This is a genomic window from Acholeplasma equifetale ATCC 29724, from assembly GCF_000687735.1.
In the GTDB taxonomy this organism is placed as follows: Bacteria; Bacillota_I; Bacilli_A; order Acholeplasmatales; family Acholeplasmataceae; genus Acholeplasma; species Acholeplasma equifetale.
The window spans coordinates 57,672-115,342 of record NZ_JHXL01000002.1 but is presented as its reverse complement, the minus strand read 5'-3'; the positions used below and the strand labels follow the sequence as shown (position 1 = coordinate 115,342).

The 57,671-nt window shown below is 29.6% G+C and carries 42 protein-coding genes (2 of these 42 cut by a window edge); 4 read left to right on the top strand and 38 right to left on the bottom strand.

Annotation, left to right across the window (positions count from 1 at the left end):
- From T434_RS0102125 to trhO, 4 genes are all read right to left on the bottom strand, one after another.
- Positions 1–3,803, bottom strand: partial view of an InlB B-repeat-containing protein gene (locus tag T434_RS0102125; protein WP_162150626.1) — the 5' end (the start) only. The gene continues 16,504 nt to the left of window position 1, outside the view; only the first 3,803 of its 20,307 coding nucleotides appear in the window; it begins with the start codon at positions 3,801–3,803; its stop codon lies beyond the left edge, outside the window.
- A gap of 259 nt (positions 3,804–4,062) precedes the next feature.
- On the bottom strand, positions 4,063–5,079 hold the full coding sequence (locus T434_RS07405; protein WP_026399693.1) for a transposase: 1,017 nt from the start codon (positions 5,077–5,079) through the stop codon (positions 4,063–4,065).
- Between the two features lie 139 nt (positions 5,080–5,218).
- Positions 5,219–5,671, bottom strand: coding sequence for a low molecular weight protein-tyrosine-phosphatase (locus T434_RS0102115; RefSeq protein WP_026399692.1), 453 nt, complete (start codon positions 5,669–5,671; stop codon positions 5,219–5,221).
- 30 nt (positions 5,672–5,701) lie between these two features.
- On the bottom strand, positions 5,702–6,658 hold the full coding sequence (gene trhO / locus T434_RS0102110) for an oxygen-dependent tRNA uridine(34) hydroxylase TrhO (RefSeq protein WP_026399691.1): 957 nt from the start codon (positions 6,656–6,658) through the stop codon (positions 5,702–5,704).
- A 162-nt stretch (positions 6,659–6,820) separates the two neighbouring features.
- On the opposite strand from trhO, the gene T434_RS06600 reads away from it, so the two are divergent.
- Positions 6,821–8,944, top strand: coding sequence for an ATP-dependent Clp protease ATP-binding subunit (locus T434_RS06600; protein WP_051614326.1), 2,124 nt, complete (start codon positions 6,821–6,823; stop codon positions 8,942–8,944).
- A 17-nt stretch (positions 8,945–8,961) separates the two neighbouring features.
- On the opposite strand, the gene T434_RS0102100 is transcribed toward T434_RS06600, so the two are convergent.
- Complete coding sequence (locus tag T434_RS0102100; RefSeq protein ID WP_162150625.1) at positions 8,962–9,843, bottom strand: Ppx/GppA phosphatase family protein; 882 nt, start codon at positions 9,841–9,843, stop codon at positions 8,962–8,964.
- A gap of 114 nt (positions 9,844–9,957) precedes the next feature.
- Between T434_RS0102100 and T434_RS0102095 the strand changes: the two genes are divergently transcribed.
- Positions 9,958–10,644 carry an SHOCT domain-containing protein gene (locus T434_RS0102095; RefSeq protein WP_026399689.1) on the top strand — a complete coding sequence of 229 codons (687 nt, stop codon included), beginning with the start codon at positions 9,958–9,960 and terminating at the stop codon, positions 10,642–10,644.
- A gap of 22 nt (positions 10,645–10,666) precedes the next feature.
- Here the strand turns inward: T434_RS0102095 and nth are convergent, their stop codons facing one another.
- From nth to T434_RS0101980, 23 genes are all read right to left on the bottom strand, one after another.
- Positions 10,667–11,314, bottom strand: coding sequence for an endonuclease III (gene nth, locus T434_RS0102090; protein ID WP_026399688.1), 648 nt, complete (start codon positions 11,312–11,314; stop codon positions 10,667–10,669).
- Positions 11,311–11,925, bottom strand: a complete 615-nt coding sequence (locus T434_RS06595) for a DnaD domain protein (RefSeq protein WP_035358114.1) — start codon at positions 11,923–11,925, stop codon at positions 11,311–11,313. Before T434_RS06595 ends, nth begins: the two co-directional genes overlap by 4 nt.
- Entirely contained in the window at positions 11,918–12,586 is a 669-nt protein-coding gene (rnc, locus tag T434_RS0102080; protein ID WP_026399687.1) for a ribonuclease III, read from the bottom strand. The genes T434_RS06595 and rnc overlap by 8 nt, the downstream gene beginning before the upstream one ends.
- Entirely contained in the window at positions 12,573–13,577 is a 1,005-nt protein-coding gene (gene plsX, locus T434_RS0102075) for a phosphate acyltransferase PlsX (protein WP_162150624.1), read from the bottom strand. The genes rnc and plsX overlap by 14 nt, the downstream gene beginning before the upstream one ends.
- Before the next feature lie 27 nt (positions 13,578–13,604).
- Positions 13,605–15,545: an ATP-dependent DNA helicase RecG gene (locus tag T434_RS06590; RefSeq protein WP_051614324.1), complete on the bottom strand. Its 1,941-nt coding sequence runs from the start codon at positions 15,543–15,545 to the stop codon at positions 13,605–13,607.
- A 69-nt stretch (positions 15,546–15,614) separates the two neighbouring features.
- A complete protein-coding gene (locus tag T434_RS06585) occupies positions 15,615–16,835 on the bottom strand; it encodes a trans-2-enoyl-CoA reductase family protein (protein WP_051614323.1) in 1,221 nt (406 codons plus the stop codon).
- Positions 16,836–16,976: 141 nt separating this feature from the next.
- Positions 16,977–20,156 carry a DUF4886 domain-containing protein gene (locus T434_RS07400; protein WP_051614322.1) on the bottom strand — a complete coding sequence of 1,060 codons (3,180 nt, stop codon included), beginning with the start codon at positions 20,154–20,156 and terminating at the stop codon, positions 16,977–16,979.
- A gap of 76 nt (positions 20,157–20,232) precedes the next feature.
- Positions 20,233–21,858: an immunoglobulin-like domain-containing protein gene (locus T434_RS07395; protein WP_051614321.1), complete on the bottom strand. Its 1,626-nt coding sequence runs from the start codon at positions 21,856–21,858 to the stop codon at positions 20,233–20,235.
- A gap of 142 nt (positions 21,859–22,000) precedes the next feature.
- Positions 22,001–23,365, bottom strand: coding sequence for a glucoamylase family protein (locus T434_RS06570; RefSeq protein WP_051614320.1), 1,365 nt, complete (start codon positions 23,363–23,365; stop codon positions 22,001–22,003).
- Position 23,366: 1 nt separating this feature from the next.
- A complete protein-coding gene (locus tag T434_RS0102045) occupies positions 23,367–24,299 on the bottom strand; it encodes a carbohydrate ABC transporter permease (protein WP_026399685.1) in 933 nt (310 codons plus the stop codon).
- Complete coding sequence (locus T434_RS06565) at positions 24,296–25,273, bottom strand: carbohydrate ABC transporter permease (RefSeq protein WP_162150623.1); 978 nt, start codon at positions 25,271–25,273, stop codon at positions 24,296–24,298. Before T434_RS06565 ends, T434_RS0102045 begins: the two co-directional genes overlap by 4 nt.
- Positions 25,270–27,513, bottom strand: coding sequence for a DUF5696 domain-containing protein (locus tag T434_RS0102035; protein ID WP_162150622.1), 2,244 nt, complete (start codon positions 27,511–27,513; stop codon positions 25,270–25,272). The genes T434_RS06565 and T434_RS0102035 overlap by 4 nt, the downstream gene beginning before the upstream one ends.
- Positions 27,500–29,506 carry a YIP1 family protein gene (locus tag T434_RS0102030; RefSeq protein WP_026399683.1) on the bottom strand — a complete coding sequence of 669 codons (2,007 nt, stop codon included), beginning with the start codon at positions 29,504–29,506 and terminating at the stop codon, positions 27,500–27,502. Before T434_RS0102030 ends, T434_RS0102035 begins: the two co-directional genes overlap by 14 nt.
- Positions 29,507–29,515: 9 nt before the next feature.
- A complete protein-coding gene (locus T434_RS0102025) occupies positions 29,516–30,388 on the bottom strand; it encodes a carbohydrate ABC transporter permease (RefSeq protein ID WP_026399682.1) in 873 nt (290 codons plus the stop codon).
- Between the two features lie 2 nt (positions 30,389–30,390).
- On the bottom strand, positions 30,391–31,308 hold the full coding sequence (locus T434_RS06560) for a carbohydrate ABC transporter permease (RefSeq protein WP_162150621.1): 918 nt from the start codon (positions 31,306–31,308) through the stop codon (positions 30,391–30,393).
- Complete coding sequence (locus tag T434_RS07640; RefSeq protein ID WP_162150620.1) at positions 31,305–34,283, bottom strand: extracellular solute-binding protein; 2,979 nt, start codon at positions 34,281–34,283, stop codon at positions 31,305–31,307. The genes T434_RS06560 and T434_RS07640 overlap by 4 nt, the downstream gene beginning before the upstream one ends.
- Positions 34,284–34,299: 16 nt before the next feature.
- Entirely contained in the window at positions 34,300–35,745 is a 1,446-nt protein-coding gene (locus tag T434_RS0102010; RefSeq protein WP_026399681.1) for a hypothetical protein, read from the bottom strand.
- A 177-nt stretch (positions 35,746–35,922) separates the two neighbouring features.
- Positions 35,923–39,204, bottom strand: coding sequence for a GH36-type glycosyl hydrolase domain-containing protein (locus T434_RS06550; protein WP_051614318.1), 3,282 nt, complete (start codon positions 39,202–39,204; stop codon positions 35,923–35,925).
- 13 nt (positions 39,205–39,217) lie between these two features.
- Positions 39,218–41,326, bottom strand: coding sequence for a glycoside hydrolase family 3 N-terminal domain-containing protein (locus T434_RS0102000; RefSeq protein ID WP_035358069.1), 2,109 nt, complete (start codon positions 41,324–41,326; stop codon positions 39,218–39,220).
- A 2-nt stretch (positions 41,327–41,328) separates the two neighbouring features.
- A complete protein-coding gene (locus T434_RS06545; RefSeq protein WP_051614317.1) occupies positions 41,329–42,285 on the bottom strand; it encodes a LacI family DNA-binding transcriptional regulator in 957 nt (318 codons plus the stop codon).
- Positions 42,275–43,900 (bottom strand): alpha-glucosidase, encoded by a 1,626-nt coding sequence (locus T434_RS0101990; protein WP_026399679.1) that lies wholly within the window; start codon positions 43,898–43,900, stop codon positions 42,275–42,277. The genes T434_RS06545 and T434_RS0101990 overlap by 11 nt, the downstream gene beginning before the upstream one ends.
- Entirely contained in the window at positions 43,885–45,123 is a 1,239-nt protein-coding gene (locus tag T434_RS06540; RefSeq protein ID WP_035358067.1) for a glucoamylase family protein, read from the bottom strand. The genes T434_RS0101990 and T434_RS06540 overlap by 16 nt, the downstream gene beginning before the upstream one ends.
- Positions 45,124–45,228: 105 nt before the next feature.
- On the bottom strand, positions 45,229–46,374 hold the full coding sequence (locus T434_RS0101980) for a hydroxymethylglutaryl-CoA synthase (RefSeq protein ID WP_026399678.1): 1,146 nt from the start codon (positions 46,372–46,374) through the stop codon (positions 45,229–45,231).
- A gap of 95 nt (positions 46,375–46,469) precedes the next feature.
- Here T434_RS0101980 and T434_RS0101975 point away from each other — a divergent pair, with 95 nt between their 5' ends.
- On the top strand, positions 46,470–47,696 hold the full coding sequence (locus T434_RS0101975) for a hydroxymethylglutaryl-CoA reductase, degradative (RefSeq protein WP_026399677.1): 1,227 nt from the start codon (positions 46,470–46,472) through the stop codon (positions 47,694–47,696).
- Here T434_RS0101975 and T434_RS0101970 read toward each other — a convergent pair whose 3' ends face one another.
- Both T434_RS0101970 and T434_RS0101965 read right to left on the bottom strand, forming a co-directional pair.
- Positions 47,697–49,445 carry an ABC transporter permease gene (locus tag T434_RS0101970; protein ID WP_026399676.1) on the bottom strand — a complete coding sequence of 583 codons (1,749 nt, stop codon included), beginning with the start codon at positions 49,443–49,445 and terminating at the stop codon, positions 47,697–47,699. It abuts the gene before it with no gap.
- Between the two features lie 2 nt (positions 49,446–49,447).
- Entirely contained in the window at positions 49,448–50,152 is a 705-nt protein-coding gene (locus T434_RS0101965; RefSeq protein ID WP_026399675.1) for an ABC transporter ATP-binding protein, read from the bottom strand.
- A 129-nt stretch (positions 50,153–50,281) separates the two neighbouring features.
- Between T434_RS0101965 and T434_RS07875 the strand changes: the two genes are divergently transcribed.
- Complete coding sequence (locus tag T434_RS07875) at positions 50,282–50,836, top strand: TetR/AcrR family transcriptional regulator (RefSeq protein WP_162150619.1); 555 nt, start codon at positions 50,282–50,284, stop codon at positions 50,834–50,836.
- Positions 50,837–50,852: 16 nt separating this feature from the next.
- Here T434_RS07875 and T434_RS0101960 read toward each other — a convergent pair whose 3' ends face one another.
- The 8 genes in view from T434_RS0101960 to aroF are tightly spaced (each overlapping or abutting the next) and all read right to left on the bottom strand, a layout consistent with a single transcriptional unit that may run on beyond the window.
- The gene (locus T434_RS0101960; protein ID WP_026399674.1) at positions 50,853–51,845 is read right to left on the bottom strand and encodes an aromatic acid exporter family protein; all 993 of its coding nucleotides are present in this window, start codon (positions 51,843–51,845) and stop codon (positions 50,853–50,855) included.
- Positions 51,824–52,810, bottom strand: coding sequence for a chorismate synthase (locus tag T434_RS0101955; protein WP_026399673.1), 987 nt, complete (start codon positions 52,808–52,810; stop codon positions 51,824–51,826). The genes T434_RS0101960 and T434_RS0101955 overlap by 22 nt, the downstream gene beginning before the upstream one ends.
- Positions 52,803–53,582 carry a shikimate dehydrogenase gene (gene aroE, locus T434_RS0101950; RefSeq protein ID WP_026399672.1) on the bottom strand — a complete coding sequence of 260 codons (780 nt, stop codon included), beginning with the start codon at positions 53,580–53,582 and terminating at the stop codon, positions 52,803–52,805. Before aroE ends, T434_RS0101955 begins: the two co-directional genes overlap by 8 nt.
- Complete coding sequence (locus T434_RS06535; protein WP_162150618.1) at positions 53,579–53,836, bottom strand: chorismate mutase; 258 nt, start codon at positions 53,834–53,836, stop codon at positions 53,579–53,581. Before T434_RS06535 ends, aroE begins: the two co-directional genes overlap by 4 nt.
- Complete coding sequence (aroA, locus tag T434_RS0101940) at positions 53,824–55,074, bottom strand: 3-phosphoshikimate 1-carboxyvinyltransferase (RefSeq protein ID WP_035358064.1); 1,251 nt, start codon at positions 55,072–55,074, stop codon at positions 53,824–53,826. The genes T434_RS06535 and aroA overlap by 13 nt, the downstream gene beginning before the upstream one ends.
- On the bottom strand, positions 55,067–56,074 hold the full coding sequence (aroB, locus tag T434_RS0101935) for a 3-dehydroquinate synthase (protein ID WP_026399670.1): 1,008 nt from the start codon (positions 56,072–56,074) through the stop codon (positions 55,067–55,069). Before aroB ends, aroA begins: the two co-directional genes overlap by 8 nt.
- Positions 56,049–56,888 (bottom strand): prephenate dehydrogenase, encoded by an 840-nt coding sequence (locus tag T434_RS0101930; RefSeq protein ID WP_026399669.1) that lies wholly within the window; start codon positions 56,886–56,888, stop codon positions 56,049–56,051. The genes aroB and T434_RS0101930 overlap by 26 nt, the downstream gene beginning before the upstream one ends.
- A protein-coding gene (aroF, locus tag T434_RS0101925) for a 3-deoxy-7-phosphoheptulonate synthase (RefSeq protein WP_162150617.1) crosses the window boundary here: on the bottom strand, positions 56,885–57,671 show its 3' portion. The gene runs 236 nt beyond the window's last position; only the last 787 of its 1,023 coding nucleotides appear in the window; its start codon lies beyond the right edge, outside the window — the gene reads right to left on this strand; the stop codon is at positions 56,885–56,887. Before aroF ends, T434_RS0101930 begins: the two co-directional genes overlap by 4 nt.

The following is a 57,671-nucleotide window of genomic DNA, read 5'->3' as shown; positions in this document are numbered from 1 at the left end:
ATAACTGCTGATTCATGATTTCTAAAGATAGATAATTGTGGATAGAATCCATACGTATCATCTTTTTCATCAAAATGCCAAATTTCTTCTGATAATTTTAATCCCGATGTACCACCATATAATAATTGATTTGAAGTTCGTCCATTTGAATTACCAGTGACTTGTGGTTTTAAATTTTTAGGTTGTGGATAATTTACCAAAATAGATGTGTCATAGTAAATATAACTACGTGTTATTCCATAAGTACTAAGGTTATTTACAACACCATCAACATAAGAATTTGAACTTACTAAACCCGCACTATAACTATAAGTTACACTTGTACTTGAGTTTGCTCCACCAACTAAACCTGCGGCATATGAATTTGATAATATTTCACCACGATTATATGTATTTCTAACAACACTATTACTTCCTAAATAACCAACTATACCTCCAGCATAATTTGTTGATGCAGTAATGTTTCCTTGATTATATGCTACCTCTACTGTTGCAGCACCAACTTGACCAACTATACCACCTACTTGGTTTACACCTTCGATATCAGCTAAATTATAAACATTCATAACCTTACCAGATATTTGATAACCTACAACAGAACCTACGTTATTTTTACCTTTAACAGATCCTGATACGTAAAGGTTTTTAATTGTACCAACACCAAAATAACCAAATAAACCTTGGTTATCTAAATCAGGATGATCAATTTCTAATTCAAACTCAACAAAGTTACCATCAAATGATCCATAGAATGGATAAGTTTGTGAACCGATTGGTTCAAAATTACCTAACTCTAGTTTTTCAATACCATCTGCCATCTTAAAGTAAAATCCTTGGAAATTGTTTCCTTTTTTAATCATATCTTTAAGATTTTCAATATCTTCAATCGATTCTAAAATGAATGGGAAAAGTTCTGTACCCAAACCTAAAGAAACATTGACTTGAACAGATGTTTTTGAACGATTCTTTATTGTCTCGTTTTTATGTTCTGAAAATGCTTTTAATTGTGGATAATATGCAAAACCATCTTCTGTTTCAACAAATTCAAAACTATTTCCGAGTCTTGAACTCATATTTGAGAAAAATTCTCCACTATTTAAACCTTGTGTACTTGCAAGTGCTGAAGGTTTATTTTTATTTGGGTTAACGTAATTTGCAATCACTGTAATATCATAGAAAATTGCAGTACGTGAAATACCATATGTACTTAAATTATTTACAATTCCATCAACTCCAGCATTTGATGATACTTCACCGCTTGAATATGAGTATGAAATTGTATTGCTTGAAGCAGCACCACCGACTAATCCGGCTGCATAAGCATTTGCTAGTACTTCCCCTCTAAAGTATGAAAGTGTAAGCGTTGAACTTGAATTCATGTAACCAACGATACCACCACCATAGGTGCCACTTGCAACAACATAAGCAGTTGAATACACATTTTTAATGGTTCCAGAATATTGTTGACCAACAATTGATCCTACTTGGTTACGACCAATAATTGAACCTGATACAGATAGGTTTTCAATTGTTCCTGTTCTTGATGCTCCAAATAATCCTATATTGTCTAATGATTCTTTGTTTATGCTTAATTTGAAATTAACACCATTACCATTAAAATTACCATCAAATGGATATGTTGGATTTCCTATAGGTTGGAAATCACCTAAATTAAGTTCAGTAATACCATCCTTAACTTTGAAGTAATAACTTGCATAACTATTTCCACGTGAAACCATATATGAAAGATTATTCATTTCTTCAACTGTTTCAATTAAGAATGGTTGAGCTAATGTACCAAAACCTTTGCTTATATTTCGTGTAATTGAGTTTTTGGAATCAACACTAAAATCACTATTTTTATTATCTTTAAAGACTATGAGTTCAGGATAATATCCTATATTTCCTGCACTTTCATTAACATACCATATAGTATTTGAGTAACCTAGATTACTTAATACAGCATCAATAAGAAAATTACTAGTTCTTCCTTCACTTGAAGATGCTACTGAAGGTTTTAATGCTCTTTTTTGATCATACATTGCAAGAACAGAAATATCGTAATAATTATATGAACGTGTTGTACTATATCCATTTAAGTTATTTGATATTCCCGCAGCAGATACATTTGAAGATACTAAACCGCGACTATAAGTATTTGTAATTGATGTATAGCTATTCGCACCACCAACAATACCAGCAGCATATCTATTGGCTAATATTTCACTTGCATTATAAACATTTCGAACTGTTCCTGTTTCTTGATATCCAACAATACCACCTGCATAATCACCGGCTGCTGTAATTGGACCATTATTGTATGAAACTTCAGCAGTACCCGCTTTCATATAACCGACAATACCACCAATGTTATTATTACCATCAATTGAGGCTTCATTATATACATTTTGTACTGTACCAGATAATAAGTATCCTATGACACCACCGATGTTATTTCTACCAACAATATATCCTTTAACGCTTAAATTTTTTATAACACCTTTACCGTAATAGCCAAATAACCCTACATTGTCTAGGGTTTCATTTTCAATATTTAATACAAATTCAACATTATTTCCATCAAATGATCCATAGAATGGTCGACTTGATGTACCGATTGGTACGAAATTACCTAAGTTAAATTGAGTTCTTCCATCAGCAACTTTGAAGTAAAATCCTTCAAATGTTTCACCTTTAAGAATAACAGTTTTTAAATTTTCTAAATCTTGCACGGTACGTATTAAGAATGGTTTATCTGATGTACCTATACCGTTACTTACATCAATAGTTACTGATTCTAAAGATCTAGAACGAACAGATGAATTGTTACTTTCTTTAAAATATTTTAATTCTGGGTAATATCCATAGTTTGTACCAATGTCACGATATGTAAAGGCACTATTTAATCTACTTGACATATCCGTTAACATTTTACCTGCATCTAATGCTTGAGCGTTTGTTAGCGTTGATGGTTTATATGTGCGTGTTGGTATGTTTTTAGCAATAACTGACACATCATAATATAAATTAGTACGTGTTGTACTGTAAGTTGAGTAGTTATTAACAACACCATTAACAACGTTCACATCAGCTGATACTAATCCCGCATTGTATGAGTTTGTAATTGAAGTGTAACTATCAGCTCGACCAACGATACCAGCAACATATTGATATCCTTCAACATTTCCTATGAAATATGAGTTTGTTACTGTACCGCCTGTCATGTATCCCGTGATACCACCAACATTCGTTGATCCTGTCACCAAAGCTTTTGAATATACGTTTCGAACAGTACCTGAAACAACATGACCAACAATTGATCCAACTTGGTTACGACCAACAATTAACCCTGAAACAGATAAATTTTCAATAACTCCTGTACTGGTAACACCGAAAAGACCAACGTAATCTTGGTCTGGTTTATTGGTATTTAAAATGAAATTGACTCCATTCCCATCGAAAGTTCCTTCGAATGGTTGTGCTGACGTACCAATAGGTTGAAAGTCGCCTAAGTTGATTTCACTTAGGTTTGATGCCACAACAAAAACTTTACCTTTAAATCTTTGTCCAGAACTTACTAACTGAGAAAGCTGTACCATATCATCTTTTCCACCGATGACATATGGATTCTCTTCTGTCCCAGACTCAGAAAGGAAAACAGTAGCATATACATTTTCCCTACGTACGTATTCATTGTTATTGTTCTTAGCGGAGGAATCATCAAGCAAAAAGAAAACGCTAAGTCCGCTAATTAAGAGTAGCACAAAAACAATGAATACTTTATATGATCTAAGTATTCTCATTTTGTCCCCTTAAAAATACTTAACTAATGTACCTAATTCTATTATAGTACAAATAGAATTGAAAAAATCTTATTTTTTTATGAAAAAAGTTTTCGTGTAAAATCGAAAACCTTTAATTATTTTGGCTCTATAAAATAGATGGTGTAAAACCCAAATAGTGCTATCAAAAAGATGGTGTAAAAACAACCTATAAAATAGGTGGTGTACAACAAAATGACGCAGAAATTGCGTCTTTTCTTTTGTCATAAACACTTTTTATTTACTTATTGGTAATTGGAACATCCTTATTAATTGAATACAGTACTTTATTTCTAAACCTGTAAAAATATCTGATACCATTTGAGTTTTTAATGATTGTTTTGATCTTATTGTTGATAGATTCAATGGGGCCATTAGATATCCTACGGCCATCGATTCTTATAAATGAATTTTTGATACTATCTCTCCAAGTATTTAGTGTTTGACCAAATGTTCTATATATTTCAAACTCACTGTTTCTAAATTCAGTAATCAATTCATCAAGGCGCTCATCACAGTCATTGAAACTTGCTGTTAGATTAAATACACGATAGGCTTCCTTTAATCTGTAAGCCTTAGTTAGTGAATCATCAATTTTCAATAAATAACTTAATATTTCAGATTTATGCCAGTAACTCTTCATTTTAGATACCCGTATTTTGCCATCATAAATATTTTCATAGTCTTTTACGAAGAAGTAATGAAATTTTTTTAACATGTAATAATACATGTCATTATACTCAAGTCTCAAACTATCCTGATCATATTTTCTTTGAATTTTGATTCTAATTTGTTTGATAGCTTCGCCTAATTTTCTAGGGTGGGTATCGATGTGCTTATCAAATATATTAATCATACTTTGACTAGATACATTAAATAACTTTGCTGTATCAGCGAAGTTATGATGGATATCTTTTAAGTGATTTAAGATAGATAGTTTGGTGTTTAAACTCATGCGTTCATATGATTGGTTAAACGGATTTGATTCACTGATGACTTTACAACATAGCTTACATTTATAACGTCTTGATTGATATGCTATGAGTACTTTATGTTCAATTGAAACACTATGAATAATTTGTTTTAATCTATAGCCGTGAAAATACATTGGAGTTGTTTGACAAACGGGACACGTCATGATTGGCTTCTTTAATCTCAGATGTAAAGTTAGTTGATCATTTAACTTTACTGTTGTGATAGACTCTATTTTGTTCTTTATAGATTCTAAGTTATATATTTTTATGATATTATCATACATGTAGACCTCCTTGTAGTAGTTATGACTAACTTTTATTATAAGGTGGGTCTACTTTTATTTAAAGTGTTATAAATGCCTATAAAAAAGATGGTGTACTACCACCACCTAATTGATAGGCATATAGATTACACCATCTATTTTATACATCTATTATTTTTTTTAACCATCGATCAAACCAATATTCAACTTGATTTAAAATCATTTGATGTGTATCTTCAAACCGATTTGTATAGTAAGGATCTTCCACATCTTTTTTATGAAACTTATAAACCTTATGCTTAAATTCTCCATCGTTAAATCTTTTTAAAAAATTTATGTGTGTTTCATCCATACCAATAATGTAGTCAAACTTAATAAAGTCAATTTCATCAATCATTTTTGATTTTTTTTGATTCATGTCAACAGGATATCTTTTTAAAATATTCATTGTTCCCGGATGAGGTGGATTACCTTCTTCCCATCTTGAGATAGCACGAGATTCAAAAAGAAATTGATTGGCTACTCCTTTTTGCTCAGCATAAAATTTAAATATACCTTCTGCCATCGGTGATCGACAAATATTACCCAAACATACAAATAATACTTTTATCATTTCTTCTCCCCAATAATTTCTTTAGTATTATTATACTATGTTTAAAGATAATTCGGCATTACGTTTTAAAACATCATTTTTTGTTAACCCTTTATTTAATACCCAGCGATTCCTTGGATGAAGTCTACATTCATCACAACAAGACCCCATATATTTTTCTTCATTTTCTTCTGAAACAAGCATCTGACGATTGCATTCAGGATTACCACAATTAATATATCTTTCACATGGTTCACCTGTAAAATAATCTTTACCTACTACATTTTTATCGACTTTATTAATTTCAACAGCTATACGTTCATCAAATACATACATCTTACCATCCCAGAAACGTCCTTGTGTTTCAGGATCTCTACCATAAGTATGAATGCCACCTTCCAATTGGTTAACATCTTCATACCCTTCTTTTTTAAGCCATCCCGAAAACTTCTCGCATCGTACACCACCAGTACAGTAAGTTAAAATCTTTTTGCCTTCTAAAATTTCTTTATTTTCTTTAATCCATTTTGGTAACTCTCTAAAAGCTTTGATACTTGGTCTGATAGCACCTCTAAAATGACCTAAATCATATTCATAGTCATTTCTTGCATCTATTACAACCACTTCTGGATCGTTTAAATAGTTCATCCACTCTTTTGGTTTTAAGTAGTTTCCTGTAAGTTCAAGTGGATTTACATCATCTTCTAATGATAAATTCACTAATTCTTTTTTAACTTTTACATGTATTTTTTTAAATGCATGTCCTTCAACCATATCAATCTTATAAAAAATATCTTTAAAATATTTAGATTGATTCATATGATTCATGTATGCATCTGTTTGTTCAATAGTTCCTGATAAAGTTCCGTTAATACCTTCTTTTGAAATAATAATACGACCTAAAACACCCAGATTTTTACAAAAATCTAAGTGTTCTTTTGCTACTTCTTCAGGATTTTCAATTGGTACATATTTATAAAACAACAATACTCTATAATTTAAGTTCATATTTATCTTTCCTTCTACAAAAATCTCTGCACTTTATTATATAAAAAAACACAAATTTTTCAATTTTATTGCACTCAATAAAAAAAATTAGCACTCTTTAATTGACAGTGCCAATTTAACGTACTATAATATAAACGAACTTACAGAAAGGGGTGTTAATCTATGCAATTTAACATGATGGAAGACTATTCTAAAGATCCTAATTTACTTGATAAATTTGGACGAAACATAGTTAATGCAGTACGTGAGGGAAAAATTGATCCTGTTATAGGACGAGATGAAGAAATTCGTCGAATCATTAAGATTTTATCTCGAAAAACTAAAAATAACCCAGTTTTAATCGGTGAACCTGGTGTAGGTAAAACTGCAATTGTCGAAGGTTTAGCAAGAAGAATTGTTGAAAAGGACGTTCCTTTAACACTTCAGGATAAAGTCATTTATGAACTTGATTTAGCCCAACTTGTTGCAGGTGCTAAATTTAGAGGTGAATTTGAAGAGCGCTTAAAGGCTGTTCTAAATCGTGTAAAAGAATCAAATGGAAAGATTATTCTTTTCATCGATGAATTACATACTATTGTTGGTGCGGGTCGTGCAGAGGGTGCCATGGATGCATCAAACATGCTCAAACCAATGCTTGCACGTGGTGAATTACATTGTATAGGTGCAACAACATTAAATGAATATCGACAATACATTGAAAAAGATTCAGCTTTAGAAAGACGTTTCCAAAAAATATTAGTCACTGAACCTACAGTTGAAGATTCAATTTCTATTCTTCGTGGATTAAAAGACCGTTTTGAAGCACATCACGGTGTTAGAATTTCTGATAATGCGATTGTTGCAGCGGCAACTTTATCAAAACGATATATTACAGATCGTTTCTTACCAGATAAAGCGATTGACTTAATTGATGAAGCGTGTGCTTCTATCCGTATGGAAATTGACTCAATGCCTGTAGAACTTGATGATGCAATGCGTAAATTGATGCAACTTGAAATTGAACGTTCTGCTTTATCTAAAGAAACAGATCAATTATCCAAAGAACGTCTATTAAAAGTTGAACAAGAAATTAAGGATTTAAAGAAAATTGAATCCGATTTAAAGAGTCAATGGGAAAAAGAAAAACAACAAATCATTTCAATTAAAGAAAAGAAAGAACAACTTGAAAAATTAAAAAACCAACTTACAACAGCATATAACGATGGAAATTATCAACTAGCAGCTGAATTACAATATTCAAAAATTCCAACACTTGAAAAAGAAATTGCTACATTATCTGAAAAAGATCACGAAAGAAAACTTTTAACTGAAGTTGTAACCGATGAATCTATCGCTGAAATTGTTTCTAAATGGACACATATTCCAGTTACAAAACTTGTAAGTGGTGATATCGAAAAATTAAGACATTTAGAAGATAATCTTAAAAAACGTGTCATCGGTCAAGATCATGCACTTAAATTAATATCTGATGCAATCATTCGTCAACGTGCTGGGATTAAAGATCCAAACAGGCCAATTGGTTCATTCTTATTCCTAGGTCCTACTGGTGTAGGTAAAACTGAGGTTGCAAAAAGTCTAGCTGATCAATTGTTTGATGATGAAACTCATATGATTCGTATTGATATGAGTGAATATATGGAATCTCATAGTGTCGCTCGTTTAATCGGTTCTCCTCCTGGATATGTTGGATATGAAGAAGGCGGTCAATTAACCGAACGTATTCGTCGACAACCATACTCAATTGTTCTTTTTGATGAAATCGAAAAGGCTCATCCTGAAATATTTAATGTGCTTCTTCAAGTTCTTGATGAAGGACACTTAACAGATGGTCAAGGTCGAACCGTTGATTTCAAAAATACAGTCATAATTATGACATCAAATTTAGGTTCTGAGTTCTTACTTCAAGGATTAACCGATGCACATGAAAAAATTAATGACTTAGTTAGAAAAACATTTAAACCTGAATTCTTAAACCGTATTGATGAAGTCATTATCTTCAATTCTCTTGGCTTTAAAGTACAAGTTAAAATTGGTGAAAAAATGCTTAATGATTTAAAAGAAAAACTTTCTAAGCAAAATATCAACATTACATTTAATGAAGATATTTTAAAACATCTCATTAAAGAAGGATTTAACGAGGAATTTGGTGCTCGTCCTCTTAAACGATATATTCAACGTTACATTGAAACCTTTATTGCAAACGAAATGATTAACAATCATATCGATATAGGAACACCATATGAAATGTATTTAGAAGATAATCAATTCAAACTTAAAAAAGTCTAACAAAAAAGGTAAGTGCATCAACACTTACCTTTTTTTACTAATGTTCTCATAAATCCTTCTCTAAAACCTGTTCGACTTACATACAATCTTTTTGCATCAAAATAATTAAAAATCGCTTCAATAAGGTATATTGCTGGTAATAACATTTCGACACGATCTTGATGCTCTAAATATAATTTTTTTCTAAATTCCTGATTTTCTAATATTACTTGTTTTATTTTTTTTATGTCATTAATAATTAAATAGTCAACATTTTTTCTAATGTATTCTCTTGTTAGTTTTTTAATAATTTTTATTGTTCCCCCAACCCCATAAATATTATCTATCGGTTGTTTTTTTAATTGAATGAGTTGCTCATGAATCATTTGATTCATCTTGTCGATATCTTCCTTGTTAGGCATATGATTTTCATACATCAAACTTAAATTTAAAGCCCCATATGGCATCGATAATGTTTCAATAAAATCATGATTTTTTATATATGAAATTTCTGTTGATCCACCGCCTATGTCGATAACCAAGCCATTTCTTACTTTATATACTTCTTTAACACCTATATAACCTAAATATGCTTCTTCATAACTACTTAAAACTGTAATATAAAGACCTAACTTTTCAAAATATTGACAAATTTCATCCTGATTATTGGCATTTCTTATAACAGCTGTTGCAAGTATATAAAATGAATCAAGTGGATATTCTAATGCAACCCTTTGAAACTTAACTAATGTTTTCTCTAATAACTTTATACCCTCATCACTTAAATTTCCTAGACTATCTAAATACATCGATAATTTAAGTGTGTCATGAACAGTATGGATAGTTTTAAATTTATTAAGATACGTATCATAAATCACTAAACGTATCGTATTTGACCCTAAATCAATAACACCAATCATAATAAACACCTTCTACCTTATTGTATCAAATCTTTATACATAAAATTGAATTAATTATCAATTTTTGATATGATAATGTTAAGAAACATATTGTTTACAAAGAAGGGGAAGGTTATGAAAAAACAATATTCACTTAGTTTGTTAGTTATAGGTATAGGTTTGTTACTATTTCAAATTGTTTCATTCGTTATACAAAATACAACAACGGGTCTAATGATATCCATCGCATATCAATTTGATACAATATTTTTCTTCGTTGCTGCATTTTTATTAATTACACAGTTTAAAAGCTTTGAATCTATTGTCATGACATTATTATTAATCTATGGTGGCATAAACATCATATATTCTCTCAACATATCAAATTATTTATACAATATGGAATTTACACTTGAACAAGAAATATTCTTTACGATCGGTTTATTAATTGCACATATTGGATTAGTATTGGGTGTATTATTTACTTTATTACACTTTATTCAAAAACGCTTTGATCAAAAATTTACAACTGTTTTCGTAAGTATGTTATTATCTATTTCATTAATAATGTTCTTGATTGGTGGAATTATTGTTACAAATACATCATTACTTTCAATCATTAGACTGATAATTGGTGTCATTACACAGGCTATTCTTTACTTAGCTGTTATCTTCTTAGTTCTTAATCGAGACAAGATTGTAGAAGTTAAAGAAATCATTTATTCAAATTCTAAATTCATAGAACTAGAAAATCTATATAAAAAAGGATTAATCACTAAAGAAGAATTTGAAGAAAGAAAAGAAAAATTAGGATCTGAGTAAAATTAAAAGATGTTAGATTAAACTAACATCTTTTTTCATTTAACGCTTGAAAAAATGGACAAAAATCTTTCATTTTACATGTTTCACATTTAGGTTTTTTAGATGTGCAATGATAACGACCAAAAAATATAAGTTGATGGTGTAATTTTTTCCAAAGTTGTCTTGGGAAAAGTGCCATCAATTTTTCTTCAACAGTCAATACCGAGTCATTTTCTAATGCGATGCCTAAACGCTTGGATATTCGCTCAACATGGGTATCAACAGCAAATGCTGGTACATCAAATGCATTAGATAATACAACGTTGGTTGTTTTTCTTCCTACACCTGGTAATGATTCTAAAGCTTCTCTATGATTTGGTATTTCTCCATTATATTTTTCAACAAGTATTTTTGATAACTCAATAATATTTTTAGATTTATTTCGATATAAACCAATTGAATTAATAATCGTTTCAACTTCATTAACATCTGCTTTAGATAAATCAAATGGCGTTGGATATTTTTTAAATAACTTGGGGGTAACTTTATTAACAGAAACATCTGTTGTTTGAGCCGATAAAACAACTGCGATGAGTAACTCAAAATTATTTGAAAAATTTAATTCTGCTTTAGCATTTGGGAATAATTCATCAAGATAATTGATAAATAGTATCTTAACGTTTTCGTTCATTTAATCGCCTTAAATATTTCGTCTAATGCTTTTTGAGTTTTTTCATCACGATCACCTTGTTTAAGTTTTGATTGTGTAAGAATACGCTCTAAAAACTTTACACCAAATCGTCCTGATTCTCCGTGCTCATGAATTTTTGAAACAATAAGTTCATGCTCAAACTCTTTTTCATAGTACCAACTTTTAACTGTTTCTAATTCAAAAGGAGAAAGTGTTTTACCTTGTGCATGTTCAATCATTTCGATGACTGTTGCAATTTGAGAATCATATTTTTGCTGTTTTTCTTCTTTAATATCTTCTAAATAAAGTGCAGTTATCTTATCAAAAGTACCTGTTAAATCAAACACTTCAACCTGTTTATCATTTCTTGTTTCTAATGCTAATGTGACAAACCCTTTTGAAGTTAATTTATCTAACGCTTTAGATATTTCTTCAACAGTTAGTTCAATCTTTTTAGCAATTTGAGTCACTGAAAAAGTCTTCTTTTTATACATTTGAAATAATGTTTTTAAGACAACTAATTCATTTGGTGATAATTTTAGACGTTTTGATTCTTTGGTAAGTAGTGAATCAATTTCTAAAAAATGTTCTTCATATAACTTTTTAATCATTTTGATCGTCCTCAACCACTTTTGATAAAGCTTCTTTCGCTGCATTTTGTTCAGCTTCTTTTGTACTATGACCTGTTCCCGAACCAAGTTTAATTTCGCCTTCTAATAATACTTCAGATTTAAATATCGGACGATGAGATGGCCCACCAGTGCGATATGTTTTATAAACTAAACTTTTTCTTTCAACTTGAATTAATTCTTGAAGTTTTGTTTTATAATCTTTTAAATTTTCAACTAATGGTAAATACGGTAATGTGATACGTTCAAAAACTTCAAAACATTTTTCAATACCTAAATCTAAATAAATTGCAGCATAAAGTGCTTCATAAGCATCAGCAATCATACTTTGCTTAGCATCTTGTTCGCCATTGCCTAATAACATATAGGATGCTAAATCAATTTTATCTGCAAATAAAAATAAGGCTTCTTCACGAACTGCTTGAGCACGTTTTTTGGTGAGTGTACCTTGATCCCAATCATCATTTTTAAACATATATGTACTAATGATAATTTGGATCACTGCATCACCTAAAAACTCTAAACGTTCATAATCATTCGTCTTATTTTCATGCGCATAAGACGAATGTGTTAATGCTTGTAAGTATAGATCAACATTTTTAGGTTCAATACCTATTTTTTTAAATAATTCATTTATTTTCACTGCCTAACACTTCTTTCACTTGATTAATAACATCTTTTTCAACCATGGTTTTAGCTTGTCTAATTGCATGGTAAAAAGCATAAGCATTTGATGATCCGTGAGCTTTTATAACTGGTTTTTGAAGCCCAGCAATCATTGCTCCTCCAACTTCATCTGCAGATAATGATTTTTTAAAGTTTGTTAATGCTTTTCTTAAAAATAAACCTGCTGCAAGTTTAGAAAAGAAACCTTTCTTAATTTCACGTTTTAAAACATTTCCTAAAGCTTTAGCAGTACCTTCCATTGTCTTCATAACAATATTCGCAGTGAATCCATCCGAAAGTAATACATGACATTTAGAATCAAGTATTTCTTTTGGTTCAAGGTTTCCGTAAAAATTAATATTTGGGTGACTCTTTAACATTTCATATGCTTCAACATCTAACGGTCTACCTTTAGATTCTTCAGTTCCAATATTAATCAATCCCACCATTGGTTTTTGAACGCCATAAACTTCTTTTAAAACAACAGATGCAAATACAGCAAAATCAACTAAATGCTCAGATTTTGCTTCTACATTTCCACCTGCATCAAGTAAAATCGTTGGTTCACCATGAATCGCAGGAATAAAAGGAGCTATTGCAACCCTTCTCATTTCTTTCATTGGTTTAATTGTGAAGAATGATGAAAAAATTAAAGCTTGAGTTGGTCCAGCAGAAACAATTGCATCAGCATGTCCTTCTTTGACATAATCTAATGACATAATCATCGATGTATCTTTATCTTTCCTTAATGTATCTCGGCCAATATCATGAACACCCATGTCAAAATACTTATCTGTATGAACAACAGTAAGTCTTTCATGCTCAATTAAATATGGTGCCATTTTTTCTTTATCACCAAAAATTGTAATATGTACATTATCAAATTTTTTAATGGCTTCAATTGATCCTAAAACAATCTCTTTTGGAGCGTTATCGCCACCCATACCATCGACTGCAATTCTAATCATATAACCAACCTCGACTTTCATTATTTATTATACCATTTTATATGTAATTTCTTTTTTTAATCTTGGAAATTTTTCAATGTTTTGTGCATAATATAACACATCTTCATGCATTGACTTAAGTAAATTAAAATCATTTGTTAAATCTAAATATTTAAAGCCTTGAAAACCTGTTTGAATCATATTTGAAAATATCCCCGGTCCTCGTAACTTTAAATCGTACTCTGACAACTTAAATCCATCATAATTGTCCTTTAAATATTGTAATCTTTCTGAATCTTTATCACTTACTAAGTAACAAATTCCCGATTTACTACCTCTTCCAATACGACCTCTTAATTGATGAAGCGTTGATAATCCAAATTGGTGGGCATCCATAATAAATAAAAGTGTTGCATCTTTTAAATTCATACCAACTTCAATAATTGTTGTTGATATCAGTATACCTTTTTCATCTTTAATAAAATCATTAAATGTTCTTTGAATTTCATCATCATGAAGCTTTCCATGAACAACATATAAATGATCATTAAATTCATCTTTAAATTTTTCATAAAGTTCTAATACTGAATATAAATTTTCACTTTTTTCAATTTGAGGGGCAACAATTAACGTTTGATTTAAAAGTGCTTGATTTTCTTTAATTAAATTCATGATGAGGTCAAAATCATTTCGATGAATGATTTTTGTTAATACAGATTTTCTTTCACTTGGCTTTTCTTTAATACTACTGATATCTAATTCATTAAAAAATGTTAGGGCTAGACTTCTTGGAATTGGTGTTGCAGTTAAATAAATTGTATCTTTTGTTAAAGATTTTTTAATTAAATTTTCTCTTTGTTCAACCCCAAATTTATGTTGTTCATCTATAATAACTAATCCTAATTTTTTATATTCTACCACAGGATTTGAAAGAATATGTGTGCCGAAAATCATTTTAATAGAGCCGTTTTTAACATTTTCAATGATATCTTCTTTATTTTTTGAATTTGATGTTAAACAAGCTGTGTTGATATCATTAAATATTTCTTTAAAAGATTCATAATGTTGTTGTATAAGGATTTCAGTAGGTGCCATAAATGCTACTTGATATCCTGCGCTTAATGCACCTAATGCAGCAATAAATGACACCATTGTTTTACCACTACCAACATCCCCTTGAATTAATCGATACATTTGTTGGTTGAATTTAAAATCTTTAAATATATCATTCGTTGCATGTTTCTGATCATGTGTTAGTTCAAACGGTAATTTCTCTATATATGATTTAACTAAATTAATATCATATGGTATTGGATCTCTTTTATATCTTGGAATACGCTCGATATTATATTTAAGTAAATGAAAAAAAGCTTCTTCTTTTTTTAATGTTTCTCTTGCAAGAAAAATATCATGATTTGATTTTGGAAAATGCAGTAATTGATATACTTTACTTCTATCAAGCATATGATATTTATGAATTAATTCATCAGGCACTAAATTATATATATCAACTAATTTTTCTTTATAAATTTCTTCAATTATTGCATGTATTTTAGAATCAGGAATGCCAAGAATTCCATAAATCGGTTTAATTTCGGGTGTATCTATAATTGTCGTTATATTTGATGCAACAATTTCATTTTTAAATACATTATACTTCCCTTTAACTAATATTTCTTTTCCAATTGAAATTGATTTTTGAAGATATCTTCTATTAAACGTTATAACTGTAATCTCGTTTTTTTCAACGTTTAATTTAAATTTACTCATTAATACTTTCTTTTTAATATTTTCAATATTAGATGAAACTATACCCTTAATTGTAACGACTTTATCATGCTGTAAATCGTGAATTGATTGAACTGAAAAATTCTCATAATTTTTAGGTACATACAAAATAAGGTCATATGTTGAATATATGCCCTCTTGATTTAAAATAGATTTAATTTTAGGTCCTACACCTTTAACTAATTCTATACTTTTTATCATACATTCATTATATCAAAATTCACTTTAAATCATGTTATGATTTAGATTCCTATAAAAAATAACGCCTTCTTAAGGCGTTACTAAATCTATATATTTATCGGTTTGATATGTTTTAGCTAAAGCTTCAATATCGATGTCCTCATCTTCATTTATACCCTCAATCATAAATCCATTAATATTGAAGAATTCTTCTATAAACATCTTTGTTCCTGGTTTTTGTAAAAATGAATTATCAACTTTTTGTTGCATAAGTTGATGGACTTCATCTTGAATAACTGGATCCATTTCTTTATGATCTAGTCTAATTCTACCTAGTTCATCTGTAATACGTTGACTTCCATAAACCATATCTTTAAATAATCGATGTTTATGTTCTAAAGTTGTCTCATGGACTTGATGCTTCATCATAACATCAAATAAGTATGATACATACATTGGCATTTGTGGTATAAAGACACTTGCTTTCGATACAATGGCCTTACTAGAAGATATTAATGCTTCACCATCGTACTTTTCTTTTAACATTTGATTTAGTTTATAAGCAACATTTTCTAAATCTTCTTTAGCTTTCCCTAGTGTACCGTGTCTATAAATAGCATCCGTATTTTTACCACCAATATATGTGTATGAAATGGTTTTAAAGTGTTTTGATAATACTTTACCTTCATCTAAATATTTAACCCAATCATACCAATCACTACCACCCATAACGTATACTGTGTTTAATGTTTCCTCTTCATTTGCAGGTTCAACAACTAATGGTTCAACTGTCATTGACTTTATATCTATTGTCATACCTTCTGCAGCTTTTCCTAATGATTTAATATGTGAACGAACAACATCACCAGTTTCATAGTTTTTTCTAACACCTGATGCAAGTGAATAAACTAATAAATCAATTTGTCCAAATTCTTTTTTAATCGTATCAAGAATAGTTTTTTTTGTTTCAAAACTAAATGCATCCGCATTAAAATCGATATGCTTAGTTTTTAAATCTTTAGTAACTTCATGAAAAAATAAATTATTCCAATATCCTGCGGATCCAGTTTTATTTCCTTTTGGATATGACTCAAACGAAACATTAATTGTGTTAGCATTTCCTTTAAATGCTAAACTTATTCGACTAGCTAGACCATATCCTGAAGAACCTCCAATAATTAATACATTTTTAGGTCCATTATAACTTTCCATTTTATGAATTTCTTTAACATAGTTATTCATCATTTTTTGAACACCTAATGGATTGGTGTTTGTAAAAAAGTTACTTCGAATAGATGGTTTTATAATCATATATTTACCTCGACTTTTAAATTGTTTGAAATTCAAAGCTTTATAATAGTATACATGAATTTTTAAATAAGTCTAGTTAATTTGATTATCAAACTATATACAAAATAAAAGCCTAGTTTAAACTAGGCTTTCTTATGCCATTTAATTTATTATATTAAATGTTAATTTAGAACTTGTTTCTTCAATTAAACCTTCAATATTGGATGCTGGAGATTTTGATATATTAAATGCAATATATTGATAATTACCCCAAAATGCCTCATCCATTAAAACAGTCCCTGTCATTGTATTTGTACGTAACATGACTTTGTATTGGTTGTATGAGTAATCAATATAAATCACTCGTACCATATAACCTTCTTCTACTGTAAATGATTCAATATTTTCAAAATATGCTTTTGAAATTGGTGTTGATGCAACAAAATTTTTCGCTGTAGAATCTGTAGTTGTTGGTGCTAATGTATGATCATTCCAATAACCTTGTATAAATTCTAAATTATCTTCATGTTCAATAAGTATTTCATCAAATTTACTTAATGTAAGTTTTAACCCTGTTTCCTCAACTACTCCTGATAAGTCAGTATTACCAACTATATTTGAAATATTAAATGCAATGTATTGATAATCTTTATAGAATGCTTCATTTAATACTAATGAACCTTGATAATTGAGTGAAGTTCTTTCTAACACTTTAAATCCGTTGTTTTCATCGAATGATAAGAATATAATTCTAACTTGATAACCTGTTTCAATTTCTAATTTTGTTCCCACAGGAATGACAATTCTTGAAACTGGTTTAGATGCAATAAATTGCTTATTGAATGTTGTATCTTCGACTTTTATTGAAGTAGCACCATTATCCCAAAAACCACGTTCAAATTCTAATTTATAATCAAGTTTAAATGCCATTTTAACTTCATCAATATCTGAAATGTTAGGTGTTCCAACTTTAGAAACATTGAATGCGATATATTGATAATCTTGCCATAATTCTTCGTTTAGTAAAATTATTCCTGTTAGATTATTTGTTCGATGTACTACCAGATAATTTCCATAATTATCATAAGATAAGAAAATTACACGAACTTGATAACCTTCTTCAATTGTAATACTATGAGCACCTAACATACCATTTTTAGATATTACATTAGATGCTATAAATTTAAGTGCTGTTGTATCGTCTGTTGTAATTTTTGTTGCACCTTGGTTCCAGTAACCTTGGATAAAATTAATTGGTTGATCGACGTGTGGTATGAGTAAAGGTGTTATAGAAATCATTTCATCACTTTCAACTTCACTTAAATCAACTGCTTCATCTTTAGTTACTTCAAATGCGATTAACTCAAATGAAGATTTAAAATCATCATTTAATAATAGTGGTGCTACCATCCAATCAGATACATATTCAACGATATATCCTTTATCATATGTCGCTGTAATATATCTAAATTTATATCCTTCATTAACTATAACTGAATAATCACCTTTGAAATATTCATTTGATAAAAAGTTTGAATATAATGTATGATTTACATCATTAATTTCTAATGTTTCTTGATTATACGATCCAAGTTTAAATTCTAAATCTTCATCAACATGACCTAATTCAGTACCTTCTGGATGATATAATCTAAACTTTGTAAGTACTGTATCCAAAATATCATCAATGACTGTACCTTCGGTATTTGAAACATTAAATCCAATATAATGGTAATTACCCCAAAATGCTTCATCAATTAATGTATAGCTTGTTGTTATATTATCTGTTCTATGAACAACTTTGAATTGATCACCAATTTTTTCAAAGAATATGACACGATATTTATAACCAGGTTCAACAACAATTTCACTACCTACTGGAAGTAATGCTTTAGGAATAACATTTGATGCTGCGAATTGTAAATCAAATGCACTTCCACCATTAGTTATTTCGGTTGCATTTGTATTCCAATAACCTGGAACTAATGTGTAACTAAATGGTAAACCATTAACTTCAATAGGTTCTGGTTCTGGTGCTTCTAAATATGTTGAATTTGTTACTTCAAATGGTTTATTAAAGGCATTATTTACTGCTTCATACGCCATTAATTGTTGAGTTTTATCAACACCATTTGGTCTAAATTCTACCTTTTCTAAACTAAGTTCTTCACCAATTAGTGTACGATAAAACATTAATGCTGCAATGTATCTACCAAGCGGATCTGTTAAGTGATAACCATCTGCTGTGAGTTTATCACCAATGTAACTTGTTCTTGCATTTTGAATTGCAGTACCTGAAGGAATAACAAATTGTAATTGTGATATAGGTAAAACTTCATTTTTAACCGTATCTGTAATCATTTGATACATCTTTTGTTGACTTTTATCATAGTTTTCAAAACCGCTATGTGTTGATGTTTGTTGGTAAGCCCAAGTCATATGGAATCCTAATATCGTATTTGGATTTGGATTCATTGCTTCAACATAACGCATAAGATCAAATAGATGTGGATCATATGTTGATTCTAATCCAGAATGATGACTTGCTTGTTGGAATGTAATAATATCCCAAGATTCTTTAAGCAATGCTTCTTCAATTGATACACTTGATGTATCAACACGACTTGGTGATTTAAATAATTGGTAAATATAATTTTTATTACCCGCATTAGCATTCTCTAAATGTTGTTTTAATTCTGCTCCACCAATATACATATTTGCAACAACAATTTTTTCACTTGGAATACCACTTGATTCTAAGATTTGATATAAATAGCGATGCGCGTCTTCAGAAAAACTATTTCCGATAGATAATATTTTTATACCTTCATTAAAATCTTTTAATGGTTTCCATTTTGCATAAAGTGTCATTTCTTTAGTTACTTTATCTTTATTAAAATTCCATGCTTGTGTTAATGATTCATTTTTATACCAACCAGCAAATAAATATCCCTCTTTAGCTGGACTTTCTGGTAAATTAATGAGTCCATTTTCATCCACTTGAATTGATTGTAAATCTGATCCATCATTAGTTTCAAAATGAACATTAAATTTTAAAGCTTTTTTTGTATATTTTGCATATAAATTTAAATCACCTTCAACATGCATTGTTTCAAAATTCCATTCTTGGGTAAAAGATTCATCTTGATACCATTTTTCAAAATCATAACCTTCTTTTAAAGGATCTGTTGGTTTTTCTAATAAACTTCCATCATTTACTTCTATTGTGTAACTTTCATCATCATTATTCGGATGAAATGTGATTTTATACTTTATATCATTTGTACAAGAAACGAGTAATACTATCATTGCTGTAAAAAATAACAACATATATTTTTTCATGTTTTTCTCTCTTTCATTAAAAAAAGGGGCTTATTTGTTATATTTTTAAACAAGCCCCTTTCATTGGTTTAATCGATTATTCTTCGTATTGTACGTTTAAGTTTCTAAAATGTACAGTTGTTAAGATATCGTCAGAAGCTTCTCCAATTAAATCACCACGTTTAGTTGTTAAAGTACCAAACCAGAAATCTAATCCTTTATTAAATTGATCAGATGTAACTTCATATACTAATGTAATTTTTGTCCATTCAGTTGAAATCACAATGTCTTGATATGCATTTTCATCAGCTAATGTTGTACCTTCTAATGCAACTCTGATCTTACGTGCAACGTCTGCTTTTGCTTCAAAAGTAATTGTATATGTACCTGCAAATAATTGTAAATCTCCAATTCGGTATGAAGCTTGCCAGTCACCTGCTGCAATTTTATCAATAGTAACTGAAACTTCGCCATTACCTTTATCTTCGTAACTTAACCATGGTTCATCATTTACTAAATCAACTTGTCTAATAAACCAACCTGTAGGTGGCACTTCAAATACCCATCCGCCATCTGCAGTAATTTCAAATTCTGTTGGACGATTCCAAGGTTCAGCAACCGTAATTGTTCTTGTAACTGTTGTTGTTAATCCTTCATCATCTTCTGCAGTAATTGTGAATGTATAAACACCTTTAGCAGGGTTTTGAGGATTAAATGGAGTTTCTCCTTCTTTTTGAGTAACAACTAAATCTGATACTTGAAGTTGTGTAAAGTCATCAGAAACAGAAATACCTTGACGAATTGGTGTAGGTTGTCCTACTTTAACAACGATATTATCTGCTTTAATTGATGGTGCCTGATTTTCTAATTCTGGACCAGCAACGATTTCAACATAGTCAATATAGATCTTTGTGAATACTTTACGATATTCTTCAGGAACACCTGTAGCTTCACCAAAGTTACCAAATGCTAATTGTAGTTGAGCGTTAGTTGCGTCACCTAATACATAGAAATCTTTTTCGATAACTTGCCATTCTGTAGTAATCTTTAAGAAATTTTCTTCCCCATAAGCTTTACCACCAGGGATGCCACCACCTTGAATTTGGTGATTCATGTAACGTTCAGCATCAGCTTTAATTCTAAATCTTAATTTATAAGATTCAAATTGTTTTAATACGATCGCGTTGTATTGTAATTGAACACCCCACCATTGAGTATCAGTTTCTTTAGAACCTTGAATATCAATGATTACAACACCATCTTTAATTTCATAACTTGCTTTATAATCTCCACCAGCTGCACTTGTGTCAGCCCAGAAGTACCAACCCTGATTGTCATCTAAGTTTTCTAAGTTCGTGAAGTCACCATCTACAATATTTCCTAATGGTGCTTCTGGAACAACAGTAATAACTCTCGTTTTAACTGCTTCATTACCAGCTTTATCTTTAACTGTATAAGTTAATGTATAAGTACCTGGTTCATCTACATTCACTGTGCCAGTAACGTTTGCCATTGTCAATGTAATTGTACCATCTACATTATCTGTAGCAGTCACACCTGCTAATGGATCAAATGGTGTTCCAACTGTAATTGTTACAGGATCAGCACCCATAATTACAGGTTTTTCAGTATCTATGTTACCACCATTGTTATCATCGTTTTGACAAGCTACTAAAAATACTAAACCAAATACCAATAGTAAACTTGCTAATATTTTTTTCATACTTCTCTCCTTTTATTTATTTTTACCTTTCTTTGTTTTTTTGAAACATTTTTATAATGATTTTTCATTATTGAAACGTTTCGATTTTGATATTTATATTATATATGAAAACGTTTACTTTTTCAAGTAATTCGTGTAATTTTTATGAATTTTGCTTTGTAAAGCCTAAAATAACTAACCCTGCTTTTACTTGATCATTTTTCATAACTTGTTCCCAAATGATACCTGAATCATAGTTTGCAAGCATTAATAATGTAATGCCTTTATCAATACCAATGACATCACTTGCAATCCATGGCGTTTTACTTGCAATACTTGGGTTTAATGATGGATCATGTAACCCTAAATTATATGCATCTTTAAAGCCATATTTACCCCATAAACCTTCAACATTGTTATAGTAATTTAATGCAGCTTTAGCGGCTAGTTTTGGAGTGTAGTTAATGGATGCTATTGCACCATATGGTGCAATCGTACCATTTTGAGTAACACTTTTCGATGGTTTAGCACCATATGCTCTATATTCCCCTGGACCATCAGATGCTGTTAATCCCCATGAAGATTCATTATATGATTTATATATATGACTAAAATCTTGTACATATGCGTAATTTGCAAGTGTTGCTAATCTTGCATTTTCAAACCAATTTATACCATTTGGATCATTATAATTTTTAAAGTCAATAAATGCGTGTGAGAATTGATGTTGAAATAACGAACCATTATATGAGTAATAAAATTTTGTTTCTACAGATAAACTAGGATTTCTTGTTGAAATGTAATTACCATAATAATCTCTCATTTCAATTTCCAAAACTTTATCATAAACTTCTTTTGAAACTGAATGAATTGGTGCTCCTGCTGCTAATATATAAAGCATAAGTTGTTCGGAAACATGATCCCAGGCACCACTAAATCCACTTTCTGGAGAATACCCCATATAGAATAATTTGGTTGTTGGATTTAAATACCATGTCCAATTAACATCTTTATAAATTTCATAAACTTTTTGTTTAATCTCTCCACCAAAATATTCTCCAGCTGTAATAGCTCCCATCAATAATATCCCTGTATCGATAATTGAAATTTCCGAATTCCACTCACGAGCACCTGTTCTTGTATTTAAAAAATGATAATAAAAACCATTCACTCGTGTTAATCTTTGTAATGTATCTAAGGTTTTATTAACACGTTCATATGCATCATCATATGAAACCCAGTTTTCTTCAACACCAACAACATATGCTGCTAATCCATAACCAACCGATGCAATAGATGCAATATTTGGATTGGTTGGATAACGGTCAGGAATCAGTCCATAACCGTTATCTGTCTCAACCGTATTTGCTTCATTCCAAAAAAATTCAAAAGATTTCTTTTTTTCTTCTTTTAAAACTGCAAGTTCTGAATATGTTAATTCACCATTTAAATCTTGTTCTTGGTTATCACAAGATATAAGTAAGATAACACTTAACATGATTAATACTATAGTTATTATTTTTTTCATATTACTCTCCTGTGATCCCAGATTTATCAATACCTTCAATGAATTGTTTTTGTAAAATCAAATAAACAATTAACATCGGTATCATAATTAAAATATTTCCTGCCATAGCTTGTGCTTCGTTTTGTGCTGCCTCAACTAATGTAACTTGGTTACCTTGTGCAGCACTGACGAATATTGCAAGTCTTGTTTGCAGAGTTTGCCAACCATCACCTAAAAACATAAATGTTTGATAAGTTTCATTCCATTGCCATACAAATGAGAATAAGAATGATGTAATAAATGATGGGATTGATAAAGGAATTGCAATTTTAAAATAAATATATAATCGACTTGCACCATCAATTTGAGCTGCTTCATCTAATGCTTTCGGAATCATTTTATAAAACTGATAGAAAATCAAGATAAAGATTGATGAATTCAATCCTTGTCCAAATGTTGTTGGTACTAAAACTGATCCTATATTATTTAATAGCCCCATATTATGAAATAAAACAAATCGAGGTATTAAATAAACTTGTGGAGGAATCATATAAACAACAACAACCAATACCATCCAAAATTTTTTAAGTGGAAATTCAAATCTTGCAAACCCATATCCGACAAGCGATGCTATAAACGTTTGAATAATTGCTGGTATTAATGTTACAACAAGTGATTGAAAAAAGACTTTAATATAATCTAATGCAATAAACGCATCCACATAATTATTAAAATAAAGTGTTGTTGGAATTTGTGAAACCATTGGATTAATTAAATCTTCTAAACTCATGAGTGAAAATGACAACATCACAAGTAATGGATATACAAAGACAAATCCAATAATCACTAATAGGAAGTAAATGATGAACTTAAAGACAAATCCATCCATAAAATTCATACCAAATAAAAATCTTTTGGTTTTGGATTGGACTTGTTTCCAATTAATATTGGTCATCGTTTCACCTCCATATTTTGCTTCTTAGCTTTAACCTTCTTCTCATAGGCTAATAAGAATGTCACAATACCTAATATAATACCTACAACAATAAAGTATATCCATGCTAATGCTGATGCTAATCCAAATGATGATTGTCGAGTAACATTGATTCGATATAATACTTCATTGGTTGGGAATGTTGATAACATGACAATTGTATAAATTGCTGATACCAAGATAATTGGTTTTAAACTTGGAAGTGTAATTTTCCAAAAACTTTCCCAAGGACTTGCACCATCGATACTTGCTGCTTCATAAATTTCTTTATTAATTTTTTGAAGCCCTGCCAAGAATAAGATAATTTGTACGCCTGAAAACCATAAAATATTAATTAAATGTGTATACATGCCACTTACGAATTCTGCTAAAAATTCAGGTAAGAATAATGCTAATTGTTGAGGAACTTCTTCATTGAGCGTTGTTGATAATAATCCACCGCGTTCACCACTTCCAAATAAAGTTGCCATAATAGGACCTGATGCAATGATAACCGGTAAAAAGAATACCGATCTAAAGAATCCTCTTAACTTAATTTTTTGATTGAGTAAAATAGCAATGATCATCGAAATAATGATTGATAATGGTAAATATATTAATACTCTTACAACAAACGTTTGAATTGCTGTTATGAATTGAACATCATTAACAATATTAATATAGTTTTGTAAACCATTCGGTTCAAGATTTAACCCTTGTCCTCCTGGCATTGAAACTTCTGAAAAACTAAAAACTAAACTCATAATAATTGGGTATAATGTTAACCATAAAAATCCAATGACCCATATTGAAATAAACATATACCCCATTAATCCTTCTCTAAAGCGATTGGTGAGTTTAATTTTAATCACTTTAAAGATGACTAATAAATCAATACCTAATTCATTTTTATCTTTATGAGCAATGAAGTGTAATACTTTTTGATACCATTTCATAATACCACCTCATAACTCATCATTTCTAAATTGATGCCATCAATCATATAATCAATACCTGAATAATTAACATAAATTGTAACACCATTAGAATATGTATTTTTAACAACTCCTGGATATAAGACAATACGACTTTGAATACTTGCACCTTGTACGTGTTTTAATGCTTCATTAACAAAATGATATTGTCGGACAACTTCATCTTTCCAATCTTCATATTTAGAAGTAAAAATGAAACTTGAATCTGTATTTAATAATTTTTGAGCGGATTCACTTGTCATATAGAAATTTGGATATACATGATAATCAATCATTCTTAATAATTCATTTTGAGTATTAGCAAAGAAATTACCATTTCTTCCAAAGACTTCTTTATAACCACTAAGTACAGTTGTTAAAAACGGTACAGTATCTGTAAATATTATTTTTTGAGATGAATACATGTCAATATCTTTAATTAAATCTGCACTAAATAAATAATCAAATGCGTGACTTACTGCAGTTTTTTCACTTATTGATAATAGTTTTTGAATTTCTTTAATTGCATTTTCTCTACTTAAAATACCGTTTGAATGATCAGAATATAGTATATTCATCGATTCTAAACTAAAGTTTCTTGCACCTTCATAAAATACTTTGTTGTGATGTTGATTTAATATTTCGTAAGCTTTAGTTGGATGAATTAAATAATAATCATTAAGTAATATAAGTTCACTACCTTGGTTTTGAACAATATCTTTAGATTGATAACCTGATGAACCTTGATAACCTAATAATGGTGTTGTTGCATAGTATACATTTAAATTAGGTTTACCAAATAAATCCCAAGGATTACCAAATTTAGATTCAAAACTTCCATAATTTGGTGATGTACGACTAGCGCCATATTTTTGCCAACCATGAATGGTCGCTTCAATTCGATTAATACCTAATTGAACTAATTCTTCACTCCATGATAAGATATCGGATGCTTTAGTCATTGAAAAAGTTTCTCTACCATACCAAACAGATTTATTTTCAGTTGCTAGAACGTCTAAATGTAATGGAATACCATTCTTTGCTTCTACTTTATTTAATTTATAATTTTCTCTAATTAAATATTCGCGATAATGATTTGCCATTCCAACATAGTTTGCATCATCACCGTCTAAAAATTTATAGATAAGATGAATATCAAATGGTGTTTTTTCTGCTTGAACACGTTCAATTGTTGATGTACCTGATGCATTAAGTCTTTGAATATATTTATCACGGTACTCAAATGATATATAAATTCTATTAAAGATATTTGTAGTCCCATGTGATTGATATGCTAATGTTGCATGTGACGAACCATTTTTTAAAATTACCATCATTGCATTTTGATTAATACCTTGAACTGTACCATATAAAGATGCAGTTAATGGTCTTTCTACATCTTGAGCTTGAAGCGTTAAATCAGATCCATAGAATCTTTTACTATAATTTTTATTTTGTTGCTCATTATAACGAATTAATGCTCCAATCCCATCAGGAATAAATACATAACCTGGTATGGTATCTTTAACTGTGAATCCAAAGTTACGATATACCGTAATTGTTGAAATCAAAAAGTTTCCATTATCATTTATCGATTCAAATGGAACAGTTACATTTAATCCTTCTTCATCTAAATAAACATTAAGTGTAAATTGAATTCCACTACGTGGCATTTTTAATCTTGCTCTAAAACCAATTTTGTCTTCTAAATTTTCTCTAACAAAACTACCACTAAATGCTCCATCAAAGAAATATTCTGTTTGTCTAAAAAGTTGTGTGAATGTCATATTATAATAAGTAATTGAAACAGGACTATTATCCTGAAATGTATTGGTTGGTGGATTTGTCGGATCATATAATGGATCATCTTCATTTAAATAATCATGATTCATGTTTGATCCCCAAATATATCCTGTTTTTTCATTAACAACTCTTAAACTTAAATTTTCAGGGTGAACATATAATGATAAATCTGTCATAGGATCCGTTCCTAAAAAATCATATCCATCCAGTTTAACATAAGGATTTTCAGTTACAACACTTAAATCATCTTGTTGTGTATAACGATTTGAATTTAATGTAGATTGAATTGGAGGTATGTTTGAAACATTAACTTCATCATGTAAGTCATTAGTTTTTAATGCATAACTTATCGTAATAGATGCCATAATGAATAGCGATAACATGACAACAATAAATACTCTTCTTTTATGATGTAACACGGATCCACACCTCCTTTATGATACTCATGAAGTAATCAAACATTTGGTTTACAAGTAAGTATATGAGTAACATGATTGCAACAATTACTGCCATAGTAAATATTGTTAGTAATATATTTTTAATAAGTTCTCCTACACTGTAATTATGTACTTCTAAAACCATAAGTAGGATTAATATGATTACCCATGCATCTCGTAAAAATAATAGAGCTTGGAAAATAAATACTTCATTTAATGTAAATGCGTGACTTAATATGATAAGTGGTACTGAGAATAAGATATAAGGCATAAGTGCATATGCGGTTGCAATAAACACATCCTTAAACCATCCTTCTCCATTAAATAGTGATGCAATTAAGTAGTTTGCAAAAACGAATAACATCAGTAACCCTAAACTACTTACAAAACTACTTAATACATTATAATTATCAAGATTTGTATCATTAAATAAGAATGCTGTAAGTAATACCGTTAAGATGTTTAAAATGACATATAATGCATAAAGTATGAGTGCACTCTTAACAGATGCCTTCTTCTGATGTTTAATGTAGTGGAACGTATTTAATGGATGTCGAAAGACTTGAAGTCCTAACTTTAATTCTCTATAAATCTTAAATTCATCTAAACGTGCACTAGTTTTTCGAATTGGATCATATATTTGATATTTTTTATCAAATTGCTTTAAAACATAATATGCTATAACTAATACAATTCCAATTGATAAGAATACACCTAAATAATTTTGCAGAAATTGATTTCTTACTTGCCAGAATGCATCGCTATATCCTAATTTGTCGTTTGCAATTTCATAATAGAACATTGCTGTTTTATAATCACCTGTACGGTAATAAGTTCTAGCAATAACTGAGTTTGCTAATGCAAAAACAGAATTCATTCTTAATACTCGTTCCCATTCAGCAACATTATAAATACCTTGATTTAAAGATTTTAAACCTTCATGAACTAAAGCAGTAAATTCACTACGTTCAAGAATTTGAATTTGTCCTCGTCCAGCATCTAACACAATTAAGTTATTATTTGAATCAACAACAATATCTACTGCTTTGCTAAATAAACCTAATACTTCAGATTGCTGATTTTCTTTTCCAAATACGAAAAGTAAATTACCATTTGTATCATATTCATGGATAATACCTTTTTCAGTTATTGAATAGATGTTACCAAAATCATTAATGAAAACTGAATTTGGTGTTGTTTCACCAAAATGTGCTGGTGACAAAACAATTCTTGATGCTATATTAAATTTCTTTAAAGGCATGTTTGATGTTTTGGATGTTGTATATACAGATCCTTTAGCATCTACAGTTAAGTTATCTGGACTTACAGGTGTAATAGGTGCTAAATTTTGATTGAAAAATTCAAGTATTTGTCGATATAAAGATGTTTGTGTTGGGTTAGTCGCGAGATATCCTAAAAATTCTCCATACTGATTAAATTGCATAACTCCTGAAACAGATCCTTCACCAACAACATAGATAACACCTCGAGGTCCACTTGATACTTTCGTTGGTATAAATGGACTGTTCAAACCAAATATAGGTTCTAAAGGCCTATCAATTTCTCGAATTAATGTTAATGTTTCATCATAAATATAAATCTTTTTTGCTGATCTATCAGCTACATAAATTTGATTGTTTTCATCCACGTGAATACCTGTAGGTTCTAATAAATTTGATACTAATACTTCAAAATTACCGTCCATATGGATTCTAACAATACGCTTATTACCAGTATCTGCAACATAAAGTAAATCATCTTTAATGTACATATCTTGTGGATTATTTAGTATGTCATTAAACACTAATAATCCTGCTGGTTCATAAGCTGTTTGAGTTAACACTAAATTTCCTTCAGGACCAACAGTATATGTATCGTATGGTGCTGAAGAAATTGTTGTTGCGTAAGTTTTTTCTGGAATAACTGTTAATAATATTAACACTAGGGATGAAATAATTATCATGATTTTTTTCATAGAATCACCTTATTTCATACCAGAATGAGCCATGGTATCCATGACATTCTTTTGTAAAATAATAAAGATAATTAAATTAGGAACAAACATGATTAAACTGGCTGCTGCAGCCATCCCTTGTCCCGCAACAGTATTTGCTTGTGTCGTGAGTGTCGACATGTAAAAAGCAAAAGTTTTCATCGTTTCATCATGTATATATAGTGTTGAAATTTCCGTATTATTCCAAACTCCTTGGAATGATACTATAGCGATTGTTGCAAGTGCAGGTTTAATTAACGGTAAAATAACGTGTAAATAAACTTCAAATTCACTTGCTCCATCAATTTTTGCTGCTTCTATTAATTCATTTGGTATTTGATCTATAAATTGCTTAATTAAAAATAGTCCAACTGGTATTGCCAATCCTGGAATGATATGAACTAAAAAGTTATCAACTAAACCTAAAGACTGAATGACTAAGTATCTTGGAATAATAACACTCGCTCCAACGAATATAATCGCAATATCATTTAATGTTGATAATGATTTTTTAAGTTTGAAATTGAGTTTACTTAATGCATATCCTGCTAAAGAAGATACAAATATACTTGCAAAAACAACAATTACTGAAATAATAATTGAGTTAAATAAGTATCTAGTCATTGGAACACCAGTTGATGATGTTAAATTAAATAAATCAATAAAATTTTTGAATGTTGGTTCATACACCAAAAATTGTGGTGGCCATGCAAATAATTCATTAATAGGTTTAAATGCAGTCGTAAAAATATATAGTATCGGTAGTGCCATGAATATGGCCATCGGTACTAATATTAAATAAAACTTAAGCTGGGATATATGAAAATTTTTAGGGTTAATCTTTGTACCTTGGAAACTTGCCATGATCAATCCCTCTCTCCAAATAATCTACGTGCTGCATAATTAAAAAGTAATACCATTATTAATAAAATGACAGAAATCGCAGCTGCATATCCCATATCAAAACGAATAAATCCATAATCATCAATATGTGTAACAATTAATTGTCCAGCATTTTGAGGTGTTGGATTTTGTCCTGATAATTGAACACCAATTGATCCTGCATTAAATGTCGAAACTAAACTCATCACGGCACCAAAAAGCATTTGAGGTTTCATTGATGGAATAGTAATATAAAAGATTTCTTGTAGTTTATTACTCATGCCATCAATATATGCTGCTTCATATAATTCTTGATTAATATTTAAAACACCTGCTAACATCGCTAAAAAGCCAATTCCCATCGAACTCCAAAGTGTAACAACAATCATTACACCCATTAAGTAATCTGGGTTTGTTAACCACTGAATTGGTTCTTGAATTACATTCATTTGAAGTAATAAAGCATTTAAATAGCCAGATTCATCACCTGAAAAAATAATTTTCCACATAACACTCATTGCAACCCCAGCAGTCATTGATGGTGAATAAATGACTAAAGCTAGAATTGTTCTTGATCGATGCGGTATTTGTGCCAATAACCATGCAAGGAAAAATCCTAACATATATCCAACAGGTCCAACAATAATAGCAAACTGTATTGTGTTAGGTATTACTTTTTGCATGAACACATCATCAGCTGTAAAAAGGTTAATATAATTATTTAAAAAGATAAATCTTGGAGACTCTAAAAGGTTAAAATAGGTAAATGATAACAGCATTCCCATAATAACTGGGATTGTGATAAATATGATAAATGCAAGCGCATAAGGTAGTATGAATAAACTACCTGCAATCTCTTCTTTACCGCGTTTTGATAGTTTTTTTCTTTTAACTTCTGTCATGATACACTCACCCAGTTTTCTAAAGTTTCTTTAGTTGGTAAAAGGTAAGGTTTTAATACATTACCTCGATTATCAATAAATCCAAATTCAATCATTTTACGTTCAATTTCTTTATTGACAACAACTAAGGCGTCTTCTAATGCTGTTCTTACATTCACACCATCATATACAACGCGGTTCCACGCATTTGATATTTCACGTTCAAGCATATAACTTGCTGGTGTTTTTGCTGTATCTAATACCCAATTCCATTGTTCTAAAAATACTTCTTTATGTTCTCGTTTAATACTCATTAATTCATATGCTTTAACGTTTGCTGTATTCCACATATATTCAGGACCATAAGCAGCCATTAAATTTTCAGCATAATTAAGTTGAGTATTTTCGTCCATCCACCATTTTAAAAATTCCCATGCTTCTTCTTTTTTATTAGAATTTTTAAATATCATGCTTGATGTGGACGCACCATCATAACTTCTATCAACAACACCATCTCTTAAAATTCCTGGTAGTGGTGCAATGTCCCAAAGCCCTGCAATTTCTGGTGCAGCAAATAGTAATTGAATATACATACCAAAGTCACCAATACCAACAGGAATATTGCCGTATCTAAATTGATTATAAAAACTTCCTACTTCAAGTGGTAATGCATATACTGTAAATAAATCTGTCATAAGTGTCATTGCATTAATAATTTCTTCACTATCTAGGTTTGCTTTTGTAGCATCTTCTTTATAGAGTGAACCACCATATTGCATAATAAATGGCATCGTTGTCGAAAATGATTTAAATGCGCTTGAAGATGATAACATTGAATAGAAGTTCATTCCAAATCGTTGTAGTTCTGGTAACATATCTAAAACATCATCCCATGTATTTGGTACATCAAGAGATAATGATTCTAATATGTCTCTTCGATAAAATAGAATGTTAAAGTTTTGTGTTTCAGGTAATCCATACACACCTTCTTGATAAATAAGTTGCATAAATGCACCTGGTTTAAATCGACTTGATACTTCCATAAAATCATCAAAAGTTTTTAAATCGACCAATGCATTACGAATTGCAAAATCATATGGTCTCCATCCAGCAACCCCCATTGCTAAATCAGGTTGTGAATTACTTGCAGTTGCTAAAATGAGTTTATCTTCATTAGGCATAATGGAAATATTTACCTTAATACCTGTTTCACTTGTAAATTCATCATCTGCCATTTGTTGCATGAGATTGACATATTGACGACTTCGGTTAACCCATATTGTTAATTCATCGCTATTTTTTTGAATACCATATTGATTTGAAAAGAAACTTGCGAAAAAGCGTTTAATCTCATACCAAATATTTTCAAAAAATCCTGGGTTAGCTTGTGGTAACCATACATCAGATCCGTGAATATAAATTTTATCAATTGTTAATGGCGAATCAATAATTAAAGGAAGTATTAAACCTAAACGTTGAAGCACGGACGATGTTGTACCTGTCAAACGATTAATATTTTTAGGTACATCATTTGGATTAGATGCTAAATCATATAACCATCCATAAGCCGCTTTTAAACCACTTCCTATTTCTGCATCTTTAGATGCTTTTGAAATTGATTTATATTCTTCATAACTTTGTTTAATTAAATCCCCAAAACGATTTAAATCATTGGATAGTTCTGGCATGTAATCAATAATATCCCAGTCACGATTTTCATCGATTTGGTTGCCTGTTAACTTTTTAATATCAATAGCGATTGTGTTTACTTCTCGCATGACGTCATTTATTCTGTAATAAATTTCTCTATAAGGTGCGCTATTTACTTCAAAACCAATCGTATGAACACCTTTTTCTAAATAAAACCAAAGTGGTTCTTCATCATAAACTAACGTTTTATTTTCCCAACCACTTGATGTAAAGTAAACACGTTCTGCTTCTTTAAATGGTACTTTTCCATCAATTGTTACTGTATGAAAAATACGCGTATGATCTTTTGTTACTTTTGATTTTAAGGTCATTAAATATAAACCTGATTCATTGATTTCAATTTCATAATAAATTGCTTGCCCTGAATCAGAAAAAGTTGCACCATCTAATACATTAAGTCTTGATTCAATTAATGCGTACGGTGTGTTTCTTGGATTTCTATCTGTAGTATAACGAATCGAAACATCATTTTTATAGCTTAATTTTTCGCCTTCATTCTCTATTAAAAGATTTTTAACTTTTAATGATTCATTGTATTGTTTTAAGTATGATTCGTAATTGATATATTGTTCATAATTTGTAACATAAATTTGTCCCAATTTGAAATATCCGCTACGACGGATAATTTCAATTTCATTTAAACCAGCATCTAATTTGAATAGTATTGCTTGTTCATATAGTCTTGATGCATCACGGAAATCATATTTTGACCACATATACTTTTGTTCAGCTTTAGGCATAATATCATTTCCATAACGATCTTGGTTGAAAACACTTGATGTTGTCCAAAAAGTTGGAATAATAATTTGAGTTGCTTCATAATATGGAGATGCTCCATTAATTTTTACTTCAAGTTCAATATTTCCAATTGATGTTGTTAAAGATAAATAATCGATTCCTATTTTATATAATCCTGCTTCTGGCACATCAATTGTTGCTTTTAATGATTGAATTACATCTTCTGCATCATTAAATTTAAAAACTTCACCATTTGAACTTTCAGGTAAATGATTATTTTGTAAATAAGAAAGGTATGATTCATCTAAAATAAGTTCACCTTGATTAGAAGCAAAACTAAAAGATGAAGGGGAGATGATACCTTCAAATTCGATATCATCCCTTAAACCTTCATTACGCCATACTTCTAATACATCTCTATAATTATTAGCAATAATACTATCAAATGATGCTTCAAATGATTCCTCAAATAAACTTGCATGTGTTGTTGGTATCAAAAACGGTATCAACAAACATGTCGATAGTACTAATATAATAATTTTTTTCATAAGTTTTTAATTTAACCTACTTTTTATTATTTCTATACTTTTCAATTGCTTTTTCAAATTCTACTTTTGCTTGTTGCCAATGAAGATTTGCTTGACTGTTGAGTTTATTTTTTTCATCAGCGTAGTTTAATTCGCCATTTAAAATTTTATTTAATGCTTCACCCATGTTAATTGAACCATCAAAAGCTCCATTAGATCTTGAATCCCAATAACCAGGAGTAACTTTCCATAATGATTCACGAATGAAATATTGATGTGTTTCAACAATTTTTCTAAATTCTGTCATTGTTGGATACAATTCAAAGTATGCATTAATTAATTCTACATCTTGAGTAATAGGAGCAAAGTTAATAGCACCTTTTGTTGGATCTTTTTTAGTAATTTCTATACGTTTTTTAAAACCTTCAACACCAAAACTCATCCATTTTACTAATTCATAGGCTTTATCTCTCATCTTAGTGCCTGGAGCAATACCTACATGGTCCATAATAACTGGAATCTTGTGGGTTCCATCAACACTTGGTGTACCAATAAAGTCAATATCGTGTCCATATAATGGATCACCTTCAGTTTGAGTTTTAGCAATCCAGTCTCTAAGGTTATAACTTGCTGCCCATTTAATTGATTGTTTTCCAATTGCCCAAGGATCTGATGTACCATATTGAGCACTTCTTTCATCTTTATCTTGTGCATCTAATATATAACTAACTGTTGTTGCAAGTAATTCATTACGTATATTGAGTGCTGTTTCAAATGCTACTGAATTTAAATGATATCCCGTTTCGCTATTGAATGTATACCAATCAAGTGAATCATCGTATTGAGCTGGTAACCACTCATAAATTGAACTAATGCCATCAATACCTGCAATACCAATACCATTACCCTCAAAATCATAATATGAGTTCGCTTGTGCGGCATCTAATAAATCTTCGAATGAAATACCATATTCAATATCTTTATGGCCTGTTATGTTTTGATATACTGTACGGTTAATAAAGTATCCGTAATAATACATAGCTTGCGGTAATGCAAACAAGAATTCATCAAATTTAGCATCATGTGCAATATCTTCTGGTACTAATGCAAAATCAGGATCATTTTCAACTAAATCTGAAACATCATCTAACCATCCTTTTGTTACCCATGTTGTAATATCTGCAACTTGGAAAACATCAGGTAATTCATTTACATATGCTTTTGCAGTAAAGAAGTCAAACCAACCTACATCAGATTCAGATCCATCTTCTCCAATAACAACCGGACGTGGAATAATTTCAACACGAATGTCCGGATTCATATCTTGGAATGCTTGAAGCATTTGTCGTTCAATGTTATTTTGTTCAACCGTACCAAGATTCCACCCTGCATAAGTCAATACTGGACGATCATCTTTAGTCCCGCACGCCATAAGTGTAAGTGCAACCAAACTAGCAACGATTGATAAGTATATTTTTTTCATTTTAATTTTCCCCCTTAGGATAATTTAATGTGTCGAAACGTTTCGACCTGAATATATTCTCATTTATAACTAAGAATTTATAAATATAAATTTAGTTATGAAGCGATATTTTTATATTTTTATTATAATGTATACGCTTTCATAATTCAAGTTAATCAACTTGTTGGCTTTAATAAACTATTTTAATTCAATATAAACGTTTTCTTCTAAATTATTAAACAGTGTTTCATAAATCTTAACACCAGATGTTCTGTAAGCATTTGGTTCTAATCTTACAACATAATCATCAAAAGTATTTCCGTTAATATGTACTTTTTGAATTGTTTCTTTTTGGTTATAAGTTACATGAATATTTTTATTTTTATATTTGAATGATATTTGTAATCCCTTTAAATGATCAGGAATTACTGGATCAAAAATAATTCCTTCATGCGTTATACGAATACCCATGACATTTCTTACTAATTGATTGATATAAATACCAGGTCCTGATGAATATAGTCGCCATCCAGCTTTAGCGTCAACTTTTCCTTTTTTGACCAAGTCAAAGTTTTCTTTAGCTTCATATCTATCATAAAATGCAGCATCACTTGATGAAAAATAAGTATTTGCTTGTCTAAGTTGTGCATTTTTAACATATTTTTGGATGTTAATTGGATTTATTGTAAATACTGCACGATAAACTTCGTTATTATATCCTAATTTAGCCATCGCTTCGATGTATCGAATGTGAGCGTGGACATATAAAATACCAATTTCTCTTCCAACATTAGATGCTGTTTCAGCACGTTGGAAATATGTTTTTTCACCACCACGATATGATACAAATGTATCCATTAATCTTATACCATCGGGATGTTTTAAATATTCATCGATTAATCTTACATGTTTTATTGCTTGAACTTTATCAACCATTTCAGAAATAATTGTGCGTGTAAGTGGTAATAAACGCAATTTTAATCCTGTGTTTTTATCTTTTGGATGTAATAGATAATCGATATGATCATCTTCAACAACGATAAATCCAGCAGGAACACCATCAACAATCATATATTTTTCATAATCATTTTTAATACGTTCTTTTAAGTCATTGACACGATAACCTAATGGTGTAGCTTCTAATACTTTACTTAATTTATTTAAAGATTCATAAAGTAATACTGGGGTCCACCCTGAAACCATATGGTCTGTTAATTTTTTATTTGCTGGTTGTAATGTATCATCCCAGTCACCACCACCGTATGCTGGTAAACTCATACCTTTAACAAATGAATTTTGAATGGCATTAAGTGTCTTATCAACATGTGTTCTTAATGTTGAGTCTTCTAAAACCCATTTGTTTTCCTTCATTGACATAAATGGTACTTTCTCATCAAGTATTGAAAAGTCATTAGTAGCTTCTAAATAATCCCCTAATACTTTTAGTGGCCATACGATGATATCACCATGTGATTCATGTGCTTGAATTTCATAATATTTATCAAACATAAACCATTGAGGAAAATCATAGTTTTCAATAAATTGTCTTGAAAATACTCTTAAGATAATCATTCGAACTAAATCAAATCGCTGTGCTGTCATAAAGAGTTCAACTGGTCCTTGTAAAACATCTCTTGTTCCCCAGGCTGCTCCATTTGATTGTTCTAAACCGTGTGGGCTTGCAAAATGAACTAAAGCGTTATGTGTATACCAGAAAATTGTATCTTCAAGTTGTAGTAATTCTTCTTTATGCTTTTTATGATTAAATTTATAACCCGTTAAGGATTCAATAAAATCTTTATATTCAAGCAAGTCTTTTTCTAAATTTAAATCATATGCTTTAAATTCATCATAAGTTGCTTCAATATCTAAGGTTACTTTTGATTGTTTGTTAAATGTAAAGCTAATTAAGCCGTGTCCTTTTGGCTCATTAAATAAAACAGAATCATCACTGATTATGACACCTTCTTGAGTTTTAAATCGATATTTTAAATTTGGATATTTTGATGCTACAAAATCATTGTTGTCTTTCGCTTCTAAACTTGCACTATTTTTATCGATTTTAACATTGAAATCTCTTTGATATTCATGATCACCAAATACCAATTGATTGGTAATAACAAAATCATATGGTTTATTTAATTCTGATTCAATCGTTAATCGATGAACCCATTCATTAAGTTTTAACGATGCTGTTACAGTGATGATATCTCCTTGATAATTATAAATCCATCGTGCATAGTTAATACCCATTTCATAAACATTTGGTGTTGCGAATAATTTAAATTTATCATTTTCTTTAATAAATATTCTTAATCCTGATAATTTTTGAAGATTAAGTGGATTTCTTAAGTCACCTGATAATTTTTGAATATTTGTATTACCTAAGACAACATGGCTTGAAAAGACACCGAACATCCAGTTTGTTGATGCAAATGTATTTTCTTTTCCACTTAATAAATCACCAGATATTAATAAATGACCATGTTGACGTTCAACTAATCTTTCTTTGTCAATTGTCACAACATGTGTATGATTGTCAGTAAAGAAAGATAAGAGTTTTCCATTATGTTTTTCAATATGTCTTTGATTTGGATATTTTTTATCCATAAATTTTTTATCTAATTCTAAAACTTTTATAATTTCAAGATTTAGTGGTTCAAATTCTTTTAGTTCAACTTCTTGATATCTTTTAATTGGTTGATGTGTGTGATTAATTTTAAGTAATTCTCTTAAAATTTCTTCACGTTTTGGTTCGTAATATCCATAAAATGTAAATGCGTTTTCGGTGGATCCATCTAAAGTTTCAGATTGTAAGGTTATATATGGAAACTCATACTGATATTTTCTATTTTCTAAGTCCTTTTTTAAACCTTCCATCACATAATCAACTTTAAAACTTCTTCCAAAGACTTGGAATCCATCTGTAGCAAACCCTGTAACTTTATTTAAAGATCCAATTTGTAAAAACTGTGGATCTCCTTGATTTTGTCGACTTTGAATTTTAAAGCCGTTTTCATCTTCATATACCGCATGATCAATATATTGAGCAGTGTATGCTTCACTTGATTGAATACTTCCAAAATGTGCAATACCTACATCCTGTCCATAAACTAAATCAAACTTTCTAAATGTGCTTGATTGATTTACCCACACATCATAGTACCAACGATCTTCTAAAACGGTTAACGTTACTTGGTATGTTGTATCTAGCACCATTCCTTGATAGATAACTTGATTTCCCCTTACCTCAAAAGCACTTTTTGCTCGTAAACCGATAAGCGGAAATATTTGATATTCTTTATTGTCTTTAACTCTTAAGTATATATTTGAAACTTGTCCATCAAGTAGATTTCCTTTAAGTAAATTAAGTTGATAATCTTTATAAAATATTCTAAAGATATCACCCGATTCAAGTAATTCAAATATCAAATCTTTCGAATGTACTTGTTGTTTTTTTAATTGTGATGATATTTTCAATGTTATCACTCCTCTATTCTAAAATAAATTCTTTTTCTATGAGTTCTTCTGAATTTGGTCCAATAAATAGACTAAACTTTCCTGGATCAACTCTTAAATTTAAGTTGTGATCATAATATTCAAGATCTTTTTTTGTAATTTCAAATATTACTTTTTTTGTTTCATTTGGTGCTAAATCAATTTTTTTAAAGTTTATTAATTCTTTTACAGGTCTTGAAACCTTAGCGACATGATCTCTTAAATAAAGTTGTACAACTTCTTTTCCCTGAACATATGAATCGTTTGTTATATCAACAGAAATTGTTAAAGTTTCATTGAGTTTCATTTTGTCGCTTGATAATTGAACGTTTTCATATTTAAAATTACTGTAAGATAATCCATATCCAAACGGGAATAACGGCTTTTCTTCTAAATCTAAATAGTGTGAAACATATTCTCCACCAGATGCATAAGGTCTTCCTGTATTTAAGTGGTTATAATAAATTGGAACTTGTCCAACACTTCTTGGAAACGACATTGTTAATTTTCCACTTGGATTTTGCTTACCACTTAATAAATGTGCAATAGCTTTAGAACCCATTGTTCCAGGGAAGTAAGCTTCAAGTATTGCATCCACATGATTAACAACATCACTTAAATCTAAAGGTCTTCCATTAAACAACACTAAGACAATCGGTTTTCCTGTTAATGCTTTAATACGTTTGATATAAGCAATTTGTTGTTCATCTAATTTAATATTAGATTTTGAATGTGCTTCACCTGATTCTTTTTGAGATTCACCCATTGCCATTACAATAACGTCAGATGATTTAAGTTTTTCAATATTAGAATCAAATGAGTCATCACTATAAACTAATCTAAATGATTTTTTGAATGCTTCATATAATGTTTGATTCACATGTCTATCGCCATGCCAACTCCAAGGACCATTGATCTTTGGATTATTTGTATAAGGGCCTATTAATGCAACTTTTTGATAATGTCTAATAGGTAAGACACGATGATTGTTTTTAAGTAAAATCATTGACTCAACAGCAGCATTATATGCTTTTTCAATATGTGCTTTTGAATGAATAAGACGTTTTTCTTTTTCAGGGTTAGCACCAATAAATGGATTTTCAAATAAACCTGATTCTTCTTTAAGCTTAAGTACACTCATAACAAGCTCATCAATTTCTTCAATTGAAACATCACCATTTTTAACCGCATCTTTTAAATTCTTCATATAAAGTGCGGTTGCCATTTCGATGTTTAGTCCCGCTTTTACACCTGAAACTGCTGCACTATATTCAGATTCTTCAGTACCGTGGCTTATTGTTTCTTTTAAACTTGCATAGTCACTAATAATTGTGCCTTTAAATTTCCACTTTTTTCTTAATACTTCTTTGAGTAAATATTGATTGGTTGTTGCTGGAATACCTTCAAAAATATTAAATGATGTCATAACAAGTTTTGCTTTAGCATCGATGGCACCTTTATAACCTTTAAGATAATATTGATGAAGGTTAAGTCTCGATAAATCGACCGTATTATAATCTTTTCCACCTTCGGCTAACCCATATGCAGCGAAGTGTTTAACACATGATGCCAAAAATCCTTCATGTTTAATACTTCTTCCTTGATATGCTTTAACTTGTACATTTGCAAATCGATAAAGCATATATGGATCTTCGCCATATGATTCAACAACTCTTCCCCATCTTGGATCTCTAACTAAATCTACCATTGGAGAGAATGTTGCATGTATACCTGATGCTTTAGCTTCCTTTGCTGATACCCTTGCTGCTTGAAATAATATTTCATCATTAAAACTAGATGCTAACGCTAAGGGTACTGGAAAAATTGTTTCATATCCATGAATGATATCAGCCATAAAAATTAAAGGGATTTTATGTCTGCTTTTTTCTAAATAACGCTTTTGAACTTCAATCATTTCTTCTGCATTACCAATACCTAATACACTACCTGCTAAGAAGACTTCGTCTTCACTAATACCTAATTCTGCTAAAGGTCCTGCAATCCAAGTTTTACTTGAGTCTAAGAAGAAATGTGGAGCAATCATTGTTAATTGTCCTATTTTTTCTTCTAAAGTTAGACTATCTAATAATTTTTTTAAGTCCATGATTAAACACTTTCTTTAATGACAACTTTAGCTTCAGGATTAACAAGTGGATAAACAGAAATGTTATTGAGTACTCTTGTTAAAAATCCAGCTAATTGTCTGCCCCATTCAAAATAGTTAATAGCTATTGTTGTTAATTTAGGTGTTGTGTAATCAGTAATATAAATACCGTCAAATCCTGCAACTGCAACACGATTAGGTATTTCAATGTTCTTTTCGTTAAATGCTTTAATAACGCCGATTGCCATTTCATCATTGGCAGAATATACTAAATCAGGTATTTGATTGTTTTCAATCATATTAAATCCTGCTTCATATCCTGAATTAATTGTAAAGTCGCATTGAATAAAATTATGATTTTTAATATTTAATTCTTCTAGTGCTTTTAAAAATCCCTTATAACGATCCATACCATATACTGAGTTCTTAGGACCTGATACATACGTTATATTTTTATAACCTTTTTCTTTCACAATAGTTAAAATAAATTCATAAACAAGACGTTCATTCTCAATCATTGATGAATAAATGTTTTCTCCTTGTAAGACCCTATCTAAAACAACTATAGGTTGACGACGAGAAAATCTAATAATATCTTCGTTTGGAATTTTTTCATCAAATACAATCGCAGCATCAACACTTCGTTGTCTTAGCATGACACTTGATGATTTACCACTTGAGACAATAATATTATAATTTTTCTTCTGTAATTCTAAATTTATACCTTCTAATAAGTCTGAATAAATTGGTCCACCAAAACCATTGATGAAAACACCAATGTTTCGGCTTTTTTGACTTTTTAAATTTCTTGCATGGGCATTTGGAAAATAATTTAATTCTTCTGCTGCTTTTAAAACTCTTTCTCTTGTTTGAGGATGTACATTTGGTCTATCATTTAATGCATAACTTGCAGTAGAGATAGAAACTCCTGCTTTTTTGGCAACATCTTTAATTGTCATTTTCTTCCTCCTTCACGAATACAGACGCATGATATGGGTTTAATATTGTTTGTTCATTAAGTTTAAGTTGATCATTTCCTAAAATCATTTTAAATTTTTTAAATCGACTTAAATCTTTTGTTATCGTACTATTTGTCATATTTGTAATAACTAAAACTTGAGTTTTTGTATTTTTTCTTAAATAGATGAAAGTATTTTTACATTCTTTGAATAAAACTTCGAAATCACCATCAACAAATACACTCAATTTTTTTCTTATTTGAAACAATTTTTTTGTGTAATGATACATACCATTTGGATTTTTTAAATCATTTTCTAAATTAACTTCATGATAATTTGGATTAACTTCCAACCAAGGTTTATGATTTGAAAATCCTGCATATTTTTTATCATTCCATTGAAAAGGTGTTCTACTATTATCTCTACCCTTTTTATAAATAGACTGCATAACTTCTTTTTCTGGAATACCTTTTTTAATTGCTTCATGATAGTAATTTATCGTTTCGATATCTTTATACTGTTCAATGTGATTAAACTTAATACCCGTCATACCAATTTCTTCACCCATATAAACATATGGTGTACCACGTTGTAGATATAACATCGTAAATAGCATTTGACCAGAACGAATTCTATTTTTCTCATCACCAAATCTAGATATTTGTCTTGGTTGGTCGTGATTTGATAAGAATAAAGCGTTCCAACCACCATTTTTAAATATATTATTGTTATTTGATAAAATTTCTTTTAATTTGATAGGTTCATAGTCTTTTAAAGCCCATTTACCTTTCCCTTCAATTTCATCAATTCCAAGGTGTGAAAATTGAAATGTCATATGTAAACCTAGGTTAGGATTACTTGTAAGTTCTTGAGCTCTTTTAACAGATATACCACCCATTTCACCTACATTCATGATATCTCTTCCTTTGAAACAACGTTCATTCATTTCATGTAAGTATTTTTCTAGGTGCGGTCCATCGCCTAGTTTTCCTGAATCAATATCTTTTCCTATAAGTTCAATAACATCCATTCGAAATCCATCAATCCCTTTATCTAACCACCAGTTAATCATCTCATAAATTTCTTCTCTTAATTTAGGATTTTGCCAGTTAAGATCAGGTTGTCTTTTTGAAAATAAATGAAAATAATATTGATTAGTTGTATTATCATAAGTCCATGCAGGCCCTGAAAAAATGGAATGTATCATAGGCTCTGGTTTATCTTTCCAAATATAGTAATCTCTATATTTAGAATTTTTATTTGATTTCGCATCCAAAAACCAAGGATGCATATCTGATGTATGATTAACAACTAAATCCATAATAATTTTCATACCAAGACGATGTACATTTTGAATTAATAATTCTAAATCTTCACTTGTACCAAATAATGGATTTACTTCCTTATAATTACTAATATCATATCCATTATCATCCATAGGTGATTGATATACAGGTGATAACCAAATAACATCCACACCATAATCTTTTAAGTACTCTAATTTAGAAATAATGCCTTGTATATCACCAATACCATCATCGTTAGAATCTTTAAATGATAATGGATAGATTTGATACACTAAAGCATTTTTCCACCAGGTTAAATTTTTTTCCATTCGAGTACCTCCAATCCTTTAATGACATATGGATGTTTCATAAATGCATTAACAACATCTTTTGATAAATATTGGTTACTCATTAAAAGTTCTAAACCTTTATCAATCGTTATATATTTTTTTGAATACCAAGGTTCATTTCCTTCAAAATTATAAGCATCAATAAAGCCATACTCACCCCAAATATTTGGCAATGATTTCATATATAAAATAGCCTTGATTGCTTCTTTTGGATTAGTGGTTAATGCCCCTACCATCGCATTTGGAGCAACAGTTCCATCTGTTAAAGGTTTCCCGTTCACACTTGGAATTGCATGAAAAACGCTATAGCCGTTCGGTGTACTTGATGCTGTTAATCCAAATGTCTCTTTACTAAATGTTTTATATTTTTTATAGTTTCTTAAGTTCCAAGCTCGATGTCCTAAGGTTGCATTTTTGGCATTTTCAAACCAAGAAAAACCATCTTTATCTATCCAAGATTTACCATCAAACCAGCATAATGGATATTGATATATAAACAATGTATTTCCGGGTGAATAATAGTATTGATGTCCTTGGTATGAACCTAGATTTCTCTCAAAACCTTCATATAAATCAAGTGCTAACTTTTTATCTAATTGATTAGATCCTGCTGCAATAACATACATCATAATTTGTTCAGCTAACATATGCCATTGAAAGATGAACCCTGATTTCCCTTGAGCATAATCTCCATCTGCATCAGGATTATACGCCATATAAAATCTATATTTTCCTTGATGAAGATGAACAAAGGATTTCCAATCAATTCGTTTTAAAATTTTATTTGCTAAATCATTAATCTCATCATCTTTAAAATACATTTGGGCAGACATCACACCTTTAATACATAAAAGTGTGTCTATTGTTGAAAATTCATTTTTCTTATATCGTTCTGCAGTATGAATATCTACAAAATGTGCAAAAAAACCTTTATAATGTGGAACATGATAATAAAGCGTTTTAAGTGTTTTTTTAACTTTATATAATGCATCATCATAACTTAAATAACCATATTCAGATGCTATAATATACCCCGATAAAACAAAACCTGTTGTAGCAATTGATGCAACATTTAGTTTTAAGTTGTGATCTAAAGTTAAACCATAACCTTTTTCATTTTCATTAAAATTTGTTAAATCCATTAAAAGTTTAAATGATCTTTTTTGTATCTCTTCTATTAGATCGTGATGTTTAGTTTTCATAAAAATACCTCATTGAAACGTTTCGATACATTATCATTTTACTAGAATCAAATACTTTTTGCAACCGTTTTCAACTAAATATCATTAAAAAGAAAAGCAGTGGCTTTACACTGCTTTTATGTTGTATTTTCTTTGTTGATGACTTATTTCTTTTAGTTCACAATATGATTCATTTTCATCTTCAAATTTAATATCATTTGTTAAATGTGTTGAAATTAAAGATTCATAAGATTCTATCGATAAAGCTTTTCTATTTTCAAGTAGTTTTTCATGATAAATCTTATTGAGATGATTTTTATAACCATTTACTAGTTTTATCGTATAAAATTCTGCTACTGCACCACTACCATATGAGAATAATCCAATTCTTGAATTATCTTTCATTTCACCTTGTTCAAGTAATGACACTAACGATAAATATAAAGACCCAGTATATATATTTCCTACTTGCTGATTATAAACAATTGATTGATTAAAATATTGGTATAAATTGCTTTCAATATTTGGTTCAATAAGTGATAATGTTTTAAGACCTAATTTAGCATAAGGTATATGAAAAATAAATGCATCAATATCTTCTTTTTTATGTCTAGATTTTTTTAAATAGTCTTCATATGATTCTAAAAAGAACTTTTTATACATTTCATTTGAATATTGACCATCAACCATAGCATATGGTGAATAACTTGGTCTCCAAAAATCGTAAATATCGTCGGCATATAAACCAGATACATTCTCAATTTCTGCAATACATGGATCCTTACTAATAATTAACGCAATAGCTCCAGCACCTTGAGTTGGTTCTCCATCTGTTTTAATACCATATTTAGCTATATCAGATCCTACAACTAACACTTTGGATTCTGGATTTTCTTTAACGTGATTTTTTGCAAATTGGATTGCTGCAGTAAGTGCATAACAAGCATGTTTTAATTCAAGTGCACGAATATTTTTCTTTAAACTCAATAAAGAAATGAGGTGGGTTGCTGCTGCTTTAGATTGATCAATTGAAGATTCAGTAGCAAATAACACCATATCTATTTTTTCTATATCTTCTTTTGTTAAAATCGAATGTGCTGCATTTACACCCATTGAAATAATATCTTGATTAAGTGGTGCTACTGCCATCTTATCTAACATCAAGCCTTTTTTATATTTCATAGGATCAACTTCACGATTAATCGCTAAGGTTTCAATATCTAAATAAAGTTTTGGTACATAAAAACCAATTTTATCAATTCCGATTTTCATAAGTAACTCCTTAATGATTTTCCCCTATTTCAAATTATATCATAGATAGGGCTCTTTTATCGTGATATAATGAATTGGAAGAGGTGACCTTTTTTATGGATTCATTTTCAAGATTTTATAAAAAAACTGTTGAAGAAAGAAAAAACATCTTAAAAGAATTATCACTTTATGATGAATCTTTAGATTACGTTGAAGATGATAACTTTTTTAATCACATCATAGAAAATTTTGTTACAACTTATGAAGTGCCTATGGGTGTGATGCCAAACTTACTTGTAGATGGTATTTATTATCACGTTCCAATGGCAACTGAAGAACCAAGTGTTATTGCAGGTGCTAGTCATGCAGCAAAAATCATTGAGCGTAATGGTGGATTTAAAGTTGAATCAATTAACCGTGAAATGATTGGTCAAATTATTTTTAGAGATATTATAAATCCAATTGAATTTAAACAACAAGTTGAATCATTATCAGAAAATATTTTTAAAGTGGCTTACGATGCACATCCACAAATTCATCAAATAGGTGGTGGCTTAAAAAGATTAAGCGTTGAAATTAAATCTAAGCAATTTGTCACATTATACCTAATTATTGATACTAAAGATGCAATGGGTGCTAATACGATTAATACAATTTTAGAAGCTGTTGGCAATTTCTTAGTTTTAGAAACTCAAGAAAAAGTTTTAATGCGTATACTTTCAAACCTTGCAATATATTCATTAGTTGAGGTAAGTTGTAAGATTAATGTTACACATTTAAAAAATTCTAACGAAATTGGAACATTAATTGAAGAAGCTTCTATTTATGCATCGATTGATCCATTCCGTTGTGCAACACATAATAAAGGTATTATGAATGGAATTACTGCATTAATGCTTGCAACTGGAAATGATACGCGTGCCATTGAAGCATCAGCTCATGCTTATGCAGCAATCACTGGCTCTTATCAACCACTTGCAACATGGCGCTATGAAGAAGGTTATATCCATGGACTAATTAAAATCCCCCTACAAGTTGGTACTGTAGGAGGATCTATGAATGTTTTACCAAAAGCTAAACTTGCAAGAAAAATTTTAGGTGTTCATGATGCTAAAACTTTAATGAAAGTTGCTGCAGCTTTAGGTTTAGCTCAAAACTTTGCTGCACTCTATGCTTTAACTACAGATGGTATCAATAAAGGTCACATGAAACTTCATGCAAGAAGTGTTGCACTTCAAGCAGGTGCAAATGAATCCAATATTGATATAGTTGTAAATCATTTAATTGAAGTAGGTCATGTAACACTTGATGAAGCTATCAAGTTTTTAAATACTTTAAAATAATTATTCTAAACTTTTTAATGCACCATTCATATCGATTTGGTGTATTTTTCTATATAGTAAAATATCAGAAAGAATTATAAATGAATAACTTAATAATAATGTATAAAATATTGATATATAGCGAACATGTTCAATAGAACCAAATGCGATATAATCAAAAAGTACACCATCTATTAAATATCCTGTTGGGATTCCTAATAATATACCAATTGTTGATATAATAAATACTTCTCTATAAATGTACATTGCAACTTCTCCTCTTTTATAACCTAATACTTTTAGTGTTGCAATCTCACGTTCTCTATTTTCAACATTCATATTTGTAAGATTATATGTTACTAAAATACTAAGTACTCCTGCACATACAATAACGATATATGAAATTGTTTCAATCGATGAATTGGCATAATCAGTTAAAACTTTGACATTATCAAGTAAGCTTAGTCCAGCAAATACTAATGCTGTTGCACCTAAAATAGAAATTACTTGCATGAAAAAGTTAATTGGATAACGAAATACATTACGTAAAGAAGATTTATGTTTAAACTTTAATCGATTCCAAATAAATGGTATATGTTCTAACCATATCTTGGCACCTGGTTTAGGTGCTTTTTTTCTTAATAATTCCGCAGTTTTTTCATTCAATGATTTACTAGCCATAATTTCAACTGTAATAATCATCACAAGCGTCATAATAACTGTAATGATAATGCCTACCTCAACTTGAGTGTTTAGTACAATTTTAGGCATAACAAATACAGTTGAAAATGTATTATAAACAAATTTTGATAACACTTCAAATCCTAGTGTAACACCCACTAACCCACCTAAGAAACACGCAATTAAAATAATTAAATGATATCTAAATTTTATCTTAGTTCTGCCAATACCTAGTGATTTAAATGTCCCTAATATTAAACGATCTTTTTCAATGATACTTTCGATACTTGATACAACAACAATTAATATAACTAATGTAAAAATAATTGGAAAAATTGTGCCAATCATTCGAACTTTGTTTGTATTCATATCAAGTGCTTTTGCAGAAATCATTTCATTTTGAGTAAGTATTTTAATATTCTCAAAAATACTTAATTTTTCAATCCATTTTTCTACACTTTCTTCATAATCTTTTTTATAATCTAAATCTAAATAAATTTGAATATCCGTTTTGATATTTCCAATTGGTTCAAAATTTGAAATATCAAAATATAAAATTGTATTGATATTTATATCTTGATTAATGTATGATGGAATATCTTGCTTATAAAAATAAAATGGATTAAATACAATACCAGAAACTTTATAATCAACACCATTAACTGTGATTAAATCACCAACTTTATAATTTTTTAATCTTAAGGTTTCTCTTTCAACTAATACTTCATCTGGATTTTTTGGATAATTTCCATCAAGTAATTCTAATGGTATTAATTTATAATTATCAAAATTAATATAATGAATACGCTTAGTATCTAAATCATATTCAATATATGATTGATAAAGTACATTTTCATTATCTAAAAAGTCAAATATCGCTTGGTTATGACCTTCATTTGATGTTGATTTAATGATTAAATCGGGAAATTTAATATTTTTATAATATGAATGTATTGAATCCTCCATAATATCAGACATAGATCCTAGTCCTGTAGATATACCCACACCTACTGCAACCATTAATGTAATTGTAATCAGTTTGACAAAGTGTTTTTTAATCTCTCTAAATAAAAGTTTTATATATGCCATGTTTACCACTCAATTAAATCTATACTCATTGGATTTTCATTGATTTCCACTTTGTCAATTTGCCCGTTTTTAATATATATAACTCGATCAGCCATATGTTTAATTGCACTATTATGGGTTACAATAATAACTGTTTTATGTTGATTTCTTGCAATATCAGATAAAAGTTTTAAAATACTTTTTCCTGTTTCATAATCTAAAGCACCTGTCGGTTCATCACATAACAACATTTTAGGATTTTTAGCTACCGCTCTTGCAATAGATACTCTTTGTTGTTCGCCACCTGATAATTGTGAAGGAAAATTATGCATTCTATTTTCTAATCCTACAAGTTTTAATATATCTTCAACTTTTAAGGCATCTTTTTTAATTTCTGTTGCAAGTTCAACATTTTCTTTAGCTGTAAGGTTACTCATTAAATTATAAAATTGGAATACAAAACCAACGTCATGTCGTCGATAAAGTGTTAATTGCTTTTCTTTAAATTTTGAAATATCTTTATCATCAATAAGTAAAATACCATCGCTTGCATTATCCATACCCCCTAAAAGGTTAAGTAATGTTGTTTTTCCTGCACCTGACGGTCCTAATACAACAACCAATTCCCCTTCTTGAATTTCAAAATTTACTTCTTTTAAAGCATGTGTTGTCACTTCACCAACTTTATAAATTTTACTTAAATTTAAAGCTTTAATATATGTACGCATCATATCACCTTACCTTGATTTAATTATAACACCCAAATACAACAATGTGTTGTTTTAAAAACAGTATGTTTATTTAAATCAACAATATCGTGATATAATGTTTATATAAAATAAAAAGTTGGTGAAATTATGGAACATCGAAAAATCATTTTAACCAAACGTCAAATTAGAATGGCTTTAGTGGAATTGCTTGAACGATATAATATGAATGAAATCTCTGTGACAAAACTTTGTGAAGTAGCTGACGTGAATCGAACAACATTTTATAGATATTATCGAAATGTTGTTGATGTATATGAAGAATTAGAAAACTCAATTATTCATGAGCTTGATAAAACATTAGAAACTTTAATTGTTGAAATACCCTTAAATCAGGCTGAAGCTTTTATTAAAGAATTATTTGATCAAATTAAAAATAATTTTAGTGATTTTAAAATTTTGTTTAAAGATAAATTTTTCATTGTATTCCAAAATAAAGTTGTTGAAATGATATATCGATATAATAATTTACTTCTATCATCAACTGATCCTTTATTCAATGAAAAATTTAATTATATGGTTTATGGCTCTATTGAACTTGTTAAAAAGTGGCTCTTTGGTGAAATTCATAAAACTAGTGCTGAATTAGCAAAAATCATTGTTGAGTTTGCCAGTCCAATTATTACATTAAAAATAAAAAAATGAGCACGACGCTCATTTTTTATATTTTGAATTCTGGATATCGAATATGGAATTTTTCTTTTGCCTCTAGCATACTATCTATATCTTCTAATAAAGAATAAAGTAGTGCTCTTGTTTCAAATTCTTGACGTGTATTTGGTAATGGTTCTTTTCTAAATTGTTCAATAAGTTCTAATAATTTCTCTTTTTGATCAATTGCTTTATTTTGATCACTAATATCTGGAATTAAATTTTTTATATATAAAGCAATCTCTTCTTGATAAGGATGATAAGCTTTAATCTTTAAAACATTTTTATACATATGGTTAATATAGTTTAATTGATTTCTTCTCATATAAACATACGCTAAATAGCGATGATCGTTACCAAATACTTTATTTTTATCTTTTAATTCTACAGCATTAATTTTATCTTCTAATTTTTCATTTAATAACTGCTGATGTTTGATGAATTCATCTTTTTCGGATTGTCTAGTTAAAATAATGGTAAGCATAAACAAATGATCTTTTAACATATGATCAATATTTAAAATATCTTCTTTCATTTTACCAAACCAGTTTGAAGGATAAATTAAATCGAGTAATAAAGAAACTAATACTGCAACAGTGATAATTCCAAATTCTTGTATTAATTTATCCATTGTAAAGACTTGAGTTTGATATAAATGATTGACTAAAACGATACTTGGTACAATACCAATTTGAAGATCTGTTAAAAATGACACAAATATAAATATTACTAAGAAGATAATAAATACATAAAGGTCAAACCCAATTAATACGAAAAGTATACTTGAAAGTAAAAGAGCGATTAATGCATTAAGATATCGTTTTATACCACCAATAATTGAATCTTTCTTGGAAATTGATATACATAGAATTGCAATGACACCAACTGTTACATAGTCTTTAACACCAACAATATATGCAACAAATCCAGCGATAACTGCAACTAATACCAATTTAATTGTGATATAAAGTAAATCTTTAATTATTGATAAATTTTTTGCCATAAGTACAAGTCAGCTAAAACGATTGCTAATGCATTTTCTAAAACAATTCCTGCTCTTCTAATAATTGCAACATCATGTCTTCCACCAACACTAAAGGTCTTAATTTCTTTAGATTCTAAATTAAATGAATTTTGTTCTTTTTTAATACTTGATGTTGGCTTAACAAAGACTTTAACGATTAAATCATTCCCGTTTGATATACCACCTGATACACCACCTGAATGATTGGTGAGTGTTTTTCCTTTATCATCTAAAAACACATCATTAAACTCTGAACCTTTTAATGTTTTTCCACTAAATCCGGTTCCTATTTCAACACCTTTAACGGCAGGTATTGAAAACATCATTTGACCAATTTTACTATCAAGTTTTTCAAACATAGGTTCACCAAGCCCAACAATCATATTTTCAACTTTGAGTTCAATTGTCCCACCAACAGAATCGCCATCTTCACTAATCTTTCTTAGATATTCATCCATTTTTGATAAATCTTCTAAATCGCCTAGTTGAACAATTTTGTGAGAAAATTTAAATGGTAACATTTGTTTTGCAATAGCTCCTGCAACAACAATTGGAGTTGTTAGTCTTCCTGAAAATCTTCCCCCACCACGATAGTCGTGGAATCCTTTATATTTAATACTACTTACATAATCTGCATGTCCTGGTCTTGGTTGAGTTTTTAAATGTTCATAATCTTTTGAAATAACATTTTCGTTTTTAATCATGACATGAATCGGAGAACCTGTTGTATATTCATTAAAAATACCTGATGTGACAACAAATTCATCTTTTTCAACTCTAGGTGTAGTTCCAATAGCACCTGGACGTCTTAATTTGAGATCATGTCTTACTAGATCCCAATCTATTTTCAACCCTGGTAAAACTCCATCAATAACAACCCCAATTGCATCTTGATGGCTTTCTCCATATATGGTTATTTTAAATAATGTGCCAAAACTATTCATGGCATACACCTCTTAATTTTTCTAATAATGGTTCGTCAATTTTAATTGAAATATCAAACCACTTTTCAAATGATTTGATTGCTTGAATAATAAGCATATCTAATCCATTATATGATTCTTTACTATATTTCATTAATTGTGTTTCACTTGGATTATATATTAAGTCAAATACAATTTTTTCTTTTACAAATGCTTCTTTTAGTGGTGAATTCAGTACGTCTGGAAACATCCCTACTGGTGTTGTATTAATGATAATATCATAATCCAATTTTTCTAATTCATCATAAGATAATGTTAATCCAAAGTATGAATCTTCTCTTTTACTTCTTGAGATAACAAAAGGATTTAAATTTAAATCTTTTAAAACTTTATAGACAGCTTTTGCAGCACCACCTGTACCAAGCAAAATAATTCTTTTATTATGATATTTAGGTATGCTTCTAATAAATGATTCTTTAAATCCAAAATAGTCTGTATTGTCACCAATCATTTTACCATGCTTTAAATATATTGTATTGACAGCTCCGATAATAGAAGCTTCTTCTGTTAATCCATCTAAATATTGAATTACAGTTGATTTATATGGAATTGTTACATTAAATCCCTCGTATATACCTCTTTTCATAAAAGATAATTTATCTTGTAGGGATTCTTCATTCGTCTCTATCAAATTATATATAATTTCTTTATCAAAAATTTCTGCTAGTTTTTGATGTATTTTTGGTGATTTAGAATGTACTAAATGTTCACCAATTAATCCTAATTTTTTCATTTTTCTAAATCCTTTGTTACATCCATGATAAATTGATAGATTTTTTGAATTGGTTCAATAAATCTATCATCTTTGACTAAAGATTTAATATGTTCTAAAACAATTTTTTCGCGCTCAGGATTATAAATGGGTAATCCTTTTTCTTTTTTTATTAAACCAATTTCAATAGCATTCTTCAATCTTTCTTCTAATGCTTTTACAATTACAGAATCAGATTTATCAATATTTAGTCTATGTTCTGTTATTTTATCCATTCAACGAGTCCTCCTAATCGGACATATTCTTTAAAAAACGTTGGATAACTCTTACTTACAACTTTTTCATCATCTAAATAAATTGGATTTTTAGCATGCATTCCAGCAATTGCACTTGCCATTGCGATTCTATGATCACCAAATGTTTTTAAAGTTACATCGCCATTTAAAAAACATTTTCCTTCGATTAATACAGAATCATTGATAACTGTCATTTTAGCACCCATTTTTGTTAAGTTTTCAACCATTGCTTCTAGTCGATCGGATTCTTTAATTCTTAATCTTTCAGCATTTTTAATGAGTGTTTTCCCTTCAGCATAACAAGCTAAAACCATTAATATAGGCCCTAAATCAGGAATTTGACTTAAATCAATTTCAACACCTTTCAAATTAGAAGGATAAACCATTAATCCTTCGTTAGTGAATTCTAATTTCCCACCCATTTGTTTAGCAATATCAATAATAGTTTTATCCCCTTGTAAACTATCTGGATTTAGCCCTTTTAACAATAATGGTTTTCCGATTAATCCTGCTGCAACAAAAAATGCAGCACCACTATAATCTCCTTCTACATAATAGTTCCCGGGTTGATATGTTTGACTACCTTTAATAGAAAAACCATTTTCTAATTCTTCAATTTTTATACCAAATTGTCTTAATACTTGTAATGTTAAATCAACATATCCTCTTGATTCTAAAGGTGTTGTTAAAATAATTTTTGAATCTCCTTGAACTAAAGGTAATGCGTAAAGTAAGCCTGTAATAAATTGACTTGATACATTGCCTGGTAATTTATAAACTCCAGATTTCAATGGACCTTTTACTTCAAGAGGTAATTCTTTATTAGATAAATATTTATAATGATATGTATTTTCAAATAAATCTTGATAAACATTTAATGGTCGTTCAGGTAATTTACCTTTTCCTATAAATTGAATTGGTTCGTCTTGGAGCATTGCAATTGGAATTAAAAATCTTAAAGTTGACCCTGATTCATGTGCATCAATAATATCATGTACTTTTTTAATTTTTGAACCTTGAATAATAGATTCATCAATCTTAGCACCTAATGCTTCTAATGCATTTTTAGTTGCAACCAAATCATCCGAATCTAAAATGTTTTCAATTTTTGATTTACCTAAGGCTAAACTTGCAGCAATTACATAGCGATGAGATAACGATTTGCTTGAAACAATTTCTATTGATCCTTCGATGTCTTTTGGTGTAATTTTAATCATTGAACACAACCCCTTTTTGTATTATTGGATTTCCTTTATCTTCTAAAAAAACAAATCTCAATCCATCTGCTAAGTGTTTTTTATCAAACTGCAAATATTTAATAAATTGTTTCTTATCTAAAATAGGTTCATTAATTAACCCTAATCTCAATAAGATGGTTTTTGTTTCATCATACAATGTTTTATCTTTTGTAATGCCTCTTTTAATACCTTCTTCTAAACTAAATAACATCCCATAGCTAACTGCAACACCATGTTTTATAGCATATTGGAAATGTTTTTCTATCGCATGTCCAAAAGTATGTCCAAAATTTAAGTACATGCGTTCGTGTTTTTCAAAAGGATCTTTTGTTACAATTCTTTGTTTCACTTGAATAGCTTTAATAATTTCATCAATTGTAAGCTTTTCATATTTTTTTAAGTATTCAAATAAACTTACATCATCGATTAATCCAGCTTTCAATACTTCGGCTAATCCATTTTTATATTCTTCTTCAGGTAATGTTTCTAAGAATATAGGATCAATAAAAACAACTTTGGGATCATAAAAAGCACCCACTAAATTTTTACCTTCATCTAAATCAATGCCTGTTTTTGACCCAATTGATGAATCTACCATCGCTAGTAAACTCGTAGGTATTTGAATGAATGATACACCGCGATATAAAGTAGCCGCAACAAAACCAGCTAAATCACCTACAACACCACCACCAAAAGCAATCATTAAATGATTTCTTCTCATACCCAAATCAATTAATTTAGAAACAACTTCTTGATATGTTTTAAGTGATTTTGAATGTTCACCAGGTTTTATGACAACAAAATGTATATGAAAATCATATAATTCTTTTTTTAATGTGTCATGATATATCTTGTATAAATTTTCATCTGTAATAATAAAAATATCTTGATGTTGATATAATTTTTTAATTTCAAGATTAAGTTGGTTTAATAAATGATTTTGAATCAAAATATTATAGTTTTTTAGAACTAATTTCATCGAAAACCAACCTCTTTTCTTTTGATTTTTTTAATGCTTCTTTTAATTCATCATATTGATTAGAATCTAACATACTTTTAAGTTGATTTAGTTTTTCAATAAATAAATCAATTTCGTTAACTAAAATTTCTTTATTTTGGAAAAAAAGTTCTGTCCACATATGTTCATTAATTTTAGCAATTCGAGTTAAATCTTTAAATGAATCACCTGTTGTATATGCTAAATTAGGATCTTTATTTGCAAGCATTAGTGCTACAGCAATCATATGTGTTAATTGTGATGTATATCCTATAAATTGATCATGTTCAAGAGGTGTATAAATTGATATATTCCCAAACTCTAAATCAATAGCAATTTGTTTAATTGTTTCAACATCATCAATTGTTGATTGATCACTTGGAACGATTAAGAAGTTAGCACCTTTAAACATTTTTGGATCACGAAAATCATAACCTGATTTTTCTTTACCAGCCATAGGATGATGAGATACATATCTTGTATTTTTTGGTAATATTTTTATAATTTCATTCATCATTAAAACTTTAGTTCCAGCGATATCTGTAATAAGTTGATTGTTAAAATATTGGATATTTTCACGTATAAATTCTATATTTTTCGTTGGATAGAGTGCCAAAAGAATCACATCACTTGTTGAAATGTGATTTTTGTCAAATGACTTAATTAAGCCATCTTTTAATGCTTTTTTATTTATATTTAAGTCGGAATCATATCCATAAACTTCATAGCCTTTTTGAGAAAGTCCTAAGGCATATGAAGCTCCCATTAATCCCAATCCCACAATAAATATTTTCATCGTTTAACCTTTTTATCCATTACTGTTGATAATTCTTCTAAACGCTTCATCATATGATCAAATTTTTTAGGTTTTAAACTTTGAGCCCCATCTGATAATGCTAATTCTGGTTGATGATGAACTTCAACAATTAACCCGTCAGCGCCTACTGCTAGACTTGCTAACGATAGAGATTCAATCATTTCCCAACGCCCAGCTGCATGGCTCGGATCTATAATGACTGGTAAATGTGATAATTCTTTAATTGCTAAAACAGCAGAAATATCTAATGTATTTCTTGTATATTTTTCAAATGTACGAATACCTCTTTCACAAAGTATTACTTGATCATTACCATTTGCAAGAATATATTCAGCACTCATTAACCATTCTTCGATTGTACTTGATAAGCCACGTTTTAATAATACAGGAACATTTGTTTTACCAACTGCTTTTAATAAATCAAAATTTTGCATATTACGAGCACCAATTTGAATGATATCAACATATTTTACAAATTCTTCTAAATGTTCTGTACCCATAAGTTCTGTTACAATTGCTAATCCTAATTCATCAGCAATTTTTCTCATTAATTTTAACCCCTCAATACCTAAACCCTGGAATGCATATGGTGATGTTCGAGGTTTAAAAACACCACCTCTTAAAATCTTAGCGCCTGATTCTTTAACTTGGGTTGCGATAATTCTTAATTGCTCTTCTGATTCAACACTGCAAGGACCGGCCATCACAATAAATTCATCAGCACCAATTGTAACACCATTTTTTAATGTAACGGTTGTTGGA

Bases quoted from the DNA above. Each gene is read 5' to 3' on its own strand.
- T434_RS0102030 (WP_026399683.1), bottom strand. From the start codon at position 29,506: ATGAAAAAAATCATGATAATTATTTCATCCCTAGTGTTAATATTATTA.
- plsX (WP_162150624.1), bottom strand. From the start codon at position 13,577: ATGATTAGAATTGCAGTCGATGGTATGGGTGGCGATAACGCTCCAAAA.
- T434_RS0101930 (WP_026399669.1), bottom strand. From the start codon at position 56,888: ATGAAAATATTTATTGTGGGATTGGGATTAATGGGAGCTTCATATGCC.
- T434_RS07640 (WP_162150620.1), bottom strand. From the start codon at position 34,283: ATGAAAAAAATTATTATATTAGTACTATCGACATGTTTGTTGATACCG.
- T434_RS0101965 (WP_026399675.1), bottom strand. From the start codon at position 50,152: ATGCGTACATATATTAAAGCTTTAAATTTAAGTAAAATTTATAAAGTT.
- T434_RS0102025 (WP_026399682.1), bottom strand. From the start codon at position 30,388: ATGGCAAGTTTCCAAGGTACAAAGATTAACCCTAAAAATTTTCATATA.
- T434_RS06595 (WP_035358114.1), bottom strand. From the start codon at position 11,925: ATGATTAAAAAGTTATATGAAGAACATTTTTTAGAAATTGATTCACTA.
- nth (WP_026399688.1), bottom strand. From the start codon at position 11,314: ATGAACGAAAACGTTAAGATACTATTTATCAATTATCTTGATGAATTA.
- T434_RS0101980 (WP_026399678.1), bottom strand. From the start codon at position 46,374: ATGAAAATCGGAATTGATAAAATTGGTTTTTATGTACCAAAACTTTAT.
- T434_RS0101955 (WP_026399673.1), bottom strand. From the start codon at position 52,810: ATGAATAGTTTTGGCACATTATTTAAAATAACCATATATGGAGAAAGC.
- T434_RS0101990 (WP_026399679.1), bottom strand. From the start codon at position 43,900: ATGGAAAAAAATTTAACCTGGTGGAAAAATGCTTTAGTGTATCAAATC.
- T434_RS0102045 (WP_026399685.1), bottom strand. From the start codon at position 24,299: ATGACCAATATTAATTGGAAACAAGTCCAATCCAAAACCAAAAGATTT.
- T434_RS06545 (WP_051614317.1), bottom strand. From the start codon at position 42,285: ATGACAATTAAAGATGTTGCCAAAAAAGCAGGAGTTTCTATCTCTACT.
- T434_RS06600 (WP_051614326.1), top strand. From the start codon at position 6,821: ATGCAATTTAACATGATGGAAGACTATTCTAAAGATCCTAATTTACTT.
- T434_RS07405 (WP_026399693.1), bottom strand. From the start codon at position 5,079: ATGTATGATAATATCATAAAAATATATAACTTAGAATCTATAAAGAAC.
- T434_RS07395 (WP_051614321.1), bottom strand. From the start codon at position 21,858: ATGAAAAAAATATTAGCAAGTTTACTATTGGTATTTGGTTTAGTATTT.
- trhO (WP_026399691.1), bottom strand. From the start codon at position 6,658: ATGAACTTAAATTATAGAGTATTGTTGTTTTATAAATATGTACCAATT.
- aroB (WP_026399670.1), bottom strand. From the start codon at position 56,074: ATGAAATTAGTTCTAAAAAACTATAATATTTTGATTCAAAATCATTTA.
- T434_RS0101960 (WP_026399674.1), bottom strand. From the start codon at position 51,845: ATGGCAAAAAATTTATCAATAATTAAAGATTTACTTTATATCACAATT.
- T434_RS0102095 (WP_026399689.1), top strand. From the start codon at position 9,958: ATGAAAAAACAATATTCACTTAGTTTGTTAGTTATAGGTATAGGTTTG.
- T434_RS07875 (WP_162150619.1), top strand. From the start codon at position 50,282: ATGGAACATCGAAAAATCATTTTAACCAAACGTCAAATTAGAATGGCT.
- T434_RS0101975 (WP_026399677.1), top strand. From the start codon at position 46,470: ATGGATTCATTTTCAAGATTTTATAAAAAAACTGTTGAAGAAAGAAAA.
- aroA (WP_035358064.1), bottom strand. From the start codon at position 55,074: ATGATTAAAATTACACCAAAAGACATCGAAGGATCAATAGAAATTGTT.
- T434_RS0102000 (WP_035358069.1), bottom strand. From the start codon at position 41,326: ATGGACTTAAAAAAATTATTAGATAGTCTAACTTTAGAAGAAAAAATA.
- T434_RS0101970 (WP_026399676.1), bottom strand. From the start codon at position 49,445: ATGGCATATATAAAACTTTTATTTAGAGAGATTAAAAAACACTTTGTC.
- T434_RS06565 (WP_162150623.1), bottom strand. From the start codon at position 25,273: ATGAAATGGTATCAAAAAGTATTACACTTCATTGCTCATAAAGATAAA.
- T434_RS06560 (WP_162150621.1), bottom strand. From the start codon at position 31,308: ATGACAGAAGTTAAAAGAAAAAAACTATCAAAACGCGGTAAAGAAGAG.
- T434_RS06585 (WP_051614323.1), bottom strand. From the start codon at position 16,835: ATGATTATAAAACCATCTATTCGAAGTAACTTTTTTACAAACACCAAT.
- T434_RS06540 (WP_035358067.1), bottom strand. From the start codon at position 45,123: ATGAAAACTAAACATCACGATCTAATAGAAGAGATACAAAAAAGATCA.
- T434_RS06535 (WP_162150618.1), bottom strand. From the start codon at position 53,836: ATGGATAAAATAACAGAACATAGACTAAATATTGATAAATCTGATTCT.
- T434_RS0102100 (WP_162150625.1), bottom strand. From the start codon at position 9,843: ATGATTGGTGTTATTGATTTAGGGTCAAATACGATACGTTTAGTGATT.
- T434_RS07400 (WP_051614322.1), bottom strand. From the start codon at position 20,156: ATGAAAAAATATATGTTGTTATTTTTTACAGCAATGATAGTATTACTC.
- T434_RS0102010 (WP_026399681.1), bottom strand. From the start codon at position 35,745: ATGAAAAAAATATACTTATCAATCGTTGCTAGTTTGGTTGCACTTACA.
- aroE (WP_026399672.1), bottom strand. From the start codon at position 53,582: ATGAAAAAATTAGGATTAATTGGTGAACATTTAGTACATTCTAAATCA.
- T434_RS0102115 (WP_026399692.1), bottom strand. From the start codon at position 5,671: ATGATAAAAGTATTATTTGTATGTTTGGGTAATATTTGTCGATCACCG.
- T434_RS06590 (WP_051614324.1), bottom strand. From the start codon at position 15,545: ATGATAAAAAGTATAGAATTAGTTAAAGGTGTAGGACCTAAAATTAAA.
- T434_RS06570 (WP_051614320.1), bottom strand. From the start codon at position 23,365: ATGAAAAAAATAATAACTATAGTATTAATCATGTTAAGTGTTATCTTA.